We start from the raw sequence: 57,671 nt of genomic DNA, 5'->3' as shown, positions 1-57,671 counted from the left end.
AATAAGCGGACGATGATCCTTGATCTTCAAAATTTGGGCAAGGCCAACAACGGTCGTATAGAAATACATAAATGTGCGAATATAAATAGACGAAATCCACATAAATGCCATAATAATTTCAATACGCTGCAAAAAATTCCCTATGGATATTCTTTGCGCTAAGGCATAGCTGGGAAATGTCCTAGATGCTGTGTTTTCAGGCCCTAAGACAAGAATCGATAGGACAATCAACGTAATTAAGACGACACCACCAAGGATGGTCCCAATATATAGCCCTTTCTGTGCAGATGGCTGTACATTGACGCCAGCGGGATATAGCATCAATAACACGAGTAATGGAAAGGAAAAGATACTCATAAAGCGTGCAATACTATAAAACATAGATGTTTTGGTTGCTTCTAGTAGAGGCTGAATATTCTCAAATGTAATTTGAGGGGTAATACAAACGACGAAAAAAATAAAGATAAAGATAAACAACGGAAAGAGAATTTCTGCTGAACGGGCAAACGTCTCTATCCCTAGATACGCGGCATACATAATAATGATACTGAACAGTAGGGCGAATGCTAATGTCGGTGTTTCTGGCATAACTTCGGTTTTCATAAAAATACCAATAAAATAAAGTAACTCTCCAGTGGAGAAAAAGGTGAGAATGAGAAAGCAAATGGCTGTGATTTTCCCAAAAAAACGACCAAGAATTTTTTCATTCGCCTCTATAAAATTAAGAGAGGGTGTTTGATTGGCAAGTGTTAAGAATAACTTTATGACCAGTAAACTAAGCACAACACCAATGCTTGCTGCAACCCAAGCATCTTGCTTAGCAGCGCCCGTAATACTTGAAGGGATAATTAAAATTGCTGTACCGATAGAATAGAGGAAGGTAACGATTGTAAACTGTCTTGAACTAATGATCTCTTTTTCCATCTAGCTACCCTCCGTTTCTCAGTCCATCTTTTTATTTTGTGAATGACACAATGTAATCCTTAATTGGTGTGAAGATAAAGGTAATTAAATCTAATGGGCTTGGAATATGGACTTTCAGGGCAATGGCCATATTTAAAGCAGTTCCAATGAGTAGCAAAAAGGAGAAGACAATAATGGTTTTTTTATCCTGTTGCTTTTTGAACTTTGGAATAAATAGAAGTGCAACGATGATTGAGATGATCAAGATAGCTACAGCTAGCACCATTTCATTACTCCTCCTTTGGCTTGTTTAATAATGAATTTTGCATCGTACCCAATCCTTGTGTTGTTACCTTCACGTGAACAGCCACTGGCAAATCGGGAAAGAGGGAAGCCCACTCATCCTTGATTTTTCCCCACTGCTTTGCATCTGCACGATGTAGGGCATCACCAAAACCAAAAACATCGATTTCATATTGCTGTTGCATTATCTCTAATGTTTTTTCAATGCGTTCATCGATACCCTGGGCTGTTTTTTTATTAACGTAATCAATCGATTTATTTTTGGTGAGATTGATATCACATTCGACCTCTCCAACATTCTGCTCAACATTAATATGAACATCGATTTTCGGCTTCCCATTTTTAAATGACCCTTTCACTTTTGTAGTGGATTGGGTGATTTCCGTAGATAAAGTCCCTTTATTAGGACAGGCGATGATTTCAATCGTACTTTGAATTTTGTCGTTAAGAAAGCTAATGCCTTTGCTTTCACCCTCGGATAGCAGCCCCATATATTTATCCCCTTTAAAGACTGCTAAGCCCGCATATTGTAACAGCACAGGTGTTTTAACACGTTGCACATTTGTTTGATCTACCCCTAATTTCTTATCGCCATGAACTTCAATAGCAGAAATTAACGCCCCTTTATGCTTGTTGCTTAATGTATTGACTAATTCATCAATATTAACTGCTATTGTGGAGCCCCAAGCTCTCTCAGAGACATCGAGGGAATTTAACATTTTATTAGCTGGAACCTTTTCGATGGGTGTTAATACATTTAATACTTCCTTCGCTGTCGCTTCATGAGACATAATGACATCGAAATCCTTACGAAATTCATGGTCCCTTACAATTAAATCGAGTGCATCACTGATTCCTTCTTTCGCGAGATCTTCTCCTAAAACAACCACTTGAAGATGGGCAAAATAAGGCTTTCGTGCAGCAAGGGTCGTCATTTTTCGAATGGCCTCAAAGATGGTTTCGCCTCTAGAATGATAGCTAACAACAGGAGAGCGCTGAGTGGAAGCTTGTCGCACTGAAACTTCACTAGGATCGACAATTTGAACCGTAATTTCATATTCTTCGTCTATTTTGTCAATGCCCAGTGCTACGACAATGGCTAGTTCATTTAATTCACGCTTACTCCAGCAACCACTTAACAGTAAAGTGAGGATACATAGTAAGCAAATCCATTTTATTTTTGCCATATTCCATTCCTCATTTATCCAGTAGTTATTTCCTTCCTTTTACATTGACATAGTTATGGCCTCTAACAATATTTTTTTGATTGACTAAACGAGGTCGTGTAAGTAACTTTCTACGCGGAAACAGCACAAAGGCATCCTTCTGATCCTGTAATATTAACGGTGCAAAAGGGCTTAAATAAGGTACACCAAATGATCGAATGCTACATAAATGAAGAATAATGACCATAATGCCAAACATGACACCAAATAAACCAAACATAGCAGCTAAAATCATTAATGGAAAACGTAGCACACGAATGGTATTCGATAAGCCATAGGCAGGGAATAGGAAGCTACAAATCGCCGTTAAGGCCACAATAATGACCATTACAGCCGAAACAACGCCTGCATCAACTGCTGCCTGACCAATAACTAATGTCCCTACAATGGACACAGCTGGCCCGATTGTTCTAGGCATCCGTAGCCCAGCTTCCCTTAGTACCTCAAAGGCAATCTCCATAATAAGGGCTTCGACAACAGCAGGGAAGGGTACACCTTCTCTTTGCGATGCAATACTAATCAACATAGGTGTTGGTAGCATTTCTTGGTGAAAGGTGGTAATTGCAACATACAAAGACGGTGCTACTAACGCTAGACTGATACCAAAAAAACGCAAGATACGTACAAGTGAGCTAATCATCCAATGCTGATAATAATCTTCTGCTGATTGTAAAAAGGATGTAAATAACGCTGGTACAACTAAAACAAAAGGTGTGCCATCAACGAGAATCGCCACTTTGCCATCTAATAATTCACCTGCGATGACATCAGGACGTTCGGAGTTGTAGATGGTTGGAAACATAGAATTTTTTGAATCCTGAATAAAATCCTCTATATAGCCGCTTTCCAGTATGCCGTCGATATTAATGCGGTCTAATCGAGCTAATACCTCTGCGACAATTTTGTCACTGGCGATGCCATTTATATACATCACCGCCACATCTGTTTGTGTCACATCACCGATAACGCGTGACTTTATCCAGAGATTGGGACTTTTTATTTTGCGACGGATGAGCGCAGTATTGGTACGTATGGTTTCGGTAAAGGATTCCCTCGGTCCACGAATAACAGATTCAGTCGATGGCTCTGTGACAGCTCGATCCTTGGCACTTCTGGTACTTGTCACAATCCCCTCAGCAAAACCGTCTAATAAAATAACCGTTTCACCATTGAGGATAGCATTGTAAAGTGTTGTAAAATGCTCGATATTCGTCACATCGCCTACCGTTAGATAGGAATTCCGTACATATTGGTTAATCGTTGTTATCTCAATATCTTGTTCTTCTTCAATATTTGCCATCAGTTTATCGATAACAGAATCAGAAATAGTGGTTTTATCCGATAAGCCATCGATGGAAATAATAGCGAGGTTATGGGGAACCGCTTCTCCAATCGTAATTTCGCGTATGATAATATCATTACTATGCCCTAGTGACTGTTGAATGATTTTTATATTTTTAGATAGGGAAGTATACAACAAATCGTTCGTTGTATGGGATGGGGAGGTCTCGATATTGTTGGACATGGACATATGTTTTCCTCCTCAAATGGACGTTCATTATCATTAGAGTGGACAATTTTTTTGAGAGATAAACGAAAAGGGGATGAAAAATTAGCTAATTGCGGTTAAATCACGTACTGTGCAACAATCGTATGCGAGTTTTTCAAGTTGTCTCGGAAAATTGTTCTGTACTAAATAAAAAAACAGTCTATCCTTTCATGGGCTGAAAGGATAGACTTGTTTTATGTACGATAGTCGTATTGTAATTCATCTTTACTTGTATCAACGTCAACATGTAAATTGTGATCGTTAAAGAACCAAAGATCTTTCTCGTCAATGTAATAGATGACGTCATCTATTACTGTCTGCACACCTATGGCAATGGGTTCCTCACGTGTCATGCCGAGTGAAAAGCCTTCATGAAACGGACTAGAGCCACCGTAGCGTGCATAAAAGCGAATTGTATCGCCAGGTTCAACTTCCATTTCATGTTTGAACCATTGTAGGGCTTCATCTGTCAATGCAATGTTCATTTCAAATGCTCCTCTCTTCCTACAGCCATTTTACCTTTGGTTCGGTGCCGTTTTTAATACGTGCAATATTGGCACGGTGGCGATAAACAATAAAGGTAAATAAAAAGGCTACCAAGATGCCTAATGCAAAGTCACCTGTAATAAAATAATAAACGATTGCATAAATAAGCGCTACTAAAGCGGCTATCATCGATGTTAAGCTAACGATTTTTGTGATTTTTAATGTCACAATAAAGGTAATAAATAGTAGGACAAAGAGAGGCCAAGAATAGCCTAATAATACACCCGCAGAAGTTGCCACGGCTTTCCCACCTCGGAAGTTGGCGAAGATCGGAAACATATGACCGATCACAGCGACAAGACCAAGTAATAAAGAATGAAGTGTACTGTCAGAGAAAACGGGAAGTGTCACGAGTAAGACAGCGGCTGTCCCTTTTAAGACATCCATCACCGTAACAACAATACCTGCCTTCTTCCCTAACGTTCGAAAAGTATTGGTCGCACCAAGATTACCGCTCCCGTGTTCACGAATATCGGTATTATAAAAAATTTTGCCTATCCATAATCCAGAAGGTATAGAGCCGATTAGATAAGCACATAAAATAATAAGTCCATTGATCATAGCTGGACTCCTTTCATTCATAGTCCATCACTTGGTACTAATAGTTTGTAACAAGTATTTTACACTTTTTCTTGCTAATCTACAATGATATGAAGGAGATTTCATACGAAGCCTTGAATTCAATACAAAAGAGAATCTATTAGCGAGGGCTAGGCTTTTAGACATAAGTTTGTACGAAGTGAAAAAACCTTTTTAAAAATATAGGCAAAAAGGCAATTTTGTCAATCGCTCATTCCTTTGGTAGAATAGAAGTCTAACTTTATCCAGTTTCATCACAAGGTACGTAGTAGTGCTTCTATCTGCAAGCAACACAAATTTATTTTGCAACTATATAGGCTTCGATGCGTCCAATGTTGATGGAAGCTAGAAGCAGTCTGTCTTGCTTAAATACCAATTTTAAGCAACTGTTGAAGATGTTTACTATTTAGAAATATGATCAAAACTGTGAGCAAATTATTAAAATTATTGGACCTGTCGCTAGCTATTGACAGGAAATGCTATTATTATTAGGATGAGAACATAAATAGAACATGTGTTTGTTTTTGGAGGGGAATTTTTTTGACGAATAAACAGTCAACTAGCGTCTATAATGATGACGCTATACAAGTATTGGAAGGATTAGAAGCGGTGCGCAAACGACCTGGCATGTATATCGGTTCGACGGATGGCCGTGGACTTCATCACCTTGTGTATGAAATCGTAGATAATGCGGTGGATGAAGCACTGGCTGGCTTTGGATCTCATATTATTGTCACAATTCATAAAGATCAAAGTATGAGTGTGCGCGACTTTGGCCGTGGGATGCCAACCGGTATGCATAAAATGGGCAAACCGACACCAGAAATTATTTTTACGGTGTTACACGCTGGCGGTAAATTTGGTCAAGGTGGCTATAAAACAAGTGGTGGTTTACATGGTGTTGGTTCTTCTGTTGTGAATGCGCTCTCAACATTTTTAGAGGTGACGATTCATCGTGATGGCAAAAAATATCGTCAGCGCTTTGAGCACGGGGGACAGCCTGTCACAACGCTTGAAAATATTGGTCAAACCAAGCAAACAGGAACACTTGTCCATTTCCTACCAGATGAAACGATCTTCTCTGTCACAAAATTCAATTATGATACGTTAGCAGAACGATTACGTGAATCAGCCTTTTTATTAAAGGGTTTAAAAATTGAATTAATCGATGAGCGCGAGGAAGGCAAAAATGATGTGTTCTTTTATGAGAATGGCATTGAAGCTTTCGTTGCGTATTTGAATGAGGAAAAAGATGTCCTTCATCCAGTGAAATATGTAGAAGGTATACAAGATGATATAGAAGTAGAGTTCGCTTTCCAGTATAACGATGGTTATTCGGAAACGATCTTATCATTTGTTAATAATGTTCGTACACGTGATGGTGGTACACATGAAACGGGTGCAAAAGCAGCATTGACACGTGTTTTTAATGAATATGCAAGAAAAATTGGCTTGTTAAAGGACAAGGATAAAAACCTTGAGGGGACAGATATTCGTGAGGGCTTAGCGGCCATTGTGTCTGTTCGTATCCCAGAGCACTTACTACAATTTGAAGGTCAAACAAAGGGCAAGCTTGGTACAAGTGAGGCTCGTTCTGCAGTGGATAGTGTGGTGTCTGAGCAAATTTTGTATGTGCTAGAGGAAAATGCGGAGTTATCGGCTTCCCTTGTCCGTAAAGCGATTCGTGCGCAGCAAGTACGTGAAGCGGCTCGTAAAGCGCGTGAGGATGCACGAAATGGGAAGAAAAACAAAAAGGGTAGTACGATTCTATCAGGAAAATTAACGCCAGCTCAGTCACGCAATGCGTCAAAAAATGAGCTGTATTTAGTCGAGGGTGATTCTGCAGGAGGTTCTGCCAAACAAGGCCGTGATCGTACATTCCAAGCGATTCTGCCATTGCGCGGGAAAGTAATCAACACAGAAAAAGCCAAGCTACAGGACATTATGAAAAACGAAGAAATTTCAACGATTATCCATGCGATTGGGGCAGGTGTTGGAACGGATTTTGCGGTGGAGGATTCCGCCTACGATAAAGTAGTGATCATGACCGATGCGGATACGGACGGGGCACATATTCAAGTCTTGCTATTAACATTCTTCTATCGTTATATGCGTCCACTGATTGAAGCAGGAAAAGTCTATATCGCGTTACCGCCGCTTTATAAAGTCTCGAGGGGTACTGGGAAAAAAGAAGTCATTGAATATGCTTGGACAGAAAGTGATTTACAAAAGGCCATCAAAAAGGTTGGAAAGGGTTACATATTACAGCGCTATAAAGGTCTTGGTGAGATGAATGCAGACCAACTATGGGACACAACGATGAACCCTGAAACACGGACGTTGATTCGTGTCACAATCGAGGATGGTGCACGTGCAGAGAGACGTGTCACGACGTTAATGGGCGATAAGGTAGAACCACGTCGTAAGTGGATCGAAGCCAATGTAGACTTCGGTATGGAGGATGATTCTAACATTTTAGAGAATGAATTCATCCAACAAGAGGAGGACCAAGCATGAGTAGTACAGAAAAGTTTCAAGATTTACCGTTAGAAGAAGTGATGGGTGACCGTTTTGGTCGCTATAGTAAATATATTATTCAAGACCGCGCGTTGCCTGATGCACGTGACGGTCTTAAACCAGTACAGCGCCGTATTTTATATGCGATGTTTACAGAAGGCAATACAAACGATAAACCGTTCCGTAAATCCGCAAAAACAGTGGGTAACGTAATCGGTAACTATCATCCGCACGGCGATAGCTCTGTGTATGAGGCGATGGTCCGTATGAGTCAGGACTGGAAGGCACGTCATATGCTCATTGAGATGCACGGGAACAATGGCTCGGTCGATGGCGATCCACCAGCTGCGATGCGTTATACAGAGGCGAGACTATCTGCTATTGCCGCTGAAATGCTACGAGATATTGGCAAGAAAACGGTCGAGTTTGTGCCAAATTTTGATGACCAGGATATGGAGCCAACCGTTTTACCAGCACGTTTTCCAAACCTATTAGTCAACGGCTCTACAGGGATTTCCGCTGGTTATGCGACGGATATTCCGCCACATGCCTTAGATGAAGTACTGGATGCTGTGTTGATGCGCTTAGACAAGCCTAATGTTAGTGTAGATGAATTGATGACGGTGATTAAAGGGCCAGATTTCCCAACTGGTGGTATCATTCAAGGTGTGGATGGCATCAAAAAGGCGTATGAAACAGGTCGTGGCAAAATCATTGTCCGAGCCCAAGCAGTTGTCGAACCAATCAAGGGTGGTAAAGAGCAAATTGTTATCACGGAGTTACCATACGATGTAAATAAAGCGAATCTTGTGAAAAAAATTGATGAGCAACGTGTAGATAAACGACTAGAAGGTATTGCGGAAATTCGAGATGAATCAGACCGTACAGGCTTACGTGTCGTGATTGAGCTGAAAAAAGATGTACCAGGGCAAGGGATTTTACAGTACTTGTTTAAAACAACGGATTTACAGGTAGCTTATAATTTTAATATGATTGCCATCCACAATCGTCGCCCAACGATGATGACATTGCCATTATTGCTGGATGCGTATATTGCCCATCAAAAAGAAGTAGTGACAAACCGCTCCATTTACGATTTACAAAAGGCAAAGGACCGTTCTCATATTGTAGAAGGCTTAATTAAAGCCCTTTCCATTTTAGATGAAGTGATTGCGACGATTCGTTCTTCTAATGATAAGAAGGATGCGAAGCTTAATTTACAAGCGAAGTTTGATTTTACAGAGGTACAAGCAGAGGCCATTGTGAGCCTACAATTATACCGTTTAACGAATACGGATATTACAGAGCTTCGTCTGGAACAGGACGAGTTAAATAAGTTAATTGCAAAGCTTGAGGGTATTTTACAAAGTGAAGCTAAGCTAGTACGTGTTATTAAACAAGAGTTGCTAGACATTAAGAAACGCTTTACAGAGCCACGTCGCTCGAAGATTGAGCAGGAAATTGAAGAAATTAAAATTACATTAGATGTCCTTGTGCCAAGTGAAGAGGTTGTCGTGACAGTGACGAAGGACGGTTATATTAAACGTACATCGACACGTTCTCATGCCGCTTCAAATGGGCAAGATTTTGCCATGAAGGATTCGGATTATTTATTGTATGAAGCAAACTTAAATACACAGCACCATCTATTACTGTTCACAAATCGTGGCAATTATATTTATCAGCCTGTTCATGAGCTTCCTGACATACGCTGGAAGGACCTGGGCCAGCATATTTCCAGTATTGTCCCAACAGGGGAAGATGAATCGATTATTGCGGTTTATGGCTTTGAAACATTTGAACAGCCAAATATGTATGTCTTCACAGCCACAAAAGATGGTCAAATTAAGCGCTCACCACTCGCAGACTATGCGGTAACACGTTATTCAAAGCCAATTAAAACGATGAACGTCAAGGCTGGTGATGCGATGATCTATGCATCGTTTGTGACGGATGATGTAGAACTGATGCTAACAACGGATACAGCCTATGCGATTCGTTTCCCGATGGAGGAACTACCCGTTACAGGTGTGAAAACAGGCGGTGTGAAAGGGATCACGCTAAAAGATGGAGAAGCCTTAGTTGGTGTCAATGTGCTACAGCCTGATGTTACACAATATGTAGTGATTGTGACACAGCGTGGAGCCGTGAAGAAAATGAATGTCGCTGAAGTTGAAGTAGCAAGTCGTGCAAAACGTGGACTAAAAGTATTAACAGAGTTAAAAGCAAATCCTCACCGAATTGTGGCAGTTATTCAAGCGACAGACGAGGAGCAGGTTGTGATTGAAACCGAAAAAGGCGTTCAAGAGGTGATTGCTGTACAAGCATTGTCTCGTGCAGATCGCCATTCCAACGGTTCGTTTAAAGTGGATATTGCAACAGATGGGGCGATTTCCCATGTATTAACAGTCAAAAAAGAACAGAAACCTAGCTAATATCATGCCCAGTCTCTTAGGAGAACTGGGCTTTTGTCTTGAATGCAATCGCTATTCAAAAATAGCAGCTTGTCATTTAAGTGTAACTATGGGTATAATAATCATCGAAAAGTTCATAGCGAAAGAATGTAGGGGGGCTAGTAGTTGCTAGCTGAGATTGTGTCCGATAGACGCTGACCCTTTGAACCTGATTTGGCTCGTACCAGCGTAGGGAACATCTATTCAAAAAAGCAAAGTTTTGAAGAATGATTGTAATACGTCTGGGAGGAATCCTAGGCGTTTTTTTATGTTTTCAGGCAGTAGTTTGAAAACCTTGTATACGCTTTCTTCTGGTGACAACATTCATTCATGAACACTTTCATATTACAAACTGGGAGGCTTTCGCATGAAAAAATGGTTATTTATTCTATTGGCAGCACTTTTGACTTTAGTGGGCTGTAGTGAAAAAGAGGACAAGCAGGCAACTGACAAGCTGAAAAAGGTGTCTGTGGTACTGGATTGGACACCGAATACGAATCATACAGGTCTGTATGTCGCAAAAAAACTCGGTTATTTTGAGGAACAGGGCTTAGATGTTGAGATAATTATGCCTGGTGAGGCGGGCGCAGATCAGCTTGTTGCTTCTGGAAAGGCAGAGTTTGGCGTGAGCTATCAGGAAGGCATTACACAGGCGCGTGTACAAGATGTGCCGCTGGTCTCTATCGCAGCGATTATTCAGCATAATACATCTGGCTTTGCTTCTATTGCATCAAAAGGCATTACATCGCCAAAGGATTTTGAAGGTAAAACTTATGGTGGTTGGGGTGCGCCATTAGAGCAAGCCGTTCTCCAATCATTAATGCAAACAGAAAAGGCAGATATCAATAAGTTAGATATCGTCAATGCAGGGGATTTAGATTTCTTCACAATGATGGAAAAAGACATTGATTTTGCTTGGATTTATTATGCATGGACTGGGATTGAAGCTGAGCTACGTGGGGAAAAGATTAATATGCTGTATCTAACGGATTATAGTGATCAATTGGATTACTATACACCTGTTCTAGCTACGAATGAAAAAATGCTACAGGACAACCCTGATGTTGTCAAAGCCTTTGTTGCAGCTACATCAAAAGGCTATGAATACGCAATAGAAAACCCAAGTGAAGCAGCTGATATGTTAATCGAAGCGGCTCCTGATTTAGATAAAGAGCTAGTGCATAAAAGTCAGGAATGGCTGGCAGATAAATATCAGGATGATGCCAAGCAATGGGGAGAGCAAAAGCTTTCTGTGTGGGAAAACTATGCAAAATGGATGTCTAGCAATCATGTACTAGAGGGCGAGTTTGATGCGAAACAAGCCTTTACAAATGATTTCTTACCTAAAAAGGAGGCCAATTAACATGGCAAATTCATTAATCAGTGTGCAAATCATACCAAAGACAGAGAAATATGAAGATGTTATCCCTTATGTGGATGCAGCGATTGCTGTGATCGATGCTTCTGGCGTGAAATATGAGGTACATCCATTGGAAACAACGATGGAAGGCGAGCTTTCTACATTGCTCCAAATCATTGAAAAAATGAATGAGAAGATGATCGAGCTTGGTGCCATTAATGTTATTACACAAGTGAAAATTTTATATCAGCCAAAGGGTATTACGATGGATACATTAACGGAGAAATATCAGTAATGAAACGTGCATTGCAAAAGGGAAGGACGATAATTTTTATCGCCTTCCTCTTATTCATATGGGAACTAATCGTGCATTTTGCTGAAGTTCCACATTGGTTATTACCTGCGCCAAGTAGTATTTTGTGGGAAGCCTTTCAGTCGTATCAAACCTTTCTACCACATGTATTCGCTACGGTGCAATTAGCCTTACTAGGTCTGGCCATTGGCATTGCTTGTGGTCTAACGGTGTCGATTGTGTTGCATCGTTTTACATTCATTCGGGAGTTGTTTTATCCAATTCTTATTATGTCGCAAAATGTTCCCATTCTTGTCTTGGCACCATTGCTTATTATTTGGTTTGGCTTTGGCTTATTACCGAAGCTCATTATTATTTGCCTCGTGTGCTTTTTCCCAATTGTCATTGCAGCGATGGATGGATTTAGGCAAACGGCCCCTGAATTAAAGCATTATTTTGCCATGATCGGTGCTACCAAGGCACAAACCTTTTGGAAGCTGGAATGGCCTCATGCCTATCCAGCCATTTTCTCAGGCGTTAAAATTGCTGCTACATATAGTGTGATGGGGGCTGTGATTGCGGAGTGGCTAGGTGCAAAAAAGGGTATTGGTGTTTACATGACCTTAGCTCAGTCCTCCTTCCGAACAGATCGTGTATTTGTGGCAATTTTTGCGATTGTTCTCTTGAGCTTACTATTGTTTAGCGGTATTCGTTTGATTGAAAAATTCATGGTGAAGGGGAGAGGCTATCATGCTCAGCATTCAAAACATCGCTAAATCCTTCGATGCACTAAAAGTCCTTGATCAACTTTCATTTGACGTAAGGGATGGTGAGTTTGTGGCCATTGTGGGTCCCTCAGGCAGTGGTAAGAGCACACTTTTTCAATTAATTGGTGGTGTTTCTTCAATTGATCAAGGAGCCATTTTATTAAATGAAGAGGATATCCAGCAAAAAAGAGGAACGATTGGCTATATGCCACAGCAACCTTGCCTATTACCTTGGCGTACGATTTTAGAAAATGTCACGATTGTAGAGGAATTACAGCATAAACCTGATGTGGAACGTGCCAAGGAATGGCTAGAAAAGGTTGGTCTTGCCTCCTTTATCCATGCCTATCCGAACGAACTGTCAGGAGGCATGCAGCAGCGTGTATCGTTCATTCGTGCAATGGTTAGTGATAAACCGATTTTATGCTTAGACGAACCATTTTCTGCGTTGGATGAATTTACAAGACTGGAAATGCAGGCATGGCTTTTATCCATCTGGGAAGAGTATCGTAAATCAATCCTATTTGTTACACATAGTATTGAGGAAGCTCTCTTTTTAGCGGATCGTATACTTGTCTTAACCAAACGTCCAGCAACTGTTAAAAAGGAAATCATCGTGCCCTTTGAGAGACCACGGAAAGAGGAGATTCGACATTCCGCAGCGTTCACAGCGTTAAAGCAACAGCTATTTACGTATTTACAAGAAGAAAAGGGTGATATGTATGTTGATTGATGCGCATATTCATTTGGAACAGTATAACGATGAGGAAATTCCATTATTGTTGGAAGAGGTTGATGCTGTGATTGCGATTAGCATGCAGCTATCCTCGTGTGAAAGAACGTTGCGTTTATCGAACAGCTATCAGCAAGTAAAGGCTGCTTTTGGCTTCCATCCTGAACAGCCTTTACTAAGTCCAAGCGATGAGGCAGCTTTATTCGATTGGATTCGTACGCATCAGGATGAGATGGTTGCTATTGGTGAGGTGGGTCTACCTTATTATTTAAGGCAAGAGCAAGCGATTGATGACCGTCCTTATGTGGCGTTATTAGAGCGTTTTGTTGTATTGGCGAAGGAACTTGATAAGCCGATTGTATTACACGCTGTATATGAGGACGCTAGTGTTGTGTGTGATTTGCTGGAAAAGCATCAGCTGCGTCAAGCTCATTTTCATTGGTTTAAAGGAGATGAAGCTGTTGTGAAGCGCATGATCGAGCGTGGTTATTTTATTTCCATTACGCCAGATTGTTTGTATGAAGAGGAGATTCAACAGTTAATTCATGCTTATCCGATTGAACTGATGATGGTGGAAACGGATGGTCCTTGGCCGTTTGAAGGACCGTTTACGAACAAGCGTACATCGCCATGGATGATGCATTCTACGATTGAGGTGATTGCCTCTATCAAAGGACTGTCAATACAGGAAGCGGCCAAAATCATTACGCAAAACACGAAAGCCTTCTATCGGCTTTAAAAGAAAAAGCAGTATAGGGTACGAGTTAATCGTCCTTATACTGCTTTTTATATTTTGTATAATCATGCTCCAATTTTTCGTTCTTTGTTTTCGTTAGGCGTTCATGTGTACTGAAAGCGATAGATTGTCGATTTTTTTCAACATCTTTACCGACTGTGCGTTTTATGTGCATCCGCTTCTTTTTAGCGTTAGACTGTGACACGAGCATAACCTCCAATTCATTATTTAATTCTATAGTAGCGAATAGGGAAGAAAAAGTAAAACCTCGTAAGCAAGATACTTACGAGGCTGTCGAGTGTATTAGTGAGATACGTCCTGTACAGAAATACCTGTGTTAGCTTTAACGTCAACTTCACGATATTTCGCATCATCTGTTTCTTTAGAAAGTAATGTGCCAATGAAACCACCAAGGAAACCAAGTGGTACAGAGATTAAGGCTGGGTTCGTTAACATAATTAATGGATCACCAACGAAAATTGCCTTACCTTCAACTGGATTCCACACGTTAGGTGACATAGCAACTAATACTAATGCAGAGATTAAACCTGTTAACATCGCAGTAACAGCACCTGCTGTATTAAAGCGTTTCCAATAGATTGTGTAAATGATTACTGGAAGGTTTGCAGAACCTGCAATACAGAATGCTAAAGATACTAAGAATGCAACGTTTAATGTTTGTGCACCAAGTGCTAATAGGATAGAAATAACAGCGATTGTAATCGAACCGATACGAGCTGCAAGAACTTGCTCTTTTTCTGTAATTTTACCCTTTTTGATAATTTGTCCATAAATATCATGTGATAGGGCAGATGCACCAGATAGTACAAGACCTGCTACTACCGCTAAAATTGTTGCGAATGCTACGGCACAAACGAATGAGAATAGAATGTCGCCACCAAGTGCTTCTGCAAGTAGTGGGGCAGCCATGTTACCAGCAGCGTTTGCTGCGATAATATCTTCTTTCCCAACGAATGCTGCTGCACCGAAGCCTAAGAAAATTGTTAGAACGTAGAAGATACCTACGATCCAAGTAGCCCAAATAACAGATGAACGAGCTGTTTTTGCGTCTTTTACTGTGAAGAAACGCATTAAGATATGTGGAAGACCCGCAGTACCTAATACTAACGCAATTAACATAGAGATTGTATCAAGTCCATTTGTATATTTAAGACCTGGGTTTAAATAAGCAGCGCCACTTTCAGTAACAGTTGTCATTTCTTTAAACATTGTAGCAATACTGAAGCCGAACTCTTTTAATACTAAGAATGAAATAATAACTGTACCTAACATTAAAAGACAAGCTTTAATAATTTGTACCCAAGATGTTGCTGTCATACCACCGAATAGCACGTAAGTTGTCATCATGAAACCTACGATTAATACGGCGATCCAATAGTCGATTCCTAAAAGTAATTGAATAAGTGCTCCTGCACCAACTAGTTGTGCAATCATGTAGAATAAAACAATTGTAATAGTGCTTAAAGCAGCTGTTCCACGAACTTTTGCGTTATTAAAACGCGCTGTAATCATATCAGCTAAAGTAAATTTCCCAAGGTTACGTAACGGCTCAGCAACAATATATAATACCACTAAGTAAGCTACCAAATAACCAATAGAGAAGAAGAATCCATCAAATCCAAATAATGCTACAGCACCAGCGATACCTAAGAAGGATGCTGCTGATAAGTAGTCACCTGCGATAGCTAGTCCATTTTGCCAGCCTGTTAAGCCACCACCAGCAGTGTAGAAATCACTTGCTGAAGATGTACGTTTAGATGCCCACCATGTAATAACTAATGTTAAACCAACAATGCCTACGAAGAAGAATATGGCTGTAAAACTCATTCCGTTACTCATCGGCGGCCACCTCCGTTCTCGTATTCAGCGATAATCGCTTTTGCTTCTCTATCGAAGCTGTTTGCTTTTGCTACATATAAATGACATAACCCCCATGTCATGATGAAAAGACCTGCTGCATAGATCCACACCCAAGTAATTTCCCCAAATGCCTTTTGGTGTAGAATTGTTGTGTACGATGTCAGAATTGGTAACAACATGTATGCCGATAAAAATATGGCAGTCATAGACCAAAGAAAAGAATTCTTTCTTCGTACAAGAGATTTAAACGATTCTTGGTTTGCAATTGTATCATAGTCAATCACGATACCTTTTTTTGCTTGATTGTTCCCCATTAACATTCCCCATTTTGTGTATATTTTTTCTACCTCAAGACTTGATTTTGCTAGTTTAGTGAATTCACATTTTCATTTTATGAAACAGTTCACAAAATTGCAATACATTTCAGAAAAATTATGTAAAAAAAATTTTTCAGAAAATACTCTTAGGAGAGAAAAAATGGCGTAAACTCAAGAATATAAAGGGTTTTAGAAAATTCAGATAAATAAATGAAGTGAAGAGAAATCTAGATTCTTGACAAAAAATGAAGGGTAAATTTACAAAAAAATCTCGTTTTTTCAATCAAAAATAAACACTATTTACCTAGTGAAAATTGGATTTTTTCTGTTTTTTGGAAGTGAAATAATATTGTTCGATAAATAAATTGGTAGATATTGAATAACAAAAAAGGCGAAAAACTCGACCAAAAATCGAATTTTTTGCCTATTTTTTTGCGCTTTTTGAATTAGGATTCATTATGCAGGTGGTGTATAAATATTAATGTGAAATATCAGAAACAGACACACCTGTATTTGCTTTCACACGAATTTCTTTATAAATACGTTCTGCCTCTTCCTGTGACACTCTGTTAGGTGAAAGGACAGTTCCTAAGTATCCAGCAATAAAGCCAAGTGGAATCGTAATAATCGCTGGAACAGCAAGTGGCACAAGTGGTTGTCCAACAAAAATTGCCGCACCTTCAACAGGGCTCCAGACATTTGGTCCCATTGCTCCTAAAATTAAACAGGACACTAATCCCGTTACCATTGCTGTTACAGCACCTGTGGAATTAAATTTCTTCCAATAGATTGTATAAAGGATCACAGGTAGGTTTGCTGATGCACCGATACAAAAGGCAAAGGATACTAAAAATGAAACATTTAAGCTTTGTGCAAACAGAGCAAGAATAATAGACACGATTGCAATCGAAATAGAGCCTGTACGGGCTGCCATCACCTGTTGCTTCTCTGTTAATTTACCGCCTTTAATGATTTCTCCATAAATATCATGAGAAATGGCAGACGCCCCTGTCAGAACTAAACCAGAAACAACGGCTAAAATAGTCGCAAATGCAACTGCGCCGATAAATGCCATCAATACATCTCCACCTAAATAATGCGCAAGAAGGGGAGCAGCTGTATTACCAGCCTTACTTTCAGCAAGAATTTGATCTAAACCTACAAAGTTTAATGCACCGAACCCTAAGAAAATGGTTAATGAGAAGAAAATAGCTGTAATCCAAGTTGTCCAAGAAATAGAGGCACGTGCTGTCTTTGCGTCCTTTACTGTAAAGAAACGCATTAAAATATGTGGTAAACCAGATGTTCCTAAAACTAAAGCCATCATCATCGAAACAGAGTCAATTGTGCTTGTGTACTTAATTCCAGGTACAAGGAATTTTTCACCATGATCTACTGCAATTGTGTCGAACATCTTCATAAGAGAGAAGTCAAATTTCATTAACACTAATACCGCTAATAGACCTGTCCCGAATAATAACAAGCTTGCTTTAATGATTTGCACCCAGGAAGTCGCTGTCATGCCACCAAATAGTACATAAGTTGTCATCATAACACCGACTATTAATACGGCAACCCAATACTCAATGCCAAATAATAGTTTAATCAATGCACCAGCACCAACGAGCTGTGCAATCATATAAAGGATAACGATGATAATCGTACCTGATGCCGCCACGCCACGAATTCGTTTTTCATTGAAACGAGCCGTTAACATATCTGCTAACGTGTAGCGACCTAAGTTACGCATTGGCTCAGCAATGACATAAAGAAGCACTAAATTTGCTACGACATAGCCTACAGAGAAGAAGAAACCGTCAAAACCAGTTAAGGCAATCGCACCAGACACACCAAGAAAGGCCGCTGCCGATAAATAGTCACCAGCAATCGCAAAGCCGTTTTGCCACCCCTTTAATCCACCACCAGCTGTGTAAAAATCAGCCGCAGAGGATGTACGCTTTGCTGCAATATAGGTAACAACAAGTGTTAAGCCAACAATAGCTAAAAAGAAACCTATGGATACGATGTTCATTTATTTTCCACCTTTCGCCTGATACTCTGCTAGCACAGCAGCTGCAGCTTTATCGAATGAAGCAGCTTTTTTTACATATACTGTACAGAGCACAATCGTCATGATAAATAATCCTGCTGAATAAACCCATACACCCGTAATATTTCCGAAGATTTTTTGTTGTAGTACAGGCTGGAACGCAAGAATCGGAAGCAAGATATAAAGAAATAAAAACACTGCTGTAATCGAGAACAGAAAGGTATTTTTCTTTTTTACAAAGCTATTAAACGATTCCATTGCTTCAATTGCATGATAATCAATTGATTGGGCCTGTTTTTTACTTGAAACATTCGCCATTATTATTCCCCCTAAAGTTATATATTTCTGTTTTAAACGACATATTTCTTTTTCGTTCGTCGTTATATTCACTTATTTTATGGGGGAGATTCCTATAATGCAATACTAAATTTTGAGTTTTTATAATTTTTAGTCACTTTCGTTTTGAGGAAATAACATAGAAATAATAAGGATTTATTAGAATAAATTTGTTTGAAAGAGCGTGCGGTTTTCTAATGAAATAATATTGTTAAAATAGTTTGTTGTTAATAAAAATGAATGTAGGAGAAAATACAAACATAAAAGAGAATTTTCTGTATTTTATTATTCTGCTATTAAATTCCAAGGAAGCTCAATCAGCAGAAATAATTTGTTATATAACAATTATCTGAGGTTTTGGGAAATAACGAAAATAATAAAAAAAAGCTACGAAAAAATTTTTGAAAAGGATGTGTCATTTGGAAGATTTAGTGTGGTGGAATTCCAGAATCAGTTAATGTTCACATGTTATACAAATAGCCATCTGGGTGTAAGTCCATTATCTTGTGTTTAGCTTCTATAATGAATAAAATAAGATGATGAAATGAAGGGAAGTGGGCAACACGAATGAAAAAGAAAAGGATATTGCTAGTTTTAGTTCTAGCAATTAGTAGCATTTTAGCTGCTTGTGGTAGTTACAAGTTTGAACCAACATTAAATCTAGAGGTTCAAGATTTCACGGTAACGAACCAAAAAAATGAACAAGTGAGCCTAGATGATCTTAAAGGTAAGCCTTGGTTAGCCATGTTTATTTTTACAAATTGTACGACAATCTGTCCACCGATGACATTTAATATGACAGAAGTTCAACAAGCACTGCAAGATGAAGGCCTTGAGGATTATCAAATTGTGGCATTTAGCGTGGATCCAGAGGTGGATAAGCCTGATGTTTTAACAAATTACTTAAATACGTATAATGTTGTAGATGAAAGCAAGTGGCAGCTATTAACGGGCTATCAACAAAAATTCATTGAACAATTTGCACGTAAATCATTTAATTCTTTAGTTAAAAACGATCCTAACTCAGACCAAGTCATACATATGTCGAGCTATTATTTAGTAAACGCAGACGGCACAGTTGTAAAAGACTATGATGGCGCGACAAACGTACCAGTTGAAACAATCGTTGGAGATATGAAGGCTCTTATTAAGGAGAGCAAATAACGCAGAGGTCCATGTGACTTCTGTGTTTTTTTATTGAAAATGGGGAAAATAGGATGTACGCCTTCTAAAAATGATTCGTCTCGATTTACTTTCCCAATATTGCAGGGAATACAGCAATATTATATTGTTGTATGCAGTAATGGTTCATTAACTTAAACTATTCAACTAATTAGTAAGCGGAGGTATTTAATTAAATGAATAAACAGGACCAGCTTAACTTGATTAAGGACGATTTTATAAATTCTCAAAAGGTACTATTAGCCATTGGTGATGAGACCAGACAAGCCATTTTAATGGTTTTAATGGGAACAGATTGTCAAACAGGGCTGCGTGTGGGAGAAATCACGGAACAAACGCATCTTTCTCGTCCTGCTGTGTCACATCATCTTAAGATTTTGCGAGATGCTGGTGTTATTTTAATGCGTAAAGAAGGTACAAAAAACTTTTACTATATAGATATTCGTACAAAACTAGGTTCGTTAAAAAATCTTGTTTTGGATATTGAGAAGCTGTTAACGGAATTTTATTGAAAATACGATATATTATCTGGAGGAATAAACAATGAAAGCAATGGTTATCGATCAATATGGCAAAGCCCCAATGCGCTTGGCAGAAATGCCGACACCTGAAATAAATGAATATGAGGTACTCGCTGAAATCCATGCAGCAAGTATTAATCCGATTGATTTTAAAATCCGTGATGGGAAAGTGAAGCTGTTAATCCAATATAAAATGCCTCTTATCCTAGGAAATGATTTTTCAGGAGTCGTAGTGAAAGTTGGCAAAAAAGTAACTCGTTTTAAAGTAGGGGATGAAATTTATGCGCGTCCACGGAAGAGTAAAATTGGTACTTTTGCGGAATATATCTCCATTCATGAAGATGACATAGCCCTAAAACCTAAAAATTTAAGCTTTGAGGAAGCCGCATCGATACCACTGGTTGGTTTAACTTCATACCAAGCCTTACATGACATCATGCAATTACAGAAAGGACAAAAGATTTTAATTCATGCTGGCTCTGGAGGTGTAGGAACCTTTGCTATTCAACTAGCAAAGGCGATGGGTGCCACAGTGGCAACAACGGCTAGCGAAGCTGGTGCAAGCTTAGTCACATCTCTAGGTGCAGATAAAGTGATTAATTATAAGAAAGAAAACTTTGAAGCTATACTGAAAAATTATGATGCTGTCTTTGATACGCTTGGTGGTCAGACACTCAAGAAATCTTTCGAAATCATTAAGGATGGTGGGAAAATTGTCTCCGTATCAGGCAGGCCGAATGCTCGTTTCGCCAAAGAATACGGTTCAGGGTTTTTCAAAACATTGTTATTTTCAGCAGCAAGTCATAAACTGACTGCACTTGAAAAGAAACATCATGCTCAATATTCCTTCTTATTCATGAAGCCAAGTGGTGAGCAATTACGAATTATCGCAGATTTGATTGAGACTGGTAAAATCAAACCAATCATTGATCGAACTTTTTCATTTGAAGATGCTCAAAAGGCGATGGACTATGCGGAATCTGGTAGGGCAAAGGGGAAGATTATCGTAAAAATTAAATAGGCTTTTTTATGTTGTATTTTCGTAAAGGTTTAATGTTAATCATTTTTTCAAACATGCCCTTTTCGGTTGGTTAATAGGACAGATGTAGCCGATATCATGATGAGCAATGGATCACCACTTGCGTTCTTTGAAGGCAAATATAGCAAAGTTAGTCAGCCAATAAGCTTATAACCACCTGTCTTAGATTTAAAATGATAGGAAGCCCTAATTCTATTTTTGCTATTCATTTTCCAGGCATGGACAATATACACATGGAATCAATTCAAAGTTGGATGGAAAAAATCGAAGCTTTTCCAATCTATTTTTGCCTACAAATTACAGATAGTTTTAAGCGTGATTTTGAATTAACTTGTAATCAAAATCATTTAACCTATAATCTTCCCATTCATAAATTTAATAAGTAGATTTAGTTTTTTGGTCTATTAGAAAAGACTGCTTTACAGTGGATAATCGTCTACGTCAAAGAGGAATATTTGACCTTATTCCTGTAAATATAACTTTCGATGTTGACACGATTGTATTTAGTCTAACCCAATCTGGTCTTGTGTTAGAGGTTTATTCTAATAGTCCTTTCCATATTGTTAACTCCTTACCAGATTTTCTAATACCGATACAATTGAATGAATCAGACAATTGTTTCTTTAATCAGTTTTTAATGAGTCTTAATTCGTTGTAAACGTGCAGGTAAGTTGACTAAATTGTAACCCCCTTAAGCAAGGAAACGACTACTTGCAAAAGGGGGTGATGTAAACCAATGAGAAAGATCAACATAGTATCTATTTTATTATTTTCGTTTTTCATAGCTGGTTGTCAAAACACGGGAAGCACAGCTATTAAAAAAACGGAACAACATAATATTCCAGATTATATCCCTACAACTGAAGATATTTTAGATAGGCATGGAGAAATAGAAAATAAAGAGAGATTGAAGGATTTTCTGAATCATGTTGAAAAGGGACAGAAGGATCGTATACGAGTAGTTAGGTATACAGTAGAAGGTGATCCAATTCTTCATGATCTTGACTATGATGGTGTAGTTATAAAATCAACAAAAGACAAACGAAGAGATAAATTTGGTGTAGGAAGTGTTGAGGATACTACTTGCACTTCAATTGAGATGGTCGAAGCTACTGAAAGAACGGATTATAATCTTGTAGGCTGCGAAAATCAGATAGACAATACGGTTTTAGTTATTTGGAAATAGTAAGGAAGATTTCAAATGGTAACCTACAGGATTCATATTGACATAATGACTTTGTAGAAAGAAGGAAGTATGATAGAAGATTTAAAAGACGCCAATAAGTAGTTATTGAGGTTAGTGGAAAGGAGAAAAATATGTGAAAGAGTATGCTTTTGAAAATTTGCCTTTCATTTCAAATAACCCCCCTAACAGAATCAAGGAATATCAAAGTGAAATACCGCTCGAAATAATTAGTGAATATCTAAATAACGATTATCAGCTCATTTTACAAACGCCGGTATTCCCAAGTAGAAGAAAGCTTCACCACTTAGAGGTCATTGAAAAGAATCAATTTTTTAACTTAATTAGAGTAGACAAACTTACGTTTAATATGCAATTAGGTAAATTTATTGAAGAAAATGAATACGTGAATGGCTTCAATTTTTTCTTAATGAAGGATGTAACATATCCTGTTTTTCAGCTCCCACTTTCAAGCCGAGACACCATTAAAATCACTAACTTAACTAATAACCATTTAGTTTTCGTTCAAATCGAATCTTATGACGTTAAAGAATATTTCTGGAACTAAATATGACCAAATGAGGCAATGGCACTGAGCGTTATTTCCCGCTCAGTTCTTTTTATAAAACTTTGAACTAAACCTGCTAATAATTAATCATAGCTATTATTCAATTTAAACTCTCCACTGAAAATGGATTGCTTAATTGCGATAGTTATGGACGTTTTTATTCAATCCAAAGGTTGATAAAATCACATCATACTACAAGTAGGAGTGATAACAATGGATAAGGTACGTTACAAAGTAAGAGAAGTGTTGGACAAGAACAAAATAGATACATTTTTGCAGCAAGCTCGCATTGGGCATCTGGGTTTGGTTGATGGTCATTTGCCGTATGTTGTCCCACTTAATTTTGTGTGGACAAATGGAGTGCTTTATTTCCATGGAGCCACTGGTGGGAGACGAAATCAAGTGATGGGAGAGAATCCACAGGTCTGCTTTACGGTATGTGATGAATATGGAACGATTACGAATCCAGTACCTGCAAAGACGGACACGGCTTATATGAGTGTCATGGTTTTTGGCAAGGCTCAACCTATTGTCGATCTGAATGAAGCGACACATATGTTGCAAGAAATGATAAATAAATATGTACCTGGTTACTATCATCGTCCCTTATCCCAGCAACACGTGGACAAATACCGATCAGCCGTTTTCGGAGGGCCTGTTCAAGTGTACCGTATTGATCCTCAGCATATTACCGCAAAAGAAAATCCAATTGCATTAGGGGAAATGTTCCATATTGAAAAAATCCCACATACATAGTACTGGTTTTCAGAACTTGGTAAATGAAATCACTGTAAGCACCACTAACCCTAGTCATATAGGGATAGTGGTTTTTTTGTGTACCTAATTTTTATGGACTGCTAAAATTCGCATTTTTGGATGTTTTTTATCAATCCGTATTACGTTATGCTAAGACCGTTCATTTATAACTGACAATTAGCAAGGAGGGGAATGCTACAGTTTAGTTCAGACTTTATCGGATAGCAGCAAGTAGAAGTACGTAACACTTTTTTCGTTCGGTAAAGCGCTTCTGGTAATCAAGCAAATTGAAGTTTTACTGGAATCTTCTCGTTACATAAAAAGAGCTAATGACAACAGCCACAAATGAAGAGAACAGACATTAATACGTGATGAATATTTCTAGAATGAAGATGCGATTTAAATAATTAGTAGAAAGGTAGGAAAGTGTATGAACCCAACATCCGTTTCACTGAATGTGCGTGATTTACTTTCGCCCACCATAGCAGCTTTTATATCAGTTTTAGTTAACTATGGGGGCACTTTTATCCTGGTGTTTCAGGCTGCCAAGGTTGCTGGTCTAAGTCCAGAAATGACCGCATCATGGATATGGTCGATTTCCATTGGTGTGGGGGTGACGGGTATCTAGCTCAGTTACCGATACCGTGAACCCATTATTACAGCTTGGTCAACACCAGGCGTGGCGTTTCTTGTTTCGGCTTTGGCGGTTACTCCCTATGCTGAAGCCATTGGTGCTTATATTATTTCTGCAATAGCATTTGTGTTGTTAGGTTTATCAGGCATGTTTGAACGTTTTGTCCAGCTCATTCCGCCAGGCATTGCCTCAGGTCTGCTGGCAGGTATTTTATTACAGTTTGGTATATCAGCCTTTGGTGGTGCGAAAGTGGAACCTTTACTTGTCATCGTCCTGTTTACTACGTATATCGTATTAAGACGGTTTACATCTCGCTATGCAATTGTCGGTATGCTAGTGATTGGCTTGATTTATTTGATAAGTATGGGGCGGGTAGATTTCAGTCATATCGAGTTGGCCTTCGCATCTCCTGTTTTTGTTGCGCCAACGTTTTCTCTACATGCATTATTGGGTGTCGCTTTGCCGCTTTTTATTATTACCTTAACGGGACAGTACATGCCAGGCATGTTAGTGTTGCGAAATGATGGATTTAAAACGAGTGCCAATCCGATTTTGATTGTAACAGGATTGGGATCACTCCTGACAGCACCCTTTGGATCGCATGCCTTTAACATAGCAGCAATTACAGCAGCCATCTGTACGGGGAAGGACGCTCATGAGGATTCAAGTAAACGTTATATTGCAGGGATTGTCTGTGGCATTTTTTATATAATTGTCGGTGTTTTTGGGGTAACATTGGCTGCTTTGTTTCTAATTCTTCCAGCTACGTTTATTGCAACCTTAGCTGGATTAGCCTTGCTGGGTACAATCGGTAGTAGCCTTGCCAATGCTTTAACATATCCTAATGGACGCGAAACGGCACTCATTACTTTTTTGGCAACAGCCGCAAATGTTACATTACTAGGAGTCGGTGGTGCATTTTGGGGGCTTGTAGCGGGTTTAGGCGCACATCTATTAATGAATGTGCCATTGCTCAGAAAACAGCAACACATACATGAGGGACAACAAATTAAACAAAGATAAATATAAACTAACAAACATTTAATGACGAAAGGCGGTTTTTAAAATAGATACGACGAAATCAATAGAAGCCTTCGAAATAGCAAAAAAGCTTATGCCTGGTGGCGTAAACAGCCCAGTGAGAGCATTCCAATCTGTTGGGATGGAGCCGATTTTTATAAGCCATGGGAAAGGCTCGAAAATATATGATATTGATGGCAATAGCTATATAGATTATGTTCTTTCCTGGGGACCATTAATTCACGGGCATGCAGATCAGGAGGTTTCAGGTGCACTTCTTGAAGCCATCAATAGTGGGACAAGTTTCGGATTGCCAACTTTACAAGAAAATAAGCTAGCCACATTAATATCTACTCGCATTCCTTCCATAGAAAAGATTCGAATGGTTAACTCGGGTACAGAAGCGACAATGAGCGCCATTAGACTAGCTAGAGGCTTTACTGGCAAAAACTTGATTGTGAAATTTGATGGAAACTATCATGGACACAGTGATCATCTATTAGTAAAGGCAGGCTCAGGAATTGCTACATTCGGCCTTCCTGATAGTCTGGGTGTACCTTTAGAAATAACTAAACATACAATCTCCATTCCCTATAACAATATCGAAGCACTGAAGAAAGTATTTGATAAATATGGCGCACAAATTGCAGCGGTTATAGTAGAGCCATTTGCAGGCAATATGGCGGGAATACCAGTTAACCCTGAATTTCTCCAAGCAATACGTTCTTTCACTACAAAATATGGTGGGCTGTTTATACTTGATGAGGTCATGACTGGTTTTCGGATAGATTATCATTCTGCTCAAGGGCTTTATAACATAAAACCAGACTTAACTTGTTTAGGCAAGATCATTGGTGGAGGAATGCCTGTTGGCGCATATGGTGGAAGAAAAGAAATCATGAATCACATTGCTCCTGAAGGGAATATTTATCAGGCTGGAACCTTATCGGGTAATCCAATAGCGATGGTAGCGGGGTATACCACAATCAATAAATTAAATCATGACAGTTACAACTATATAGAAGCGTTAGCAGATCGACTTATTCAAGGCTTATCAAAAGTAGCTCATAACTATAATATTCCCCTTAAAACAACGAAAGCTGGGACGATGATTGGATACGCATTCATCGATCATCCCTTACAAAATTTTGATGATGCTCAAAAAATAGGTGTCGAGATGTTTCGTCGTTTTTATAGAGAGATGCTTAAACAGGGTATACTTTTACCTCCTTCTCAATATGAAAGCATATTTATCTCGACTGCTCATTCCATACATGATATTGATAGAACGATTTATGCTGCCGATGTAGCCTTTAAAAGGATAGTATCATGTATTTAAATGATGCAAAGTGTACTAAAAACATCCTATTTCCATTTAATTATCGAATTGATAGTATAATAAGTTTGACTGTACGAAACTATTAATTTTAACAATATCTATTCTAACTGGAAGTGAATTGAATGTTACAAGTTAACCGAGACGATAAAAATCCCATATGGCAGCAGTTGCTTGACCAAGCAATTCATCATATTACAACAGGAAAATGGCCACCAGGCGAGTTACTTCCTCCATCCCGAGAGCTCGCCTTATTAGTAGGTGTTTCACGCTCAACCATTCAAATTGTTTATGAGGAATTATTTAGTCGAGGATATACCGTGACAAATTGGCGTGGCGGAACAAGGGTAAGTGAATGGGGATATAAAACCGACTCGCAAGAAAAGGTGATTCCTCAAGGACCATCTACGCCATCATTACCTTTATTAAACGTAGCAGTTGATGAATTAAACAGCTGGTTTAGAGGGAAAGCAAATCAAAACGTAGAAATCGATTTTTGCCCCCATGAGCCGTATTTGGACGAGCAATTTCGAAAAATTTGGCGACAATCTTTTTTACAGGCTTCAGCAGAAACCGATTTGACCAATTGGGGTTACGGCAACGCTTATGGTTTTACACCGCTACGTGAACAGATTCAACGTTATCTGACATTTGAAAGAGGTGTTCATGTAGATATTGACCAAATCATCTTAACCTCTGGTGCACAGCATAGCATCGATCTCATTGCCCAAGCTCTTTTAAAGGAAGGAGAAACAGTTTCTGTTGAAGATCCTGGCTTTCCTGCGGCCTGGATGACCATGAAATATCGGGGTATGAATGTTGTTGCTGTACCCGTGGATGAGTATGGCGTACAAGTAGAGCATATTGATCCACAAACCAAGCTCATTTTTGTTACGCCTTCTCACCAATGTGCGGTTGGTGTCATTATGTCTGAGCCACGCAGACAACAATTGCTGCAAAAGTCTGCAAAGGATCAATTTTGGATTGTAGAAGATGATTATGATGGTGAATTTAGGTATCGTGGTGGTCCGCTTCCTACCTTGTTTAGCCAACAACCTCAAAACACATTGTATATGATGAGTTTTTCCAAAATGGTTGCTCCTGGCATACGAATTTCTGCCGTGATTGGTCCAAAAGATGCCATTCGCCAACTTGCGCAAGTCCAACAATTAACCTATCGACATCTTCCCATTATGGAGCAATTAACGCTTGCTCATTTTATTGAGCACGGTCATTTTATGCGTCATATGAGGAGAGCAAGAAATGTCTATCGACGTAGACATGAAGCGATGACGAAGGCGATTATGGCAACAGGACTAGCCGAACGTTTCAAGCTAAGTGGCATTGAAACGGGTTTGCATATGCTTCTTGAAGCGGAAGAGTCGTTTGATGAAGAAGCGATGACGAACCTCGCACTCGAAAATGGGATACGTGTTTACCCACTTAGCAAGTATTGCTTAGAAAATAATCGAAAAGGATGGGTACTTGGTTTTGCTAAAATAGATGAGCTAGCAATTGAGGAAGGCATTGTTCGTCTAGCAAAAATCCTCTTGCAAGAAACATAATCTAATTTTAGAAATGGGGTGTGTGATACTATGCCGGAATCATTTCTTGTATAGAAAAAGCAAGGAGTATGCTGCTTATGCACCTGAAATATATAATGGCATTGATGTAGAGGGTGACCTTTTTGATGAACTGCTTTCTAAGGACTCGAAACATTCGCACATGGCACAAATCGACCGTTTAAAAGTCTCGCCTATTGGGGAATAACCTTGATATCACTGAGCTCTCATAAACAATTTTTAAATATGGTCAGTGAAGCCAATGCAGAATACCAATCAGCAGAACTTGAAGAATTAATCAAGAAAATAGCTGAGGCAATAAAACAAAATAAATGAATGATTCATTATGGTGTTTAATTTTGTCAATACATACAGGTAAGGGGAAAAGGCGATTGTTCAAGTAGAGCAATCGCTTCTTATTATTAACGGGAGATGTGTTGAAATGACAGTTTCCTAAAAAAATTCAAAAATTTTTGAACGAAATGAAACAATACGTAGTCTAATGAGGGAAGGAGGCGAAAAAAGATGAAATTTGAATTAGAGCAGCGTGCTATACGTGGAGATCAAGAAGCGATACTTTCACTTATTGAAATGGATGAGGATATTTTATATCGCATGGCCTTTACATATATGAAAAATGAGCAAGACACGATGGACGTGATGCAGGAGCTTGTTTACAAGGCACTCAAAAAAATGCATACCGTTCAACAGCACGAATATGCCAGAACATGGCTTGTGCGCGTCTTAATCAATTGCTGTAAAGACCATTTACGAAAACGTCCACCGACTGTTCAAATTGAGGAACACCACCTATCTGAATGGGTCATCTATTCAGATATGGAGAGATTATTGGAACATTTATCTTTGTCAGAGCAGCAACTCGTCTATATGAAATATTTCCAACAACTTAAAAATAAAGAAATTGCTGAGCTAAATCAAATTCCTGAGGGAACTGTAAAGTCGAAGCTTCATCACATTTTAAAGAAGCTTAGAAGCTTTGCTAGAGAAAAGGAGGACTGGCTATGAGTAAACCATTGATTGACGTTCCAAAGGAGAAATTGCAACAAGTTCGCATGGACATGTTTCGGAAAGTTCAACGAGAAAAAAGAAGAAAGAAGCGCATTGTTTCGGCTACATTCATCACCATGCTTTGCCTAAGCCTTCTCTTTTCGATTCGCGTCTCGCCAACGATTGCTAGCCAAGTTGCTAAAATACCTGGCTTTCAAGCAATTGTAACAGCGATTGCAATAGATAAAGGAATAAAAGATATTGTAGATCATGAATACTATGAAGAAATCAATGTGACGCAATCTAGAAAAGGTCTAGCCCTTACATTGCAGGGCGTGGTTGCCGATAATTCGGGATTTGTATTGTTCTATGACGCTGATGCCTCATTTGATATTTCTAAATTAAACTTAGAGAAAGTTCAATTGTTTCAAGGAGATGAGGAGATTGAATGCGGCTGTACGTTTACGATGAATGCAAGCAATCAAACATACATCTCTTCATCAGTGAAATATAATTTTTTAAAGCCTATCGTCTATACTTCCAAGGATTTTAAAGCAGTTTTTCACTTTCATGATGAAGAGAAAGGTAACATTAAAATATCTTTACCGTTTTCACTGAAAAACGAGATCGCAAAGGAGAAAATTTTTACTGCGAATCGTACGATCGATGTCAATGGGCAGAGATTTACGATTACACAAATTCGCCGTTCGCCATTAAAAGTGGCACTCGATATTGAGGTAGCCAAAGATAATACAATGCAACTATTAGCGCTGGATGATGTTGCCGTTATGACAGAAAGCGGTGAGCGTAGAGATAGTATTAGAAATGATATTTCAACAGGTGGAGATATTCGAGATGGCAAATTTACGCTCTATTTGCAAAGTAACTATTTCGATGATCCAGCGTCATTGACGGTTATGATTGGCGCAGTTCAAGCTGTGCCAAAGGGTGAGGATTTTATCGAAGTTGATTTTGGCACAAAAGAAATACTCACGAAGCCTACTTATTTTAAGGGGGACATTTCAATAGTGCAGCAAAATGTAGCAGTTAAGATGAATAAAAATAATGAAGGCAAATTATTAATGCTCTCTGATGCCATAAAAGAAGATGGTACGCCGTTAGAATTCAAAGGTGTGACGATTTCTCGAGATGAGCAGTATGTAGTGGAGACATCACAATTTGAAGAATATAATGGAAAAGCTAAACTATATTTGAACTATTACACGAATCCGATTGGGGAAAATATTGAAGTAAACATTCCATTGCAATAAAATGCAGCTGTTCAAAAAGACGAATCTTTTTGAACAGCTGTTTTGCTATTAGACTAAAGAGGAGCTTCCTTCAAGTATGGAGTAGAATCTTTTTCTACTTAATAGTAGTGCTATTTAGTTGAAGAAGGGGATTTTATTATATGTAGAGAAATAAGATAGTAAAAATCCTTACTAGATGGAGTGTACTCAATGCAACCAATACTTATCGATGAAATTCCAAGTGAAATTAAAGAATATCTTAACAAAATTTATTCTATAAGGTTTCCACGGCAAGGTTATAGCTCTGATGTTGGATTAATTGAAAATAACCAAGGATTTTATGCATTGAAAAGGACAAAGGGAGAATTATTTTGTTCTTGGTTGAATAGAGAAATAGCTGTATTAAACTGTTTGACTAATCAAACCAAACTACCTGTTCCAAAAGTGAAGAAATTTGTTAAACAAGAAAACCATAGGAATTCCTGGGCTCTCCTTGAGTTTTTAGAGGGGGAAACACTAAGGACGGCTTTATTTGGCGAGAAAAATAAAGCGAAGCGGCAAGAAATGATATTTAACTTTGGTGCACTCCTATTTCAAATCCATACAACCCCATGTCCCAAAGAGCTAATTTGTGAACGAAAATGGATTGATCAAATGCTAAATCAAGCTGAATATAATTTGAAAAATTATAAAGTGGATGGAAATGAGAAATTATTAGAATACATTAAAACAAATAAACCTAACTTCTATAAACAAACTTTAATTCATGGCGACTTTACAATTGATAATGTTTTAGTTTCCAATGGAGTCATTACAGGAGTAATTGATTGGGGAAGCGGAGCTTATGGTGACCCAAGGTATGACATATCATTGGCTATACGCCCAAAGCCCAATGCTTTTGAACATGAAATAGATAAAGCCATTTTTTTTGAAGGGTATGGGGAAAAGATTATTGATGATAACGTATATGATTATTTTGTAAATGGGTTATATGAATTCTTTTAATGTTTTGTTATTGAACTACCGAGGTGCTTTACTTCAAGTATGGAGTAGAGCCTTTTTTATTTAAGCTATCGGTGCTAATTAATTCAATTATATGTTAGTATGTAATGGTGTGAATTCCCTATTTTATCCAAAATAAGATGATAATTGTATGAATGGCATAACTAAAAAGAAGCTTGTGGAAGGAGGTTTGCAAAGGTGTTTAAAAACACTTGGAAAGGTGTATTTATTATATATTTATTCATATTGTTTATTTTTGTAGTGATTAAGTTCGATGGAAATATAATGAGCGTCATCAATACTATACAAATGAATAAATCACGAGGAACAAGTGTAAACCTAGTTCCTTTTAGAACAATTGGCGCTTATCTAAGCGATATACAATATGGCGTTTATTTAATAAACATCCTAGGCAATATTATTCCTTTTATACCAATGGGATTTCTCCTACCTATGGCCTTTCCAATCCAAAGAAATTTAACGAGAACCATGTTTACTTGTTTCTTGTTAATAGCTAGCATAGAGAGTTTCCAATTACTAAGCTATTTAGGAAGTTTTGATATTGATGATTTTATTTTGAATTTCTTTAGTTGTTTTATAGGGTTTATGCTATTTATAACATACCAAAAAGTAGTTGCTAGTAAATAGACTTTGCTAGTTGCTCATTTAGAGCTATCGCTTCTTATGCTAACGAAGCAGGCTAGTTGGACAAGGAATTATTGTAACTGAATAGGACAAACTAAGATTTCACTAGGCTCATAAATTGTATTGGCTTGATTTTGGTGTAAAAAGGAGACATATTGATGAAGAAAATAATGCTACTTACATTATGGCTACTCTTTGCAATTAGCTTTAGTCCAATATTGGTCCATGCTAGCGAGAACCAGAAAGAAGACATAATGAAAATTGTTAGCAGATTTATGCCATTGAATGCGTCCCTTATAAGTCCTAAAAATTCTTACCCCACATTGCCAATTCAACTCTATGACTTTGATCAAGATGGACAGAAAGAAATAATATTTACATTTAAAATGAAAGCAAAAAATCAACCATCTCCTTTCCAGTTTGGATCAATCGTGCTAAAAAAGGACAATGCTGATTGGCGAAAAGTGTTGGAAACAAAAATTCAAGGGATAGATTTGGATTTTTCAGGTTTGGCAGATATTACAGGTGATGGGAAAAAGGAATACTTATTCGGTGTTACAATTGGTGCAGCGGCAGGAAGCGAACTTGAAATTTATCAATGGATTGATAATGCATTCAAAAAATTTGCTGATGCTCCTTATCATAAAATGGATTTTGTGAATGAAAAACAAAAAGTTGGTCTAGCAATTTGGCAAATGTATATGGGCGATAGTTATTTGGTGAATGTACTAAAATGGAATGATGACAAGTTGCTCTATAACGAAGAATTATATTCTAAATACTATCCAGTAATCGAAAAATTTTATAAAGATAAAATTTCAGAAATGGATGCCTGGTTTTACTGGTATTGCCTTGCAGATGCCCAAATTAAAGCAAATAAATTTGAAGAAGCTTCTAAATCTATTCAAAAAGGGATCTCGTTAGCTAAAAAATCATCTCTACAAGAAGCGGTGCAAGATTTTCATGATTTAGCTGAAAGGCTAGAGAACAAGAGTAATTAAACGAAAGCTTCTTCAACAAACAGGAGCAATCATTAAAAAGGGCAGAGTCATTTGACAGTAGCAACGTTTCTATCTCCTGCTAAGTTGTTATTAAGGATATTTTTTAAGGAGAATAAAATGGATGGGGGAATTTGTTTAATAAAAACACTCATTACGCTTATTGTATATAATGAGTCAAAGGGGAAGGGATAGCCAGTAAGAAATCGTTTTGAAAAGAGGGCGTTAAATGGAAAGTTTTTTCTTTATACTAATAGGCTTTTTGATCGTTAGTGCAAATGTGATTGGGTTTCTATTTTTCAAAAAAAAGAAAAATCTATATCATGCTGCTTTCATCATTTTACTACTAGCAGGTGTATTTGGTGGACTAGGAAGTGTATTAGCACTAATTATTATTCGTGATCCCTTTGCGTTATTCTATGGATTGAACATTGCCTACTATTTACTCATTAATAGTTTTATTGTACTTCTTCTTGCGATTTTAGTTACGATCATTAAAAAATATACTAGTAGTAGCATCGTGTGACTAACGATCGTGGTGCGTGAGCATTGAGTTGTTTATGAACGAATTACTATTAATATCATTTTGTTAGGTGGGACGCTATGCATAACTTGTCAGGAAAGGTTATTCTTATCACAGGTGCAAGCTCTGGGATTGGATTTGCCACAGCTGAGCTAGTAGCAAAACAAGGGGCTAAAGTAATTATCAATTATCATACAAATGTGGAAGGTGCCAATGAAGCTGTCAAACGAATTCAAGAAAAAGGTGGAGACGCCATTGCTATTCAAGCTAATATTGTGAATAAAGAAGACGTGAACGCAATGGTTGAGCAAGCTATTTCTTCATTCGGCACGATTGATGTCTTAGTGAATAACGCTGGAGGCGGCATTCGTCAAAGTACTTTTATGGAAATGAGTGAAGAGCTATGGGAAGAAACGTTCAAACTAAATGTCAACAGTGTGCTCTTATGCTCTCAAGCTGTATTAAGACATATGATTCCGAAGAAATGCGGAAAAATTATTAATGTCTCTTCTGCAGCTGCACGTATTGGTGGGGCAGGGGAAAGTATTCATTATGCATCTGCTAAGGGAGCTATCAATACAATGACGATTGGCATGTCCAGAGAATTAATTGAATATGGAATTATCGTTAATGGGGTAGCACCTGGAATGGTAGAAACACCCTTTCACGATAAATTTGCTCCTGGCGACAATCGACTTGAACGGATGGCTTCCTCTGTACCAATTAAAAGAGCTGCAGCGGCTAAAGAGATAGCGGAAGTAATTGCCTTCCTTTCTTCCGATGCCTCAAATTACATCCTTGGAGAAATTATAAATGTGAGTGGCGGTAGATAAATAAAAAATATGCAAAGTATTATTGCTAAAATTGTTCGTCTATTCTATTAACAGTAGCTATTTCTAACGTAAATTGCGAATTCAAAACAAGCTCTGCCTTTTATGTCCTTAAATTTCGGATATAAAGGGTAGGACTTGTTTTCTGCATGTATGTAAATTTATTTTATTAAATCCGTGACAACTTGAACAATTAAAAACAAAAAAATGATGGGTAAAATCATTTGAATCCATTTTGTTTGGATGTACGGAATAATTTTTAAGCCTAAGAAAGAGCCAGCAATAGAGCCAAGTGAAACTGGAATAGCAATTCCCCAATTAACAAGACCAGTAAAGTAATAAAAAAGAAAAGCACCTGTACAGCTTGACAAAGAGGTCATTCTTGTTAATTCGACTGCTTTTAAATAAGAGTATTGTTTTTTCAAGAAATAGGTTATATTCATAAGAGCTGAGCCTGGTCCAAAGCCTCCGTCATAAATTGAAATTGCAAATGGAATGAGCTTATTCAAAGGTTGTTCCTCTGTTTCTTTTACATCTTTGACAATCCATTTATTACTGCAAAGTACAATCATAAATGCGAAAATTAAGCTTATACACGCGACTACATTCATGATTTGTTCCGATAAGAGGATTGCTAATAATGCACCAAGTACACCTCCTAAACTAGAAACGATCATGAAAGAAAAATATTTTTTTACAGATAAACGTCCTTTTATGACAAACGAAACAACATTTGATAGGGCTGATAAACCTGTCGCAAATTTATTAACGGCGACCGTTGTATGAATTGGAATGCCAACGAGTAATAATGAAGGCATCAAAATAAAGCCTGCTGCACCAAACAAAACGCCAATTATGGCTGCGAGTAAACCAATTGTAAATAAAATCATTCCTTTTACTGATAACCATTCCTGTAGTAAAATTTCCATTCAATCACCTCTATACTTAAATTACTGATAAACTATACATAAAACAAATATATAATTATTGCTTATTCATAAATTAAATTTATGGATAGAAAGGTGTGAATGGAATGAATTTACATGCATTGAGGATCTTTACGAATGTAGCCAAGCTTGGTGGCATTACTGCAGCAGCGAATAGTATGCTACTTAGTCAACCTGCTGTCACCATTCAAATTCGAAAATTAGAGAATGAAATAGGGGCTAAATTGATTGAAGGCAAAGGACGTGGAATTCAATTAACGCCAGAGGGGAAGTTTTTATACGAGCAAGGCATGCGTTTATTTTATTTAGAAGCACAAATTGATGAGAAGCTCGGTAAATTTTTAGCAAAGGAAGATAAAATACATATTGCGTCCTCTTACATCCCTATTAATTATATACTTCCGCCTATCATAGCTAAGTACAAGCTTGCTCATCCTCAAATTGAATTTTTTGTATCGTTAGGCAATGTTCAATCTGTGGAAGAACAAGTTCTGAATTATGAAGTAGATTTTGGTTTCGTCGTTCAAAGTAAAATTGGCCATACAGATTTACAGTTTGAAAAGGTATTAGACATCCCGTTTTGGTTTATAGTCCATCCTTTACATCCTCTCGCAAATCAAACGGTCTCCATTTATGAATTATCAAACGAAGACTTTATTTATCGGGAACGTGGTAGCTCGACACTCGATTTATTGGAGTCCATTTTTTACACGTTTAATGCGCCTTTACCTAAACTAGGACTTCAAATGCAGGGCTTACATGAATCTATCAAAGTAGTGGAAGCGGGGTATGGCATGACTTTAGCTCCGTCCTATAGTGTGGCCGAAAGTATAACAAACGGGAAACTTGCTCAAGTGTATGTTGAGCAGGCAGCTATTCAGCAAAGTTTATTTATTTGCTCACGAAAATCCGATCTAATCGAGCAACCATTTATGCAATTCTTAAAAACGCATTTAAATGCATTAAACTAACCACTACAATCTTCTTTTGGCATAAATAAGACTTCTCTAAATTTAAGTGAAGAATTTAGAGAAGTTTTATTTTATGATGATTATTAATGCAGAAAATTCAGAAAAATTTTTTATAAAAGTATTTTCCCCTCTATTGAAACAACTGCTGCTCCTGCTACTTCAATAACGGCGTTCTCTCCATCAGGTGTAATCGTCACATAAAGAATCCCTGGTCTATTGATCGTATGTCCTTGACCAATTACTAATTGATGTTTTTCTTGTGGAGCTAGTAGATTCTCTAGATATAAATAACCGCCTAATGCACCGTTTGCTGCCCCTGTAACTGGATCTTCATCAATTCCTATATTTGGACAAAAATCTCTTGTATAAATATCAAATTCCCCATTTGTGTCAAAGGTAAAGAGGTGAGTGGTTGATATGTTAAATTGATTGTTCATCTTTTTAAGCTCGTTTAATTTAGGTTCTGCTTGGTCAATTGCTTGACGGGTTTTAACTGGAACCATAAGATGTGGGACTCCTGTATTCGCTATTTTTATTGGATAGCTATCATCAATGTCTGTTTCATGAATTCCTACAAGATCCGCAACGATTTCAGGGCGAATGTCTATACTTTTTACATGGGGGCGTACTTGGGTCATAGACACGCTCGCTAAGTGGTTGTTTTCTGTAATCCATTTTACAGGAATTAGTCCAATGTTCGATTCAAAGGTTATTTTTTCGTCCTTATCAATCCAATTGTACTGATTAGCCATTAACCATGCTGTACCTAACGTAGCATGACCGCAAAAATCAACTTCTTTTGTAGGTGTAAAATATCTTATTTTATAATCTGCATTTTCATTTGTTGATGGTAAAAGAAAGGCTGTTTCCGACAGGTTTAATTCATTGGCTATTTTTAGCATTTCCTCATCTGTTAGGTTTTCTGCATGCGGTATAACGCCAGCTGGATTTCCTCCAAACGTTTCTGTTGTGAAAGCATCTACATAAAAAAACGCTACCTTTTTATTCATTGCTATCTCCTCCTTCATTCTAAGATTATTGTATTATGATAGAATTAATAAGTAAAATTCATGTTTTTAATCATCAACATGAGGAAGTCGAATGGAAAGTTAAATCTTATACGGAGGTTATATGGTGAACCTTTTGCAAATAGAAATATTCGTCAAAGTAGTCGATATGGGGAATTTCACAAAAGCAGGAGAAATATTGGCTATGACACAATCGGGCATAAGCCATAACATCGCTTCATTAGAGTCAGAACTCGGTATTACACTTTTGAATAGAGGGAGAAATGGCATCTCCTTAACAGATAGTGGAGAGCGAATCATCAAAAATATGAGAAATATTTTATCCGAAGCAGAAAGCATTAAACAAGAAGCCGCTTCTATTTTAGGTATACAAAACGGGAAAATTAACATTGGCAGCTTTTCTAGTTTCGCCTCAAAAGTGTTGCCAACGATCATATCAAGGTTTAGAGGAGAGTTTGAAGGAATTGAAATAAACTTTTATGAGGGGAGCTATGAACAAATTACACGTTGGGTAGAAGAGGGGAAAGTGGATATCGGTTTTACATCTTTAAGTCACCCCCTGGCTCATTTGGAGGCTATACCCCTATTAAGAGATCGATTAGTCCTTATAGTACCTAATCATCATCATCTTGCAAAAAATGGACAAGTGAAGGCGGAAGATCTTCAAGGGGAGGCTTTTATTATGCCCCAACTAGGATGTGAAGTGAGTGTCAAGCAATTTTTAAAAGAACAAGAAGTTTCTCCAAACATCCAGTTTAATGTGGAAGAAAATCAAACGATCATTGCAATGGTACGTGAAGGATTAGGCATTACAATCATGCCAGAACTAGCTTTACCCTATAATTTACAAGGTTCCATTGTAAAACCTCTCTTACCCGAACCTTTCCGTGAAATAAGCATCATTACTCGGTCGAAGAAACAATCTCTTCCCGCTGTCAAAGCGTTTATAAAAACAACGATGGATTGTATTAAAGATTTACAGCTATAATATGAATTTTGTGTCCATTGCGATTGTTCGTCATTATTGTCGAAGAACGTAGCTGCATAAGAGCATGTTTATTTGATTTTTTTCAAAACATGCTCTCAAATCAAGGTTATAAAGTTGTCATTATTTAGTAAAGAACACGCCATAAATAGAAGGTAGCGTAGGATTCCCAGTTTTTCCATGGTATCGAGAGCGCTAAAATTTCCTCTTTCATAGGCTTTTGGTTCATATTACGTAATGTTTTTATTGAATTAATCAGACCCACATCATCGATTGGAAAAGCCGTCTGAAACCTTAGGCAGCGCATTAGCACATAGTTGGCTGTCCAAGGTCCGATTCCTCGTATTTTGATTAAGCTTTTTTCTGCCTCTTTAAAATCCATTTTCTTTAATTGTTCCTTCGATAAATCTCCGTTTGCCATTAGTCTTGCAATGCCAATAATATATTCACTTTTTTTAACTGTCATTTTAATAGCTGCTAGGTCAGTAGGTTCTAACTGTGCAATTCGTTCGTACGGAGGGAATACCCAATACTTTTTACCATTCCATTCGATAGAACCGCCAAAGCTTTCTACAAATTGTCTCTTTAAAGAGTAGGCAAAGGCAAGGTTGATTTGTTGCCCTAAAACGCCCCAGCATAACGCTTCAAATAAATCGGGAATGCCGATAACTCGTAATCCATAGAATTTTTGGGCAGGTATTTTAAGTAATGGATCCGCATTTGCCATTTCATAAAATGGCGTTAAATCGTTATCAAGATCAAACCATTCAAGTATATATGTTGCAATTTTTTCCCGCTCCCCCTTTTCAATAGGCCTAGAACCATTTAGGAATTGAACAACCATTTGTTGATTATCGATTACGCTTATCTGTACTAAAGACTGCATTTCTCCAATGGCTATCACTTTTGTGATGATATTGTTCTCTATTTCATACAGGCATTCATTTTTTTCTCTTGTTAAATAGCCTAGATTTGCATGCATATCAAAATTTGCTGGTAAGGTAATGATCATCACATCGTCAACGTCATGCCATATCACTTTTTCATTCTCCTTTTCAACATACACGGTTTGTTAGTTTACTTTATCATAAAAGTAGCTTTACTCATTTTGTTATCTTGCTATTCCATTCTAAACGCCTTATTTTTTTCTATTGATGAGGTTATAGTGTTAGTTATTAAGAAGGCTAAGAAGGGAATAAAAATGGTCCAAGATATTCAAACACGTGTTGGCAGCTTGGAGTGGGATTCCATTCAACATGAACTAGACAAGCAAGGATTTGCAAAGCTTCCAGTAATTTTAACAAAAGAGGAATGTGAATTTTTAATAGGGTTGTATGGTAAGGAAGAGCCATACAGAACGACCATTAATATGACGAGGTATCGCTTTGGGGAGGGGGAATACAAATATTTTTCCTATCCATTGCCTGAAATCATCCAAAGTTTAAGAGAGTCCTTTTATCAAGAATTGGCCAAAACAGCTAATCGATGGTTAGGTTATTTAAAGAAAACAGCACATTTTCCAGCTCAGCTTCAAGATTTTTTGAACACTTGTGAACAATATGAACAAACTAGACCGACACCGTTACTCTTAAAGTATGAAACAGGTGGCTTTAATTGTTTGCATCAAGATTTATATGGCGATGTGTTTTTCCCGTTTCAAGTAGTATTTGTATTAAATCAACGCGAACAAGACTTTTTTGGTGGAGAATCACTCCTAGTGGAACAAATTCCTCGTGCTCAGAGTAGGGGACATGTCATTACATTAGATCAAGGCAGTGCGCTCATCTTTCCTACTAACCATAGACCTGTTCAAGGTAAAAAAGGATATTACAAAAATACGGTTCGTCATGGAGTAAGTACGGTTACTGCTGGAAAACGATATGGTCTTGGTATCATTTTTCACGATTCTAAATAAAAAATTTCAATATCTTGCTATTCCATATTCAGAATTGTACATTGTGAATTTTTAGGGAGTATATTGTAAGGAGAGGTGAGATAAATGCGGGATTGTATTAATGATGAAAATAAAATTTCGAATGATGCAGACATGATGACAGATGAAAAGTGGCAAGCAATTATTAATAATGATACTGCGTACAATAATCAATTTTTCTATGCTGTCAAGTCAACAGGGATATTTTGTAAACCATCCTGTAAATCTCGGGTGCCGAAAAAAGAAAATGTATGTATTTTTGCAAACGCTGAACAAGCACTCCGCGCAAATTTTCGCCCTTGTAAACGTTGCAAGCCAACGAATGAAAATCTGCCTGATAGTGAGTGGGTTGATGTCATCACAGCATACATCGATAAAAATTTCGCAGAAAAATTAACGCTAGAATCGTTAGCAACGATTTGTCATGGAAGTCCCTATCATATGCATCGAACCTTTAAAAAGATTAAAGGCATGACGCCCGCTGCGTATATACAACAAGTTCGCGTACACGCGGCGAAACAGTATTTGATTCAGACAAATAAGGCGATTGGAGAGATTGCCATCTGTGTGGGTATGGCGAACGTGCCCTATTTTATTACTTTATTTAAAAAGAAAACGGGACAGACACCAGCACAATTTCGTCAAATGAGAAAAATGGAGGAAACGAATGATGGAAACAAAGAATAAACCAATACTGTATTGGTCTTTACTAAAGTTTGAGGATTGGCATTTTTATATAGCTTCTACCTCCAAGGGGCTTGTGTTTGTAGGTTCACAGAACAAATCATTCGAGGAATTATTTGAATGGGCGAAGAAACGCTTTCCAGGAAGTCCGCTTGTTGAAGATGAGGAAAAGCTTGAACCCTATGTTATTGAGATCATTCAGTATCTAGAAGGGAAGAGGAAAACCTTTACTGTCCCATTGGCGTATGTAGGTACGCCATTTCAGCTAGCCGTCTGGCAAGCACTTTGTGAAATCCCTTATGGGGAGACGAAATCCTATTCTGACATTGCCCATGCTATAAATAAACCAGCAGCTGTTCGTGCTGTCGGAGCGGCTATTGGGGCTAATCCGGTATTACTTACTATACCGTGCCATCGTGTAACAGGAAAGAATGGCTCTTTAACTGGCTATCGAGGCGGATTAGAAATGAAGAAATTGCTCTTGAACCTTGAAAAGCGAGCTTCATCTAGTAATGAGTAATACTTGTCGCACTTGGAATGGAGGTTCCGTATGAAAAGTGAAATCTTTTATAAAAATCCAAAAACCATTCTGAATAAAGGGACTGGCTTTCTTTCTGGCTATACGCATTCACTCAATCCTTATACAGGCTGTTCATTCGGATGCTCCTATTGTTATGTACGTCAAATGCCTGTATCTCTTTTTCGAGAAGGGGAATGGGGAAGTTGGGTAGATGTTAAAAATGGTGCGGCGAATGTATTAAAAAGGGAGCTCCATCGTGCCAAAGCTAAAGGGCCTGTAACCATTTTTATGTCCTCAAGTACAGACCCGTATCAACCAATAGAGCATAAGGAAAAAGTGACGCGATCTCTACTGGAAGTTATGGTTGAGGATCCCCCTGACTTCCTATTTGTACAGACAAGAAGTCCGCTTGTCAGTCGAGATATGGATTTACTGCGACAATTCAAAGATAAAGTGCGGGTAAGTATGACAGTAGAAACGGATAGGGAGGATATTCGCAAGTATTTTACGCCCTATGCGCCTCCTATTCCAGCAAGGCTTAAAACACTCCAACAGCTGGCTGAATTCGATATTCCTACACAGGTTGCCATCGCACCCGTATTACCAAGCAGCGAGCGTTTTGCAGAAATACTGCGTCCCTTGGTTAACCGAGTATGTATTGACGATTATTTTATGGGGGACGGAAGCGGTGGGAAACGAACACATAGGATGGGTGTACAAGCCTTATATAGGAATCTGGAAATGGAAGATTGGTACCATCCGTCCATCTATCAAATGGTTTATAAACGAATGCGGCAATATTTTTCGGAAGATGAACTTTTCATTAGCCAGAAGGGTTTCGCACCCTAGCGTTATTGCTTAGATAAGAAGGCGACACCATAGTATAGAATGGCAGCCTTCTATTTTTTATCTGAAAACTAATATCATCCTGAATTGTATCTTTATATAAAAATTTCAAGGTACTTTTCTATTTCTTCAATTGAAGTTATAGCGAATTTTTTATTTTTATAACTTATCAAGCCCTCATTTATGCACTGAGCGATGGAACGATTTAAGCTTCTGATGGGTGCACAGACCTCACTTGATAAAATTTGCTTTGTAAGGTTATCTAAATCACCGATTTTATAATGATTATGTATGCTTAATAAGATACGATCTTTAACTGTTAGCAATGATAATTTTGCCGTAGTATCTGAACTTGAAGTTAATTTTGAAGCAAGTTGTTTCATTATATATAAATTAAAGTTAAAATCGATTTTCATCCATTCATAAACCTTTGTTTTATGGATAGCAATCGTTTCACAATTTTGTTTCGCAATAACACCGAGTGTTTTCACTTTTTCATTAAAAATTTCTATTTCCCCAAAGCAACTATATGAATCATAAATATATAGCGAAAGCATCGCTCCCTCATAGCTTTGTCTATACACCTCTGCCATCCCTGTAGTTAGAATATAAAGATAATTATTTTGTTCATGCGGGTGAATAATGAGGCTTCCTTTCTTGTGGCTTCTATAAATAAATTCTTTCTTAATGTGCGTCGGTGCATCATTCAAAATATCTTGAAAATCCAAATTTTCACCTTCTTTTTGCTTTTGGTCATTTGACCTGTTTTCATTATAGATTGAATTATATAATCAGGGCAAATAAGAATTGGAGGTCTTGTTATGAGGAAATTAATTATTGACACAGATACTGGAAGTGATGATGCGGTAGCATTAATTATGGCATTAAAATCAACTAATCTTAAAGTAGAGGCGATTACAACGGTTTGTGGCAATGTCCCAGTTGAATTAGCAACAAAAAATGCTCTAATGACTATCGAGGTTGCTAATGGTCAAAAGCCACCACTTTATGTTGGGGCAGCCAAACCACTTATGCGTGATTTAGTTACAGCTGTTAATGTTCATGGTGAAGACGGAATGGGGGATTGTCATTTAATAAATCCTACCCTTGTGCCAGAAACCATGCATGCGGTAGATGCGATCCTTGAAATGATTGAAAATAACCCTGATGAAATCGAAATTGTAACCATTGGTCCTGTTACAAATATTGCCCTTGCTATTTTAAAAGCACCAGAGACCATGAAAAAGGTAAAGCATATTTACACGATGGGTACTTCTGGCTTTGGCCCTGGAAACACTACACCTGTTGCTGAATTTAATGTGTATGTAGATGCAGAGGCATATAGTATTATGCTCAACTCTGGTATATCGACTACCATCATTGGATTTGATGTATGTTTAGGTGAGGCAGCTTTGAATAAGGACGATATGGATGTATTACTAGCAAGTGGTAAAGAAGAAGCTGTGTTCTCCGTTCAATGTAATCGTTCCTTGCTTGAATATAATTTACAAAGAAGTAATGAACATATGGTTGATTTACCTGATGCCGTAGCAATGGGTGTTGTATTATGGGATGAAATTGTTTTGGAAGACAAGTTATGTTACTGCTATGTGTGTACGACAGAAGCTGCTGCCTATGGTCAAGTGATCATAAATGACGGTAGTAAACTTGCCATTTCGGATGGATTTGCAGGGCACATGCCTAATGCAACAGTTTGTAAGTCCATTGACAATCAGTTATTCAAGAAACGTCTATTAGCATTATTGGTAAGTTAACATGATGGGGTGTGTAAATGAATTTTATAAATTTCGGATCATTAAATATTGATAAAGTTTATACAGTTCCTCACCTCGTTAAAGAAGGAGAAACGTTATCTTCAGTCAGTTATGAGGAATATCCAGGTGGAAAAGGATTAAACCAATCCCTAGCCCTTGCAAAATCTGGTGCTCAAGTGTTTCATGCAGGTAAAATTGGCAAAGATGGTTTGTTTCTAAAACAACAATTAGCATTAGCGGGAGTTAATGTTGAGGGAATAGATGAGGACGGTTTGATCACAGGGCATGCCCTTATTCAAGTAGCTCCGACAGGTGATAATTGTATTTTGCTCTATGGTGGAGCGAATAAAGAAATAACGGTTGAACAAATTGATCAAGTATTAGAGGACTTCCATGCTGATGATTTTCTAGTTCTACAAAACGAAACAAACTACTTGGAATACCTAATCAATGCAGCTTATAAAAAAGGGTTAACCATTGCGTTTAATCCTTCCCCAATAAGCGAGGATATTAAGGATTTAGACTTTTCGAAAATTGATTTTCTGATACTGAATGAGATTGAAGGACAAGAAATTAGTGGGGCATGCTCACCTAATAGAATACTCGACCACCTACTATCAATCTATAGTAATTTAAAGATTGTGCTGACTTTAGGTAAAAATGGGGTCATATATAAAGACAATGTACAAGAGCACAAGCAAGAAATCTATAATGTTAAGGTGAAAGACACGACGGCAGCAGGTGATACTTTCTTGGGTTATTTCCTTAGTATGATTTCCCAAAAACCTGATGTTAAATATGCCCTTAACATTGCCTCAAAGGCTGCTTCACTTGCAGTATCAAGAAAAGGCTCCTCTTCTTCAATCCCAATTTTGGCAGAGGTACTCGGTAAAGATTAAATAGTTGATGGAACTTCTTTAGATGTTGTGAAGGATTTAAAAGAAAGTCGTACCATTTTGCCCCTTTAGATATGCTTTATCTAAAGGGGTTTCCTGTATTAAAATTATGTAAGATTATACAATAAACGGGCCATTTAATAGAATAAAATACAATAATTATTGGACGCAAGGATTGTGAAGAGTACTTAAACTAACGGCGCAGTTTAGTTGAACAACAATGTGGGTTTTTGTGGTAAAACAGTAGACGGTTGGTGCATCTTCATCTTTTCAGGAAAATGGGATGGGCTATCGTTTAGTTAGGAGGTAGAGGTTTTTGGTGTTTGGGGTGTTTTGATTTTGTTAGTTGCAATAATTTTATTTTGGTCGGCTGGGTTACCGAAGATTAAAAGTAAAAAATTATCATTTGTTATGATTAGTTTGGGATTGAATGTAATCGCAACTCCAACGGCTTTATTTATAGGTGTAATGGCAACAGCCTCCCCGACCAGCACTACAAATGATTTTTGGACAGGATTTCTCTTCATCCAGGGAATACCACTTTTAATACTAATAATTGGAATCTTAAAATGGTTTATCATTGACAGAAGAAAAAATAAATAAGCATATAAATAGTAATAATTAATTAGGTTAAAAAAAGACAAGTTTGTGAAGAAATCTACTTAAACTATAGGGGGCTTTAGTTTAACAAGAATTATGCTTATAATCTTCCACAATCAGGCGCGATAGTTGAATAACATAGGTAGAAAAAGTTCATCCTTTTTTATTAAAACCAACTCTAAATCTGCTGGATAAGAATCCATTTTGGTCAATTTTTTTTCAAAATGGATCCTTTTAGGAAATTTATTAAAAAAACAGAAATTTAACTCTGTTTTTCTACTGGAATACCAAAGACGCGGAATATATAGTCGCTTTCTTGTTCTTTTGTAGCAATAGCATTGGCTAGTCCACTTTGTTTTGTGCCTTGAAGATACCACATATCATTATGGTCTTGGTCTACGGATGAAAAATCATCCTGCTGCCAATGACTTAATAGCTCTACATATTTATCTCTGTGTTCGAAATGATCTTTATTTGACTGTACCATTTGGAGTAAAGTTTCAATTCTTTCAGGGGTAATCATAATTGATGACTCTTTTTCATCAGCAATAATTTTTTGATGTGACATTTGCTGAATAACTTCTTGCATGAGATTCTCAACAAAGGGTTCATCTCCACTTTTCCATTCATCAATCTTCTTGGAATATGTAGCATTTTCCCAACCAAAATTCGTATCCACTGTCGATACAAACTCTTTCTTATCATTTTCTTTTGAAATCGATTGACCGTTATCTAATTCGCTCTCGACATTTTTAGAAGTTTCGTTGTCATCGTTCTTTTTCATAATCAAAAACGTACCAATTATACTCAATAATGCTGTTAAAAAAACTATACCTAAAACACGAATCCTCTTCATTTTTTTACCACTTTTTTAATAATTACCCTAAAATTATCATATAGGTATCACTATGTAAACAGAAGTCCACGACTTAGAGCTAATTAATCCTCTGATACCCTATATGCATGTACGTACATTTTGGTTTTAGGGGAGTAGGGAGTAATTTATCGTTCATAAGAGTGTTATTCGTACAAATTGTGCTACTTATTATTTAAAGTATATTTGCACAATATTTATCCACATAAAATAAGATGTTCCTTACACGTATTTGATGTAATATTGCTAAGGAACGAATATTAAATGTGGCATGTATAGCATAAAAATAACAAAAAATGTACGCCATTCTGTACAATATATCCCCAGCGGAAATAGAAAACTTACTGGTAGTTACACGTAAAAGGACATTTAAGTGTCCTTATTATAAAGCTGCTTGATACATATGATTATCCTTTCTTTGCTTTCCTCGGATGAATCCTCATCCTCTGGTATAATAGGATATAGATTTTTTAGAACGGAGCAATTGATATGAATGGAGCGCAAAAAGCATTTTTTGAGGAAAAGGAGCGTTCACTTGGCGTTTATCTAAATGATGTGCAGAAGCAAGCGGTATTGCAAACGAGTGGTCCGCTGTTACTTTTGGCATCTCCTGGTTCAGGAAAAACAACGACGATTATTATGCGTATTGGCTATATGATTGAGACGCTTGGTGTGAAACCTTCTCGCATAAAGGCTGTCACGTTTAGTAAGGCATCGGCAAATGATATGAAGGCACGTTTTGCAAAGTTTTTTCCGCATTTGACGCCGATCGATTTCTCGACGATTCATAGTTTAGCATTTCAAGTTGTGCGGCAGACACTTGAACGTCAGGACATTTCGTATGGGATTATGGAAGAAGCGGACAAGCCTGGTGTTATGTCAAAAAAACGAGTGCTTCGTGAGATTTTTGAACAATTAAATGGCTCGAAAATTACTGAAGATCAGTTAGACGAACTACTGACATACATAACGTTTGTCAAAAATAAAATGCTGCCAGAACAGGAATGGGCAATTGCAGAAGTAAAGGTGCCCAGAAAAGTCGAGATTTTACAGCGGTATGAGGAATATAAGCGCTCAGGTAGTGACCGTTTATTGATTGATTTTGACGATATGCTGTCAATGGCAAATGATATTTTCACGAAAAATCGAGAAGTGCTGGCTCAATATCAGCGTCAATACGATTTTTATTTAACGGATGAAAGTCAGGATACGTCGCCAGTTCAACATGCGATCATCGAGAAGCTCGTCGCAGTCCATCAAAATTTATGCGTCGTTGCTGATGAGGATCAAGCCATTTATAGCTGGCGCGGTGCAGAGCCCGATTATTTGTTGAATTTCCAAAAGGTTTATCCGGAGGCACATGTTTTACTAATGACACAAAACTATCGTTCATCTGCAACGATTGTAGAGCCAGCTAATCTATTTATTCAGCGAAATAAAAAGCGTTATAACAAACAAATGTTTACGCAAAATCCTGCAGCAGAGCCAATCTCGTTTAAAATCCTAGAGAATTACAACTTACAGGCCAAATATTTAGTGAACCAGTTAAAAAATTTGTCTAAGCGTGGCACAACGGCTGTTTTATACCGAAATAATACGTCAGCCATTCCGCTTATGGACGCCTTAGACAGAGCGGGTTTGCCTTTCTATATGAAGGATTCCTCAATTCGCTTTTTCACGCATTGGGTCGTGGAGGATATTATGAACTTCATGCGGCTAGCGTACAATACAAAAAATATCTCGATATTTGAAAAAGTTTACAGAAAAATGAATGCTTATATTACACCATCGCAATTAAATGCGCTGCAGAAAGTGCCGGAGGATGGCTGTGTATTCACACTATTGTTAGAGCATGTGGAGTTAAAGGATTATCAGCCTGAATATATTAAGCGAATTCGCAAAACGTATGATAGCATTCAATTTGATAAAACAACGCCAACAGCCATGCTAGAGCATATCCGTTATGACCTTGGTTATGAGCGTGCCTTAAAGAAAATGAGTGAGGACCTCGGTTTTAATTATGAAAATTTACAAGATATTGTGGATGTACTTGGGTTAATTGCTCGCCATACGTCGACGATGACCGAATTTGCGGGACGTTTGAAGTACCTTGAAAATTTAGCACGTACGTCTCATACGAAAAATGAATGGAATGCCATTACACTAACAACATTACACAGTTCAAAAGGCTTGGAATTTGACCGTGTGTATTTGATTGATTTAATTGATGGGATTTTACCTAGTGAGAAGGAAGCAGAAATCGAGGAAGAAACAAGACTCTTTTATGTCGGTATCACACGTGCTATTCATCATTTGGAATTAATTTCATATAGCAAGCGCTTTAAAGCAAGTGTGGTGCCATCGATGTTCATGAAGGCGTTAAAACAAATCGTCTCACCACAGGAATTGCCAAAGAAAGCGTCAAAAAGTACAAAGAAAGCACTAAAGCAATACCGCAATGAGCGGACGATTACAACCGAATCCGCGTTAATCGTTGGCTCAAAAGTAAAGCATGTGATTTTTGGAGATGGCGAAATTTTGGCCGTTACGAGTAGCACGATTAAATTGTCATTTGCTACGGGGATAAAGCAATTTATGACGGATACATGTTTACAGCAAGGCTATTTAGAAGCGGTGGAAGATTAATGCAGCGTATTCGAGTTTTTTTCGAATACGCTTTTATAATAGTGCTAAATAATTTCCTAGCGAACGAGTCGCATATTTTGTTGAGTCTACTGACTTACATTGAATGATCGAATATGCAACTTTACCCTTTTTAAGAATAAGGGGAATAGAGGAAGAACAACAAATAGTCATTAGTTTAGTTTTCTCTTACAGCATGTGGAATGATTAGCTGTAAAGGGGTATGAAAAATGAAATTTTCATCTTCAGAGCAGATGCATTTTATATTTACTAGGCAGGATGGTGAAGGAACATTAAGGGTACCTTACTATTTAAAAGGAGTAACCTACAATGAAAAATCTATGCTTAATTAGCTTGTCTACTTTTATATTTTCGTTTAGCCTGTCCATGTTATTTGGAAATCCTGCTTATTCACAAACTACATCTTCAGATGAAATGGCATATTTATATCCAGCTAATAAGGAAAAAATATTTGATGAAACTGTAGAGGGGTTTTACCAGGCACTTAGAGATCTAAAGTATTCTGTACATCAGGAGCTTTATCAAAGATATAAGCAAAAGCCAAAGGAACAGCAAAGACATTTAGATACTGTTCTTTTTAAAGAAATGCCTGATGCATCTGTAAGTATTAGAAAAAAATTATTGTTTAAGGAAGTAGAAGGATTCAATTATATAACCTTTGATGGCAATATTCTTCGTACTTATCCTGGTATAGATATTAACGACTATCAGGTTATTAGCCCTGAGAGGCAAGTTTATTTCTTTTATTCCTTTAAAGACACAGAAAAAGAATTTAGGGGTAGATATGCAATTTATGATGTTGAAACGAAAGAAATGGTAGCAGGTGGAGGGTCTTATATGCCAAAGCTCAATCTTACAAGGAACACTTACGATAAAGAAGGATAAGTTTAGGTAAAATAGCAAAAAAGTTGTTGAAATCTTATTCAATTAACGTGGCCATTAGTAAATTTATATTCAGCAATCGGGCGTATTTCTTTAATAAGGAATGCGTCTATTTGCATTCAAGGCTATATTGTGGAGTAAAGTAATTACCTACTCCTATATCATGCATTTGGAGCAGGTTAATTGTAGAAAAATGAAATATAAAATTTTAGCCTTATCAATTTACATGATAAGGCTAAAATTCACTCTTATTGAGATTTTTCACGTTCATTTAATTTTTGATCTTGTTTTAACCAAAAATCGGGTGGTTGATAATTAATGAAAGAATAATCAAGTTCAGCGCCATTTGTTGCTAACTGAATTAACAAAAGTTTCTCTTTATTACTTGGATGTATATCTGCAGTCTTAATGGAAATTACCTCTACTCCTGTTCGTTTAGGTGTTCCAACCACAACAACTTGATTTCCTTTGGTATAAACATCTGTGATAGTAGTTTGAAACACAACTATATAGAGGTCTAGATCTGTTTCATTTGCAGTAGTAGAAAAAGTAATACCCACATTCTGTTGGAAATTTAATTCAGCCGATATCCCAATGGCATAAAAAGGGAATATGCGGTGAAGAGAATAATGTATTCGAGAAGGAATATAGCTCCATCTCCCACCCCAATATGTGCTATGCCAGTGTTCTTCATATATCGGTCTAATATAGCTTGGTTCGCTTTTTATTACTTTGAAAGGAATTTTTACTCCTTCTTTTAACACTTCTGAAATGGGGATGATATCGGTAGGAAAACTCATTTCTGTTTCTTTTTCAAATGGAAATGGTGAATCAAGAGTAGTGGTAGGTTCAGGTGGTTCGAGGCTATCTAAACGCTGTTCCAATTCCTGAGTTTGTTTGTGTTCACTTTTATCGCTGTGCGACTGATAGAAGGGTAACTCCAAAGATTTTGCACTTATGGATTTACTGTAATCAAGTAAGCTTAAAATAATCGAAAAACAAATCATATAGCCAATCTTTGTTTTGAACATATAGTCATCACCTCACCATATTTTCTGCTTTTAATAAGGAGTTATGCGTGAGATAAGTTATTCAAGTAACAAGTGCTTAAATTATAGAACTTACGGTGCAGTTTACTTCAATTAGGACGATACGACCTAAAGGCAGACCTTTTATATGTCTGCCAATTTTCATAATTTTTGTAACGAAACTTACTTTACTTAGTCTTAATTAGGAAAGGAGGTAGAAATGTGACTGAGTTTGAGCGTATATACAATCAATACTTCCGGGATGTTCACTCGTTTGTATTATCATTAAGTCGCAATGAAAAGATAGCAGAAGAAATAACACAAGAAACCTTTTTTAAGGCTTTAAAAAGCATCGATAAATTCAAAGGCAATTGCAAAATCAATGTATGGCTTTGTCAAATAGCAAAAAATACATACTTTACCTATCTCGATAAACAAAAGCGATATGATACAGCCGATATACCAGAAGAAATAAGCGAGAATAGCATTGAATCAATGATTGTGAATAAAGAAGAAACCTTCCGTTTACATAAGGTCTTACATCGCTTAGAAGAGCCTTACAAAGAAGTTTTTACATTAAGAGTGTTTGGCGAACTGTCCTTTAAACAAATAAGTCAACTTTTTGAAAAAACGGAGAGTTGGGCACGAGTAACATTTCACCGAGCTAAAGGTAAAATTCAAGATTTACTGAGGGAGGAATAGATATGAGTAATAAAGTGTCATGTGAAATAATTAAAGATATGCTTCCATTGTATTATGACGATGTATGCAGTGATGAGAGCAAAAGAATGGTAGAAGAACACCTTGTTGGGTGTCCTAATTGTAAAAACGAATTAGATAGATTAAAAGCTGATTTTATATTACCGAAAGAAGAAATCGAAACAATTAGAAGTGATAGTAATGTTATAAAAAATATTTCATCTTTTTGGAATCAGTCAAAAATTAAATCCTTTATGAAAGGGATGATTATTAGTGCATTATTGTTTTCGGTTATTAATTTGGGGTATTTTGGTTTGTTTAATTGGCAAATCATAAGCGTTTCAACTGATGAAGTAGAGATAAAGAATGTAAGCCAATTGGCAGACAGTAAGATTGTCTATTATGCTGAGACAAATGATGGCTATAGTTTGAATAGGTTAAATTACGATATGGATAAGGAAGGTAGCTTTTATATTACTCCTTTACGACCAATAATTAAGCGAGAAGCACAACTACATAACGGTTTTGAAAATAGATATTATTCTATTGACATAAAGTACCAGGAAAAAGCTCGTGGTAAGGTGATAAAAAGGATTTATTATGGAACTCCAAAAGATAAAATCTTGATTTGGGAAAAGGGGATGGATTTACCAAAAGCAAGTGAAGAAATAGAAAATATGTTCCATGAATAAATTAAAGGTGTTTTCTTCTTCAATTACTGGGGTGCTTTACTTGAAGACAATTGAGCTGCTTAGACAGTATTACCTTTTGAGAAAACAGGGCGTCTCTTCGGGAAAAATGCTGGATGGGCAAAGGTAACTTTTTATAGAGCGAGAAAACAAATTATCGATTAGATGGAGGAGATGGCGTATGAGAGAAACTAAATGTACCATTATAGAGGATTTTCTACCTCTATATATTGAAGAGGTAGTTAGCCAAGATACAAAAGAAATGATAGAGGAGCATTTACAGCATTGTGAAAAATGCCAAAAGGAATATGAAACAATGAAACGTAACCTGTATATTCCAGCAGAAAATAAAGCCCCTATTATTCAAAAGATTAATAAAAAATGGCGTAATAAAAAAATGAAAATTTCTATCATTTCTGTTTTAACAACAGCTTTTATTTTATTTGGAGTGTATGCTTATGTTTTTGGTTATGAAACGGTTATCCCGTATTCAAAAAATCTATTCAAAATTGAAAAGCAAAGTGATAATAATTTGGTTTCTCATTATTATGGTAAAGGTTATTCAGGGGTTCACGAAACATTTCCTATGGGTCTTGAAATTGATGGAGAAAAAAAGATTGTGAGTTTTATTTATTACACAAAAACAATTGCCGATTCACCTTCAAGAAAACTTTTTAGCAATGAAAATAATGAACGAGGATATATCTCTAACCTTCCTGAAAGTGAAAAAATTGATGCTGTGTATTATGTGGACTATGATGTAGAAAAAATCGTTGCTGGAAAGGATTCTTGGGATTCAATTTTAGAACGTGCTGTATTGATTTGGGAAAAATAAAACAAATTATGAGAATTTAGTTTTCCCAGAAGTTCATTTCGATAATTGGAAAGAAGTTTCTGTTGAAAAAGGGATAATGAATGACAAAAAACCTTATAACTACTATTTTCATGTTTATGAAAGAAAATAGTGCTTTACTTCAAGATAGGATTCCATAGAGATCCTATCTTTTTCTTTTTCAAATGACGGAAAAAGTCGGCTTATTTGGGAATATTAAAACCGTGGTATATTATAATCAGATAGTGGGCTTAAAGGATTGGTTAGCTTTCTTATGGTCAAGATGACTTAACACCAGCAGACGACCAAGAGTAAATTGATGTTGCGGTTATAATGGATGAGATGGAATAAATCGGTTTTACTTGATTAAACACGAATTTGGCATCTAAAAGTCGGATTGATGGATGTTCCATTTTGATGCATTAAATACAGACTATGTTGTATTTTACTAACGAAGCAAGTTAGTCCGATAAGGAATATGTATAAAAAAATTTAAGAGGTTGATTACATTGATAAAAAAAGGAAATAAATCAAATTATTTAGCAAAAATATCTTTAGGCGTTATGGGTGCAGGCTTTCTCATAACGATTCCTTTTCAAGAAACCTTTATGGGACGATTATTGCAAGGTGGATTTGAGGCAGGACTTGTTGGAGGATTGGCAGATTGGTTTGCTGTAACAGCTCTTTTTCGCCATCCAATGGGTATTCCCATCCCTCATACCGCATTGCTGCCAAAAAACCGAGATCGAATGATTACAGCTCTTATCACCATGCTTGAAAAAGATTGGCTGACTAAAGACAGTATTAAAGAGAAAATCAATCAAATTAATTTTACAGATAAACTAATACAAATTGCTGAGAATGAATTGTCATCAGTAACTTTGAAAAGAAGAATTAGTTTGATTCTTAATGAGTTCATCAGTTTTGTCAATATAGAAAAAATGGCTCCGTTTATTGAAAAGGAGTTAAAGGAGTATCTTCATACTTTAAAAGTAGAAAAAATTCTTGAAACTATAATTACGCAGGCACTCAATAAAAAATTAGATGAAAAAGCTTTGAACTATATCTTGACTGAAATGGAAAAGTGGATGTCAAAAGAAGAGACAAAGCGAAAAATAGGAATAATGGCCAAACAATTACTTGATAATACCGAAGCAGACGGCTTTTTAAAGATGGCAATTAGTTCTTTTCGTAATCTAATAACGGAGGAAAAGCTAGGGAATATGCTTCAACCATATTTGCTTAAAAGAATCATTCTTTTACAAAGAGAAGATGACCCATATAGGCATTTGATTCTTTCTCGAATTCGAGAAGAGGTAGTAGGCATGCAGGATAAGGAAGAATTGATGGCTGAGATAAATAATTGGAAGAAAACATTCGTAAACAATTGGAGCCCAGTAGATCAAATTACTGAGATTTTAAAACAACTACAGAAAAAGTTGATGCTTCTAGCCGAAGATGACGAATTTATTGACAAGCATGTGATTTCATTTATTCAAAACTATGTAAATAACATAGTAAAAACACCTGAAAAAATGGAAAGTATTGAAAATTGGATTCAAAAGCAAATTTTATATTACCTTGATATGAACCATTCAAAAATAGGAGTTCTCGTTAAAGAAAATCTAGATAAATTGGATAACGAAACGCTTATCAATATGATGGAAAATAGCGTTGGTAAGGATCTACAATGGATACGAGTGAATGGAGCTATATGCGGGTTTACGATAGGAATTCTCTTAACGATCTTGAAATCGATTTTATAGGATTAATGAGTAAGGGTCTCATTTAGATTCAGAAAAGGTGAACCGTACACAAATGATGGTAAAGCAGAGTTTTGAATTAGTTCCAGATCGTGCATTATTATGTTTACTCTAAGTATAAAGCGGCAGAAACACTGCCGTTTTATTTATTTTTCAGTATCAATGTAAATTTTTGACCTTGCTTCTTTTGTGCTATTACTACAATTTCAATAACTTCGCCTAAATTGAATTTTACCATTTACAAACATAAAATCACTCTTTTAAAACAAAAGGCTAATATTCCTTTAGCGAATACATAATGTGGTGGAAAAATTTCACTTTGTTAAACTAACGGGGCTGTGTAGTTAAAGAATTTAATTGGCTTTTTTTACATGTATTAATAGTTTGGAAAGTAACTTAAAATTGTTTTCATAAGTAGTTAGAAAGAGGTTTATATGAGAGCGTTTATTATACTATTACAAATAGTAAGATGGTTATTTATATTAGTAATATGCTGTGCTGGTATTATTTTAGGTGCTGTAATATTAGGTATGATGGGTATTGATGTACCCAATATAGAACCAATATTAAATATAGCATCAGTACCAATTTTGCTATTTAGCAATAAGATTTTCCTAATAATAATAAACATATTTGTCATTTTTGTTTTACTTTATTTTCAATTAAGAACGTTGAAAAAGGCTAACAAAGAATAAAAAGACCATCCAATTATGCTGATGATCCTTATACAAGGGAACTGACATATTCAAGCCTAAAATTATTTTAGTTTACATAATACAAATAACTTTATTACAATTTTATAATCACCGAATGCTTCCATAATTTAGCGTTCAAAATGGGATTACTCGTTTATATAATACTAATTATCGTTTAATCTAGATTCTTCTTAAGACGAATAAAATATTCAGTGCAACAATTGTCTAGACAAAAATCTAATCTAAGTCAGCAGATGCAGCAAGAATAGAAAGGCTAGAAGAGTTATGTAAAGCTAAAAGGGTTATTGAGTTAGTGACACTGAATGAGAGAGGATGTAACGGTCAACCAATGCCACAATCGAATAAGTGTGTGCAATACACTCAATATAAATTTGTGCATGTAGAGGTACCTATACATAAAAAAATGCAGCGTTATGACACGCTACAATAAAATATTGTTCAAAAATGACGAAAAATGATGGCTAATAAATGGAATGTCCATATTACTTAATATGTGAGCTAATAATAATAAGTGTGATACCGGTAAATAAGCAAATGATTCTCGTCACAGGAATTTTATCAGCTAGTCCAAATAAGGCAATTGCTGTCGTTACGATTAAAACTGTTGGACCTACCAATGCAAGCATTGTATTAATATAGAATGCTTTTTCTAAATTATTCAACTTTAGCATCAACAATCCAGCACTTACTTCAATACTTCCAGACAATACACGTAATATAACCATAGCAAGAACCGATTTTTCAATAATTGTCATCATCCTATCTTTATAGAAAATTTTTGCTTATATTACATCATTAGGATAATAATAGTTCTGTTTTAATGAAATACTAAAATCAATATATGTATGATCCGTATCTAATATTCTTGTTAGAAAATGCATTATATTAAGAAGTGATTTTCTAGTTAAAAGTTCAAAGATTAATAGAATCAGTTTTATATATCCATTTTCTGTTTTTAAAAGGAAATAGTATGGGAAAGATAGTACGTTCAATGGTACTTAAACATATATACTAAAGGGAAACTATAAATTTCATCACTATATTGAATGAATGTCAGAAATAAAGTCGGCAGTAAACGAACGGATATTAATTAAGAAACAGTCCCTTCAAATTTGAAAGGACTGTTCATTAGGGGGGTATTGCTTTATTTTACAAGTTTAATGTGGAGCTTTTGTTTGAAGTAGCTTTAACCCCATACAAATAAATATCATTCCTGTTATTTTATTCAGAATCATACCTAATTTTTGGTTTCCTCTTAGTTTTCAAGTATTTTACTTAGTTTTAGATACTATTTTATAGTAAGTATTTACAGTTAAAAAGTAATAGATGATGTAAATAGCTGTATATACACTTATACATATCACAACAGGAACCACTAAGTTGGTTTGCAATAAGTTTGATAAAGCCGTTAGAGCAATGGCACTATGCGCAATTCCCGCAAGTAATGGTATAGCGAAAATAAATAATATTTGTTTGGCGATGGATTTATAAATTTCTTTTTTCTTTACACCAATTTTGACTAAAATTTCGTAACGTCCTTTATCTGATGTTGCTTCTGTTAACTGCTTAAAGTAGATGATACTACCTGTTGCTGCTAAGAAAACTAGCCCTAGAAATCCACTCATGAAAATCAATAAACCTGTAGTTTCTAAACCACTCGAGTAATCTGTATAAAAGTTTGAGAATTTAGCTTGATCAGGTATGATGGATTTTAATTTTTCTGTTAATTTCTCT

The 57,671-nt window shown here is 36.9% G+C and carries 58 protein-coding genes, 2 pseudogenes and 1 riboswitch (2 of these 61 cut by a window edge); of the genes and pseudogenes, 39 read left to right on the top strand and 21 right to left on the bottom strand.

Features of this window, described 5'->3' with window-relative positions; translation table 11 throughout:
• The 6 genes from MHB40_RS12965 to plsY form a co-directional block, all read right to left on the bottom strand.
• Window positions 1-924 carry the 5' portion of an endospore germination permease gene (locus MHB40_RS12965; RefSeq protein WP_342440601.1) on the bottom strand. The gene continues 225 nt to the left of window position 1, outside the view, so the window shows 924 of its 1,149 coding nt (coding positions 1-924); it begins with the start codon at window positions 922-924; the stop codon falls past the left edge of the window.
• Between the two features lie 31 nt (window positions 925-955).
• Complete coding sequence (locus MHB40_RS12960) at window positions 956-1,189, bottom strand: hypothetical protein (protein WP_342440600.1); 234 nt, start codon at window positions 1,187-1,189, stop codon at window positions 956-958.
• A gap of 4 nt (window positions 1,190-1,193) precedes the next feature.
• A complete protein-coding gene (locus MHB40_RS12955; protein ID WP_342440599.1) occupies window positions 1,194-2,393 on the bottom strand; it encodes a Ger(x)C family spore germination protein in 1,200 nt (399 codons plus the stop codon).
• A 25-nt stretch (window positions 2,394-2,418) separates the two neighbouring features.
• The gene (locus tag MHB40_RS12950; protein ID WP_342440598.1) at window positions 2,419-3,963 is read right to left on the bottom strand and encodes a spore germination protein; all 1,545 of its coding nucleotides are present in this window, start codon (window positions 3,961-3,963) and stop codon (window positions 2,419-2,421) included.
• A gap of 212 nt (window positions 3,964-4,175) precedes the next feature.
• A complete protein-coding gene (locus MHB40_RS12945) occupies window positions 4,176-4,466 on the bottom strand; it encodes a HesB/YadR/YfhF family protein (RefSeq protein ID WP_205443699.1) in 291 nt (96 codons plus the stop codon).
• 19 nt (window positions 4,467-4,485) lie between these two features.
• Window positions 4,486-5,088 carry a glycerol-3-phosphate 1-O-acyltransferase PlsY gene (gene plsY, locus MHB40_RS12940; RefSeq protein ID WP_205443698.1) on the bottom strand — a complete coding sequence of 201 codons (603 nt, stop codon included), beginning with the start codon at window positions 5,086-5,088 and terminating at the stop codon, window positions 4,486-4,488.
• 558 nt (window positions 5,089-5,646) lie between these two features.
• Here plsY and parE point away from each other — a divergent pair.
• The 7 genes from parE to MHB40_RS12905 all read left to right on the top strand — a co-directional run bounded on the left by parE (window position 5,647) and on the right by MHB40_RS12905 (window position 13,967).
• Window positions 5,647-7,623 (top strand): DNA topoisomerase IV subunit B, encoded by a 1,977-nt coding sequence (gene parE, locus MHB40_RS12935; RefSeq protein ID WP_205443697.1) that lies wholly within the window; start codon window positions 5,647-5,649, stop codon window positions 7,621-7,623.
• The gene (gene parC / locus MHB40_RS12930; RefSeq protein WP_342532456.1) at window positions 7,620-10,058 is read left to right on the top strand and encodes a DNA topoisomerase IV subunit A; all 2,439 of its coding nucleotides are present in this window, start codon (window positions 7,620-7,622) and stop codon (window positions 10,056-10,058) included. Before parE ends, parC begins: the two co-directional genes overlap by 4 nt.
• A gap of 120 nt (window positions 10,059-10,178) precedes the next feature.
• A riboswitch (TPP riboswitch) is annotated at window positions 10,179-10,289 on the top strand.
• Between the two features lie 154 nt (window positions 10,290-10,443).
• The gene (locus tag MHB40_RS12925) at window positions 10,444-11,439 is read left to right on the top strand and encodes an ABC transporter substrate-binding protein (protein ID WP_342532455.1); all 996 of its coding nucleotides are present in this window, start codon (window positions 10,444-10,446) and stop codon (window positions 11,437-11,439) included.
• A 1-nt stretch (window position 11,440) separates the two neighbouring features.
• Window positions 11,441-11,731, top strand: coding sequence for a thiamine-binding protein (locus MHB40_RS12920; RefSeq protein WP_205443692.1), 291 nt, complete (start codon window positions 11,441-11,443; stop codon window positions 11,729-11,731).
• Entirely contained in the window at window positions 11,731-12,504 is a 774-nt protein-coding gene (locus MHB40_RS12915) for an ABC transporter permease (protein WP_342532454.1), read from the top strand. The genes MHB40_RS12920 and MHB40_RS12915 overlap by 1 nt, the downstream gene beginning before the upstream one ends.
• A complete protein-coding gene (locus tag MHB40_RS12910) occupies window positions 12,479-13,228 on the top strand; it encodes an ABC transporter ATP-binding protein (RefSeq protein WP_342532453.1) in 750 nt (249 codons plus the stop codon). Before MHB40_RS12915 ends, MHB40_RS12910 begins: the two co-directional genes overlap by 26 nt.
• Window positions 13,218-13,967: a TatD family hydrolase gene (locus MHB40_RS12905; protein ID WP_342532452.1), complete on the top strand. Its 750-nt coding sequence runs from the start codon at window positions 13,218-13,220 to the stop codon at window positions 13,965-13,967. Before MHB40_RS12910 ends, MHB40_RS12905 begins: the two co-directional genes overlap by 11 nt.
• Before the next feature lie 25 nt (window positions 13,968-13,992).
• Here MHB40_RS12905 and MHB40_RS12900 read toward each other — a convergent pair whose 3' ends face one another.
• The 5 genes from MHB40_RS12900 to MHB40_RS12880 all read right to left on the bottom strand — a co-directional run bounded on the left by MHB40_RS12900 (window position 13,993) and on the right by MHB40_RS12880 (window position 18,530).
• On the bottom strand, window positions 13,993-14,175 hold the full coding sequence (locus tag MHB40_RS12900; RefSeq protein ID WP_342532451.1) for a hypothetical protein: 183 nt from the start codon (window positions 14,173-14,175) through the stop codon (window positions 13,993-13,995).
• 92 nt (window positions 14,176-14,267) lie between these two features.
• Window positions 14,268-15,812, bottom strand: coding sequence for a sodium/solute symporter (locus MHB40_RS12895; RefSeq protein WP_342443738.1), 1,545 nt, complete (start codon window positions 15,810-15,812; stop codon window positions 14,268-14,270).
• A gap of 8 nt (window positions 15,813-15,820) precedes the next feature.
• On the bottom strand, window positions 15,821-16,159 hold the full coding sequence (locus MHB40_RS12890) for a DUF485 domain-containing protein (protein ID WP_342440593.1): 339 nt from the start codon (window positions 16,157-16,159) through the stop codon (window positions 15,821-15,823).
• Between the two features lie 481 nt (window positions 16,160-16,640).
• Window positions 16,641-18,194 carry a cation acetate symporter gene (locus tag MHB40_RS12885; RefSeq protein ID WP_342440592.1) on the bottom strand — a complete coding sequence of 518 codons (1,554 nt, stop codon included), beginning with the start codon at window positions 18,192-18,194 and terminating at the stop codon, window positions 16,641-16,643.
• Window positions 18,195-18,530 carry a DUF485 domain-containing protein gene (locus MHB40_RS12880; RefSeq protein ID WP_205443682.1) on the bottom strand — a complete coding sequence of 112 codons (336 nt, stop codon included), beginning with the start codon at window positions 18,528-18,530 and terminating at the stop codon, window positions 18,195-18,197.
• A 585-nt stretch (window positions 18,531-19,115) separates the two neighbouring features.
• On the opposite strand from MHB40_RS12880, the gene MHB40_RS12875 reads away from it, so the two are divergent.
• The 17 genes and pseudogenes from MHB40_RS12875 (at window position 19,116) to MHB40_RS12795 (ending at window position 34,608) form a co-directional block, all read left to right on the top strand.
• Window positions 19,116-19,712, top strand: coding sequence for an SCO family protein (locus tag MHB40_RS12875; RefSeq protein WP_205443681.1), 597 nt, complete (start codon window positions 19,116-19,118; stop codon window positions 19,710-19,712).
• A 194-nt stretch (window positions 19,713-19,906) separates the two neighbouring features.
• Complete coding sequence (locus MHB40_RS12870) at window positions 19,907-20,242, top strand: metalloregulator ArsR/SmtB family transcription factor (RefSeq protein ID WP_342532449.1); 336 nt, start codon at window positions 19,907-19,909, stop codon at window positions 20,240-20,242.
• A gap of 31 nt (window positions 20,243-20,273) precedes the next feature.
• Window positions 20,274-21,272, top strand: coding sequence for an NADP-dependent oxidoreductase (locus MHB40_RS12865; RefSeq protein WP_342440589.1), 999 nt, complete (start codon window positions 20,274-20,276; stop codon window positions 21,270-21,272).
• Between the two features lie 754 nt (window positions 21,273-22,026).
• Entirely contained in the window at window positions 22,027-22,476 is a 450-nt protein-coding gene (locus MHB40_RS12860) for a DUF4362 domain-containing protein (RefSeq protein WP_205443675.1), read from the top strand.
• Between the two features lie 133 nt (window positions 22,477-22,609).
• Window positions 22,610-23,041: a hypothetical protein gene (locus MHB40_RS12855; RefSeq protein ID WP_342532448.1), complete on the top strand. Its 432-nt coding sequence runs from the start codon at window positions 22,610-22,612 to the stop codon at window positions 23,039-23,041.
• Between the two features lie 213 nt (window positions 23,042-23,254).
• Window positions 23,255-23,797, top strand: coding sequence for a pyridoxamine 5'-phosphate oxidase family protein (locus MHB40_RS12850; RefSeq protein WP_342532446.1), 543 nt, complete (start codon window positions 23,255-23,257; stop codon window positions 23,795-23,797).
• Between the two features lie 430 nt (window positions 23,798-24,227).
• A pseudogene (locus tag MHB40_RS12845) lies at window positions 24,228-25,454 on the top strand (benzoate/H(+) symporter BenE family transporter).
• A 43-nt stretch (window positions 25,455-25,497) separates the two neighbouring features.
• The gene (hemL, locus tag MHB40_RS12840; RefSeq protein ID WP_342534779.1) at window positions 25,498-26,790 is read left to right on the top strand and encodes a glutamate-1-semialdehyde 2,1-aminomutase; all 1,293 of its coding nucleotides are present in this window, start codon (window positions 25,498-25,500) and stop codon (window positions 26,788-26,790) included.
• Between the two features lie 122 nt (window positions 26,791-26,912).
• Window positions 26,913-28,352, top strand: a complete 1,440-nt coding sequence (locus tag MHB40_RS12835) for a PLP-dependent aminotransferase family protein (RefSeq protein ID WP_342532445.1) — start codon at window positions 26,913-26,915, stop codon at window positions 28,350-28,352.
• A gap of 46 nt (window positions 28,353-28,398) precedes the next feature.
• Complete coding sequence (locus MHB40_RS12830; protein WP_342532444.1) at window positions 28,399-28,557, top strand: hypothetical protein; 159 nt, start codon at window positions 28,399-28,401, stop codon at window positions 28,555-28,557.
• 317 nt (window positions 28,558-28,874) lie between these two features.
• On the top strand, window positions 28,875-29,375 hold the full coding sequence (locus tag MHB40_RS12825) for a sigma-70 family RNA polymerase sigma factor (protein WP_342532442.1): 501 nt from the start codon (window positions 28,875-28,877) through the stop codon (window positions 29,373-29,375).
• Entirely contained in the window at window positions 29,372-30,628 is a 1,257-nt protein-coding gene (locus MHB40_RS12820; protein WP_342532441.1) for a DUF4179 domain-containing protein, read from the top strand. Before MHB40_RS12825 ends, MHB40_RS12820 begins: the two co-directional genes overlap by 4 nt.
• Before the next feature lie 189 nt (window positions 30,629-30,817).
• A complete protein-coding gene (locus tag MHB40_RS12815) occupies window positions 30,818-31,612 on the top strand; it encodes an aminoglycoside phosphotransferase family protein (RefSeq protein WP_342440579.1) in 795 nt (264 codons plus the stop codon).
• Window positions 31,613-31,807: 195 nt separating this feature from the next.
• Window positions 31,808-32,257 carry a VanZ family protein gene (locus MHB40_RS12810; protein WP_342440578.1) on the top strand — a complete coding sequence of 150 codons (450 nt, stop codon included), beginning with the start codon at window positions 31,808-31,810 and terminating at the stop codon, window positions 32,255-32,257.
• Between the two features lie 155 nt (window positions 32,258-32,412).
• The gene (locus tag MHB40_RS12805; protein ID WP_342440577.1) at window positions 32,413-33,255 is read left to right on the top strand and encodes a hypothetical protein; all 843 of its coding nucleotides are present in this window, start codon (window positions 32,413-32,415) and stop codon (window positions 33,253-33,255) included.
• A 226-nt stretch (window positions 33,256-33,481) separates the two neighbouring features.
• Entirely contained in the window at window positions 33,482-33,778 is a 297-nt protein-coding gene (locus MHB40_RS12800; RefSeq protein ID WP_342440576.1) for a 3-isopropylmalate dehydrogenase, read from the top strand.
• 77 nt (window positions 33,779-33,855) lie between these two features.
• A complete protein-coding gene (locus tag MHB40_RS12795) occupies window positions 33,856-34,608 on the top strand; it encodes a glucose 1-dehydrogenase (protein WP_342440575.1) in 753 nt (250 codons plus the stop codon).
• Window positions 34,609-34,766: 158 nt separating this feature from the next.
• Here the strand turns inward: MHB40_RS12795 and MHB40_RS12790 are convergent, their stop codons facing one another.
• A complete protein-coding gene (locus tag MHB40_RS12790) occupies window positions 34,767-35,534 on the bottom strand; it encodes a sulfite exporter TauE/SafE family protein (RefSeq protein ID WP_342440574.1) in 768 nt (255 codons plus the stop codon).
• A gap of 104 nt (window positions 35,535-35,638) precedes the next feature.
• On the opposite strand from MHB40_RS12790, the gene MHB40_RS12785 reads away from it, so the two are divergent.
• Window positions 35,639-36,523, top strand: coding sequence for a LysR family transcriptional regulator (locus MHB40_RS12785; protein ID WP_342440573.1), 885 nt, complete (start codon window positions 35,639-35,641; stop codon window positions 36,521-36,523).
• A gap of 110 nt (window positions 36,524-36,633) precedes the next feature.
• On the opposite strand, the gene MHB40_RS12780 is transcribed toward MHB40_RS12785, so the two are convergent.
• Window positions 36,634-37,533: a PhzF family phenazine biosynthesis protein gene (locus MHB40_RS12780; protein ID WP_342440572.1), complete on the bottom strand. Its 900-nt coding sequence runs from the start codon at window positions 37,531-37,533 to the stop codon at window positions 36,634-36,636.
• 121 nt (window positions 37,534-37,654) lie between these two features.
• Here MHB40_RS12780 and MHB40_RS12775 point away from each other — a divergent pair, with 121 nt between their 5' ends.
• Window positions 37,655-38,539 carry a LysR family transcriptional regulator gene (locus MHB40_RS12775; protein ID WP_342440571.1) on the top strand — a complete coding sequence of 295 codons (885 nt, stop codon included), beginning with the start codon at window positions 37,655-37,657 and terminating at the stop codon, window positions 38,537-38,539.
• Between the two features lie 124 nt (window positions 38,540-38,663).
• On the opposite strand, the gene MHB40_RS12770 is transcribed toward MHB40_RS12775, so the two are convergent.
• Entirely contained in the window at window positions 38,664-39,575 is a 912-nt protein-coding gene (locus MHB40_RS12770) for a DNA-3-methyladenine glycosylase (RefSeq protein WP_342440570.1), read from the bottom strand.
• 162 nt (window positions 39,576-39,737) lie between these two features.
• Between MHB40_RS12770 and MHB40_RS12765 the strand changes: the two genes are divergently transcribed.
• The 4 genes from MHB40_RS12765 (at window position 39,738) to MHB40_RS12750 (ending at window position 42,522) form a co-directional block, all read left to right on the top strand.
• The gene (locus MHB40_RS12765; RefSeq protein WP_342440569.1) at window positions 39,738-40,451 is read left to right on the top strand and encodes a 2OG-Fe(II) oxygenase; all 714 of its coding nucleotides are present in this window, start codon (window positions 39,738-39,740) and stop codon (window positions 40,449-40,451) included.
• 84 nt (window positions 40,452-40,535) lie between these two features.
• A complete protein-coding gene (locus tag MHB40_RS12760) occupies window positions 40,536-41,156 on the top strand; it encodes a bifunctional transcriptional activator/DNA repair enzyme AdaA (RefSeq protein ID WP_342440568.1) in 621 nt (206 codons plus the stop codon).
• Window positions 41,140-41,673: a methylated-DNA--[protein]-cysteine S-methyltransferase gene (gene adaB / locus MHB40_RS12755; RefSeq protein WP_342443736.1), complete on the top strand. Its 534-nt coding sequence runs from the start codon at window positions 41,140-41,142 to the stop codon at window positions 41,671-41,673. Before MHB40_RS12760 ends, adaB begins: the two co-directional genes overlap by 17 nt.
• A 30-nt stretch (window positions 41,674-41,703) precedes the next feature.
• Window positions 41,704-42,522, top strand: coding sequence for a radical SAM protein (locus tag MHB40_RS12750; RefSeq protein WP_342532440.1), 819 nt, complete (start codon window positions 41,704-41,706; stop codon window positions 42,520-42,522).
• 92 nt (window positions 42,523-42,614) lie between these two features.
• Here MHB40_RS12750 and MHB40_RS12745 read toward each other — a convergent pair whose 3' ends face one another.
• Window positions 42,615-43,247: a Crp/Fnr family transcriptional regulator gene (locus MHB40_RS12745; RefSeq protein WP_342532439.1), complete on the bottom strand. Its 633-nt coding sequence runs from the start codon at window positions 43,245-43,247 to the stop codon at window positions 42,615-42,617.
• A gap of 93 nt (window positions 43,248-43,340) precedes the next feature.
• On the opposite strand from MHB40_RS12745, the gene MHB40_RS12740 reads away from it, so the two are divergent.
• Both MHB40_RS12740 and MHB40_RS12735 read left to right on the top strand, forming a co-directional pair.
• Window positions 43,341-44,294, top strand: a complete 954-nt coding sequence (locus MHB40_RS12740; protein WP_342532438.1) for a nucleoside hydrolase — start codon at window positions 43,341-43,343, stop codon at window positions 44,292-44,294.
• A gap of 17 nt (window positions 44,295-44,311) precedes the next feature.
• Entirely contained in the window at window positions 44,312-45,193 is an 882-nt protein-coding gene (locus MHB40_RS12735; protein WP_342532437.1) for a ribokinase, read from the top strand.
• A 296-nt stretch (window positions 45,194-45,489) separates the two neighbouring features.
• Here MHB40_RS12735 and MHB40_RS12730 read toward each other — a convergent pair whose 3' ends face one another.
• The gene (locus MHB40_RS12730; protein ID WP_342532436.1) at window positions 45,490-45,717 is read right to left on the bottom strand and encodes a hypothetical protein; all 228 of its coding nucleotides are present in this window, start codon (window positions 45,715-45,717) and stop codon (window positions 45,490-45,492) included.
• Window positions 45,718-46,052: 335 nt separating this feature from the next.
• Complete coding sequence (locus MHB40_RS12725; RefSeq protein ID WP_342532434.1) at window positions 46,053-46,646, bottom strand: DUF6241 domain-containing protein; 594 nt, start codon at window positions 46,644-46,646, stop codon at window positions 46,053-46,055.
• Window positions 46,647-47,153: 507 nt separating this feature from the next.
• On the opposite strand from MHB40_RS12725, the gene MHB40_RS12720 reads away from it, so the two are divergent.
• Together MHB40_RS12720 and MHB40_RS12715 are read left to right on the top strand one after the other, a co-directional pair.
• Window positions 47,154-49,310, top strand: coding sequence for an ATP-dependent helicase (locus MHB40_RS12720; RefSeq protein ID WP_342532433.1), 2,157 nt, complete (start codon window positions 47,154-47,156; stop codon window positions 49,308-49,310).
• A gap of 327 nt (window positions 49,311-49,637) precedes the next feature.
• Window positions 49,638-50,213 carry a hypothetical protein gene (locus MHB40_RS12715; RefSeq protein ID WP_342532432.1) on the top strand — a complete coding sequence of 192 codons (576 nt, stop codon included), beginning with the start codon at window positions 49,638-49,640 and terminating at the stop codon, window positions 50,211-50,213.
• Between the two features lie 245 nt (window positions 50,214-50,458).
• Here MHB40_RS12715 and MHB40_RS12710 read toward each other — a convergent pair whose 3' ends face one another.
• Entirely contained in the window at window positions 50,459-51,241 is a 783-nt protein-coding gene (locus tag MHB40_RS12710; RefSeq protein ID WP_342532431.1) for a hypothetical protein, read from the bottom strand.
• 219 nt (window positions 51,242-51,460) lie between these two features.
• On the opposite strand from MHB40_RS12710, the gene MHB40_RS12705 reads away from it, so the two are divergent.
• From MHB40_RS12705 to MHB40_RS12685, 5 genes are all read left to right on the top strand, one after another.
• On the top strand, window positions 51,461-51,940 hold the full coding sequence (locus MHB40_RS12705; protein ID WP_342532430.1) for an RNA polymerase sigma factor: 480 nt from the start codon (window positions 51,461-51,463) through the stop codon (window positions 51,938-51,940).
• Between the two features lie 2 nt (window positions 51,941-51,942).
• Window positions 51,943-52,629, top strand: a complete 687-nt coding sequence (locus tag MHB40_RS12700; protein ID WP_342532428.1) for a zf-HC2 domain-containing protein — start codon at window positions 51,943-51,945, stop codon at window positions 52,627-52,629.
• A 178-nt stretch (window positions 52,630-52,807) separates the two neighbouring features.
• Window positions 52,808-53,461 carry a zf-HC2 domain-containing protein gene (locus MHB40_RS12695; protein ID WP_342532427.1) on the top strand — a complete coding sequence of 218 codons (654 nt, stop codon included), beginning with the start codon at window positions 52,808-52,810 and terminating at the stop codon, window positions 53,459-53,461.
• A gap of 506 nt (window positions 53,462-53,967) precedes the next feature.
• Window positions 53,968-55,224, top strand: a complete 1,257-nt coding sequence (locus MHB40_RS12690) for a DUF445 domain-containing protein (RefSeq protein ID WP_342532426.1) — start codon at window positions 53,968-53,970, stop codon at window positions 55,222-55,224.
• Window positions 55,225-55,655: 431 nt separating this feature from the next.
• Window positions 55,656-55,916, top strand: coding sequence for a hypothetical protein (locus MHB40_RS12685; RefSeq protein WP_342532424.1), 261 nt, complete (start codon window positions 55,656-55,658; stop codon window positions 55,914-55,916).
• Window positions 55,917-56,419: 503 nt separating this feature from the next.
• Here MHB40_RS12685 and MHB40_RS12680 read toward each other — a convergent pair.
• From MHB40_RS12680 to MHB40_RS12670, 3 genes and pseudogenes are all read right to left on the bottom strand, one after another.
• Complete coding sequence (locus tag MHB40_RS12680; RefSeq protein ID WP_009371666.1) at window positions 56,420-56,695, bottom strand: YqhV family protein; 276 nt, start codon at window positions 56,693-56,695, stop codon at window positions 56,420-56,422.
• A 399-nt stretch (window positions 56,696-57,094) separates the two neighbouring features.
• Window positions 57,095-57,199, bottom strand: a pseudogene (locus MHB40_RS12675) (homoserine lactone transporter); the annotation flags it as partial.
• Window positions 57,200-57,208: 9 nt separating this feature from the next.
• On the bottom strand, window positions 57,209-57,671 hold the 3' portion of the coding sequence (locus MHB40_RS12670; RefSeq protein WP_342532422.1) for an ABC transporter permease. 1,460 nt of this gene lie beyond the right edge of the window; 463 of the gene's 1,923 nt are visible here — the last part of the coding sequence; its start codon lies off the right edge, out of view — the gene reads right to left on this strand; it ends in the stop codon at window positions 57,209-57,211.

The organism is Lysinibacillus sp. FSL K6-0057 (assembly GCF_038630885.1).
Lineage (GTDB): Bacteria > Bacillota > Bacilli > Bacillales_A > Planococcaceae > Lysinibacillus > Lysinibacillus fusiformis_F.
The sequence above is the reverse complement of the archived record's forward strand: the minus strand, read 5'-3'. Positions and strand labels throughout refer to the sequence as shown.

Coding starts and splice junctions, on each gene's coding strand:
- plsY (WP_205443698.1), bottom strand. CDS start 5,088: ATGATCAATGGACTTATTATTTTATGTGCTTATCTAATCGGCTCTATA.
- MHB40_RS12715 (WP_342532432.1), top strand. CDS start 49,638: ATGAAAAATCTATGCTTAATTAGCTTGTCTACTTTTATATTTTCGTTT.
- MHB40_RS12915 (WP_342532454.1), top strand. CDS start 11,731: ATGAAACGTGCATTGCAAAAGGGAAGGACGATAATTTTTATCGCCTTC.
- MHB40_RS12780 (WP_342440572.1), bottom strand. CDS start 37,533: ATGAATAAAAAGGTAGCGTTTTTTTATGTAGATGCTTTCACAACAGAA.
- MHB40_RS12880 (WP_205443682.1), bottom strand. CDS start 18,530: ATGGCGAATGTTTCAAGTAAAAAACAGGCCCAATCAATTGATTATCAT.
- MHB40_RS12680 (WP_009371666.1), bottom strand. CDS start 56,695: ATGATGACAATTATTGAAAAATCGGTTCTTGCTATGGTTATATTACGT.
- MHB40_RS12710 (WP_342532431.1), bottom strand. CDS start 51,241: ATGTTCAAAACAAAGATTGGCTATATGATTTGTTTTTCGATTATTTTA.
- MHB40_RS12950 (WP_342440598.1), bottom strand. CDS start 3,963: ATGTCCATGTCCAACAATATCGAGACCTCCCCATCCCATACAACGAAC.
- MHB40_RS12795 (WP_342440575.1), top strand. CDS start 33,856: ATGCATAACTTGTCAGGAAAGGTTATTCTTATCACAGGTGCAAGCTCT.
- MHB40_RS12725 (WP_342532434.1), bottom strand. CDS start 46,646: ATGAAGAGGATTCGTGTTTTAGGTATAGTTTTTTTAACAGCATTATTG.
- MHB40_RS12685 (WP_342532424.1), top strand. CDS start 55,656: ATGAGAGCGTTTATTATACTATTACAAATAGTAAGATGGTTATTTATA.
- MHB40_RS12760 (WP_342440568.1), top strand. CDS start 40,536: ATGCGGGATTGTATTAATGATGAAAATAAAATTTCGAATGATGCAGAC.
- MHB40_RS12865 (WP_342440589.1), top strand. CDS start 20,274: ATGAAAGCAATGGTTATCGATCAATATGGCAAAGCCCCAATGCGCTTG.
- MHB40_RS12750 (WP_342532440.1), top strand. CDS start 41,704: ATGAAAAGTGAAATCTTTTATAAAAATCCAAAAACCATTCTGAATAAA.
- MHB40_RS12740 (WP_342532438.1), top strand. CDS start 43,341: ATGAGGAAATTAATTATTGACACAGATACTGGAAGTGATGATGCGGTA.
- MHB40_RS12925 (WP_342532455.1), top strand. CDS start 10,444: ATGAAAAAATGGTTATTTATTCTATTGGCAGCACTTTTGACTTTAGTG.
- MHB40_RS12920 (WP_205443692.1), top strand. CDS start 11,441: ATGGCAAATTCATTAATCAGTGTGCAAATCATACCAAAGACAGAGAAA.
- adaB (WP_342443736.1), top strand. CDS start 41,140: ATGGAAACAAAGAATAAACCAATACTGTATTGGTCTTTACTAAAGTTT.
- MHB40_RS12815 (WP_342440579.1), top strand. CDS start 30,818: ATGCAACCAATACTTATCGATGAAATTCCAAGTGAAATTAAAGAATAT.
- MHB40_RS12730 (WP_342532436.1), bottom strand. CDS start 45,717: ATGAAGAGAAATCCTGTCCAAAAATCATTTGTAGTGCTGGTCGGGGAG.
- MHB40_RS12790 (WP_342440574.1), bottom strand. CDS start 35,534: ATGGAAATTTTACTACAGGAATGGTTATCAGTAAAAGGAATGATTTTA.
- MHB40_RS12955 (WP_342440599.1), bottom strand. CDS start 2,393: ATGGCAAAAATAAAATGGATTTGCTTACTATGTATCCTCACTTTACTG.
- MHB40_RS12775 (WP_342440571.1), top strand. CDS start 37,655: ATGGTGAACCTTTTGCAAATAGAAATATTCGTCAAAGTAGTCGATATG.
- MHB40_RS12860 (WP_205443675.1), top strand. CDS start 22,027: ATGAGAAAGATCAACATAGTATCTATTTTATTATTTTCGTTTTTCATA.
- MHB40_RS12765 (WP_342440569.1), top strand. CDS start 39,738: ATGGTCCAAGATATTCAAACACGTGTTGGCAGCTTGGAGTGGGATTCC.
- MHB40_RS12785 (WP_342440573.1), top strand. CDS start 35,639: ATGAATTTACATGCATTGAGGATCTTTACGAATGTAGCCAAGCTTGGT.
- parC (WP_342532456.1), top strand. CDS start 7,620: ATGAGTAGTACAGAAAAGTTTCAAGATTTACCGTTAGAAGAAGTGATG.
- MHB40_RS12820 (WP_342532441.1), top strand. CDS start 29,372: ATGAGTAAACCATTGATTGACGTTCCAAAGGAGAAATTGCAACAAGTT.
- MHB40_RS12960 (WP_342440600.1), bottom strand. CDS start 1,189: ATGGTGCTAGCTGTAGCTATCTTGATCATCTCAATCATCGTTGCACTT.
- MHB40_RS12945 (WP_205443699.1), bottom strand. CDS start 4,466: ATGAACATTGCATTGACAGATGAAGCCCTACAATGGTTCAAACATGAA.
- MHB40_RS12870 (WP_342532449.1), top strand. CDS start 19,907: ATGAATAAACAGGACCAGCTTAACTTGATTAAGGACGATTTTATAAAT.
- MHB40_RS12875 (WP_205443681.1), top strand. CDS start 19,116: ATGAAAAAGAAAAGGATATTGCTAGTTTTAGTTCTAGCAATTAGTAGC.
- MHB40_RS12890 (WP_342440593.1), bottom strand. CDS start 16,159: ATGGGGAACAATCAAGCAAAAAAAGGTATCGTGATTGACTATGATACA.
- MHB40_RS12720 (WP_342532433.1), top strand. CDS start 47,154: ATGAATGGAGCGCAAAAAGCATTTTTTGAGGAAAAGGAGCGTTCACTT.
- MHB40_RS12825 (WP_342532442.1), top strand. CDS start 28,875: ATGAAATTTGAATTAGAGCAGCGTGCTATACGTGGAGATCAAGAAGCG.
- MHB40_RS12735 (WP_342532437.1), top strand. CDS start 44,312: ATGAATTTTATAAATTTCGGATCATTAAATATTGATAAAGTTTATACA.
- MHB40_RS12910 (WP_342532453.1), top strand. CDS start 12,479: ATGCTCAGCATTCAAAACATCGCTAAATCCTTCGATGCACTAAAAGTC.
- MHB40_RS12850 (WP_342532446.1), top strand. CDS start 23,255: ATGGATAAGGTACGTTACAAAGTAAGAGAAGTGTTGGACAAGAACAAA.
- MHB40_RS12800 (WP_342440576.1), top strand. CDS start 33,482: ATGGAAAGTTTTTTCTTTATACTAATAGGCTTTTTGATCGTTAGTGCA.
- MHB40_RS12895 (WP_342443738.1), bottom strand. CDS start 15,812: ATGAGTTTTACAGCCATATTCTTCTTCGTAGGCATTGTTGGTTTAACA.
- MHB40_RS12805 (WP_342440577.1), top strand. CDS start 32,413: ATGAAGAAAATAATGCTACTTACATTATGGCTACTCTTTGCAATTAGC.
- MHB40_RS12700 (WP_342532428.1), top strand. CDS start 51,943: ATGAGTAATAAAGTGTCATGTGAAATAATTAAAGATATGCTTCCATTG.
- MHB40_RS12695 (WP_342532427.1), top strand. CDS start 52,808: ATGAGAGAAACTAAATGTACCATTATAGAGGATTTTCTACCTCTATAT.
- MHB40_RS12835 (WP_342532445.1), top strand. CDS start 26,913: ATGTTACAAGTTAACCGAGACGATAAAAATCCCATATGGCAGCAGTTG.
- MHB40_RS12885 (WP_342440592.1), bottom strand. CDS start 18,194: ATGAACATCGTATCCATAGGTTTCTTTTTAGCTATTGTTGGCTTAACA.
- MHB40_RS12900 (WP_342532451.1), bottom strand. CDS start 14,175: ATGCTCGTGTCACAGTCTAACGCTAAAAAGAAGCGGATGCACATAAAA.
- MHB40_RS12905 (WP_342532452.1), top strand. CDS start 13,218: ATGTTGATTGATGCGCATATTCATTTGGAACAGTATAACGATGAGGAA.